This window comes from Rahnella sp. ChDrAdgB13, assembly GCF_017655185.1.
In the GTDB taxonomy this organism is placed as follows: Bacteria; Pseudomonadota; Gammaproteobacteria; order Enterobacterales; family Enterobacteriaceae; genus Rahnella; species Rahnella contaminans.
This window is the reverse complement of the sequence record NZ_JAEMGT010000031.1, coordinates 1-56,449: the sequence shown is the minus strand read 5'-3', so window position 1 is coordinate 56,449 and position 56,449 is coordinate 1. Positions and strand designations below refer to the sequence as shown.

Below are 56,449 nucleotides of genomic sequence, written 5' to 3'. Positions count from 1 at the left end.
ACTGCGTTCAGTAGCAGCGGCAACTGGCGCTGGATGCTGGGCATTATTACGTTCCCCGCACTGATTCTGTTTGCCGGTGTTTTAACGCTGCCCGAAAGCCCGCGCTGGCTGATGATGAAAAACAAAAGTGAGCTGGCGGAAAAAGTGTTGCTGTTGCTGCGCTCAACAAAATCCGAAGCGCACATCGAACTGGAAGCCATCCGCCAGAGCGTGCAGATGAAACAGCGCGGCTGGCACTTATTCCGCGCTAACAGCAATTTTCGCCGCACCACCTGTCTCGGCGTGCTGTTGCAGTTCATGCAGCAGTTCACCGGCATGACCGTCATCATGTATTACGCCCCGAAAATCTTCGCGATTGCCGGTTTCGCTTCCACGCAGCAACAAATGTGGGGAACGGTGATTGCCGGATTAACCAACGTGCTGGCGACCTTTATCGCCATCGGTCTGGTCGATCGCTGGGGACGTAAACCGATTCTTAAACTGGGTTTCAGCGTAATGGCAATTTGTATGACGCTGATGGGCTGGATGTTCTTCACCGGCATCACCAGCCTGACCCAACAATACGTGGCCGTCACGCTGCTGCTGATTTTCATCGTCGGATTTGCCATGAGCGCCGGGCCGCTGATCTGGGTGTTGTGCTCTGAAATCCAGCCACTGGCAGGCCGCGATTTTGGCGTCACCTGCTCCACGATGGCGAACTGGATTGCCAACATGATCATCGGCGCGACATTCCTGACGCTCATCGACACCGTCGGCAGCGCGGGCACGTTCTGGCTATACGCCGCACTTAACGTCGTCTGCATCGTCCTGACCCTGATTTTTGTACCTGAAACTAAAAACATCTCGCTTGAAAACATCGAGAAAAACCTGATGGCCGGTCTGCCGCTGAGAAGCATTGGCAGCTCACGCTGATTAACCCTTTCCCCTCCACCCGGAGGGGATATTAAGAGGTCAGACAAATGGCATCTTTAAAATCTGAGAGTAAGGTCAGTGCGGTCTATAGCAAGATTACCCGACGCCTGATCCCCTTTTTGATCCTGTGTTATTTCTTTGCTTATCTGGATCGTGTCAACATCGGGTTTGCCAAACTGCACATGCAGGATGCGCTGAATTTCAGCGATACGGTTTACGGCCTCGGTGCCGGGATCTTCTTCATCGGCTATTTCCTGTTTGAACTGCCGAGCAACCTGATGATGCAGCGTTTCGGCCCGCGTTTCTGGATTGCGCGCATCATGATCAGCTGGGCCGTCTTATCCGCAGCGATGAGCTTCGTAAAAACACCCACTCAGTTTTACGTGCTGCGTTTTCTGCTCGGCGTGGCCGAAGCCGGTTTTTTCCCCGGCATCGTGTTCTATCTGACACTGTGGTTCCCGTCATGGCGTTCGGCGCGCACGCTGGGGTTATTCATTCTGGTCACCCCGCTTTCCACCATTGTGGGCAGCCCGCTCTCCGGCTATATCCTCAAAGCTTTTGAAGGCGTCGATGGCCTGCACAACTGGCAATGGCTGTTTCTGGTCGAAGCCATTCCCTCTTTCCTGCTGGCGTTTGTAGTCCTGAAATTTCTCGATAATGACGTTAAATCAGCCCGCTGGCTGACAGACGAAGAAAAAAAGATTGTGGCAGCCGATCTGGAAACCGACCGTCAGCGCAGTCTGGACGCCAATGCCGGTAAGCCGCCGCAAAGCCTGAAACTGATGTTTAAGAACGGCTATGTCTGGCTGCTGGCGCTGATCTTCTTCAGCTTCAACATCGGTTATTACGGCATTAATTTCTGGCTGCCGTCGATTATCAAAACTTCCGGCGTCACCGATGATTTTCACATCGGCCTGCTGGCTGCCCTGCCCTATGTTTTCGGCGCACTGTTTATGGTGTGGAACAGCCGACATTCCGATTTACGCTGCGAACGCCGCTGGCACATCGCCATCCCGGCCATTATCGGTGCGGTGGGTCTGAGCCTGAGCGCCTGGTGCAGCGGCTCCACGGTGTGGATGATGACCTGGATTTGCCTGGCGATGTCCGGAACGCTGGCCCTGATCCCGACTTATATCAGCCTGCCCGGCACGTTGCTGTCGGGGACGGCCGCTGCGGCCGGGATAGCGTTGGTCAACTCGGTCGGCAATCTGGCCGGATTCTTTGGCCCGACCGTTCTTGGCTGGCTGAAAGACAACACCGGCAGCACCAATACCGGCCTGTATATCCTGGCCGCGTTCCTGCTGCTGTGCGCCCCCCTGATATTTTTATTACCAGCAAGACTGGTTAACCCTCGTCGCAGCCCTGAAAAAACGGCGGAACGCGACGCAGAACCATCATTAAAACGAGGCAGCTTATGAGTGGATGTGGCAACGGATGTGGTAACGGATGTGGAGGCGGTGACGGGCACTTCAATCCGGTACTGAGCGGAGATGACGGCGCGCTGAAACGTGCGCTGTACAAATCCATGGGACATACCGACGAACAGTTGCGCCGTCCGGTGATAGCCGTCGTGAACAGTTACACCAACGCCACCGCAGGGCATGTCAATCTTAATGAACTGACCGCGGAAGTCCTGAAAGGAATCGACGAAGCCGGTGGCGTCGGCATGGTATTCGGCACTATCGCGCCGTGCGACGGCATCGCCGAAGGCCATCTGGGGATGCGCTATATCCTGGCTGCCCGCGAAGTGATCACCAGTTCTATTGAGGTCATGATGCGCGCCCACCGTTTCGACGGTATGGTGCTGCTCGGCTCCTGCGACAAAATTGTCCCGGCCATGCTGATGGCGGCGGCGCGTCTGGATATTCCGGCCATTATGGTCAATGGCGGCCCGATGTATCCGGCGCACTATAAAGGCAAAGACTGGGACGGCAACATCGTGACGGAAGCCATTGGCTGGAAACGACGCGGTGAAATTGATGAAGCGGAATTCCGTCACATCGAAGACATCGCCGAGCCGGGTCCGGGCTCCTGTACCATGTACGGTACGGCCAACACCATGTGCTGTATTGCCGAAGTGCTGGGCATGAGTTTACCGGGCAGCAGTACGTTACCGGCCATTTCGAAAGAACGCCGCGAATGTGCTTATGCCACCGGTCAGAAGGCTGTAGATCTGGTGATACGCGGAGTGAACGCGCGCCAGATAATCACACCGGAATCCATCCGTAACGCCATGATTTATCTGCTGGCGACCGGGGGTTCCACCAACGCCATTCTGCATTTACAGGCCATTCACTACGAAGCGGAATATGGCCATCTGCCGCTGCTGGAGTTCGACAAACTCAGCCATCATGTCCCTCTGGTGGCCGCCCTCTATCCGGCTTCTGAATACGACATGATTGATTTTTGGGAAGCCGGTGGCGTGCCTGCGGTAGAAAAAGAAATCAGTTCGCTGATGGATCTCAGCGCCCTGACGGTCAGCGGCAAAACCAAAGCCGAATGGCTGGCAGAAGCACCAAAAACCCGTCGCCCGGAAGTGATCCACACGCTGGCTATTCCCGTGCGTAACGAAGCGGGAGTGGCCGTTCTGCATGGCAATATTTCGCCGCTCGGTTGTGTGGTGAAACCGGCTGCCGTACCGGAAAACCTGATGATTTTCAGCGGTCCGGCGGTGGTATTTAACAGCGAACAGGAATCCGTAGATGCCATTCTTTCCGGCGAAATTGCACCAGGCAGCACGCTGGTGCTGCGTTATGAAGGGCCGAAAGGCGGACCAGGCATGCCGGAAATGTACAAGCCGATGAAATGTCTGGAAGGTATGGGGTTGTCTGACAGCTGCGCGCTGATCACTGACGGACGTTTTTCCGGTTCCAACCGCGGCTTATTCGTCGGGCATATTTCGCCAGAAGCCAGCGACGGCGGCGATCTGGCGCTGGTCGAAAACGGCGACATCATCACCATCAATATTCCCACCCGCGAACTGACGCTCAACGTCAGCGCGGACATTCTGGCCGAACGCCGTAAGCATTGGGTGCCGGTTGAAAAACAGGTGCCACGGGGATTCCTGCGTTTATACCGCCGCTGGGCGCTGCCTGCGGCGCAAGGTGCGGTGTTAGCTGACCGCGACGAGGAGTAATCATGTACACATCTTCTGATATTTGCGGCGTTAACCCGATTGCCGCCCTGCCCTTCACGGCACAGGGCGAGCCGGATTACACCAGTTTCAGCCGCTTGCTGGAACACCTGGCGGCTACCGGCATTCAGGGACTGACGCTATTTGGTATCGCCAGCGAATTCCCAAAACTCGACGACAGCGAGCGGCTGTTGCTGGCCGATTGTTTTCTCTCAGACCTGAAAGGCAGCGGCATTTTTCGCGCGATGTCTGTGACCGACCACAGCACCGAAGTGGCGGTGAAACGCGCGCGGGATTATCAGAAACGTGGCGCTGATGCCCTGATGCTGCTGCCGCCGTTCTTTTTGCAACCCGACGCCGACGCGATTTCGCACCACATTTTCTCGGTGCTGGAAGCCGTCGATATTCCGGTGATGGTGCAATACGCGCCGGGGGAAACGGGTCTGGCCATCACGCCTGAACAACTGAGCGAGGTGGCGGCCCGTTATCCGCATGCGGTCTTTAAAATCGAATGCAATCCGCCGGTGGATTACACCCGTGAATTTCTAAAACGTGCGCCACAGGCCAGTGTTCTCAACGGCTACGCCGGTCTGTATATGCTGGAAATGCTGGCAGCGGGCGGAAAAGGCGTCATGCCCGGCTGCTCATTTAGCGAAGTCTACGTGCAGATTTACCGGCTCTGGCAGGCGGAAAAACAGCATGAAGCCCAGGAACTGCACGGGAAGCTGTTGCCGTGGATCCGCCGCTGGATGACCCATTGTGAATATATTATTCAGGTGGAGAAAACCATTTTGCACAAACGCGGGATCATCGAGACAGATTACTGCCGCCATCCGGGCTGGACGCTGACCGCCGAAGACCATCAGATGATCGACACGTTCATCACCACTTTCGCGCTTTAATTCAGGGATAAATTATGACTACTTCTGACCACTCTCCCCGTGTCGTTATTGTTACCGGCGCCAGCCAGGGGATCGGCCACGCTATCGCGCAGACATTTTTGAATCATGGCGATATTGTGATCGGTTGTGCGTTTTCATCCCCGGAAAATGCACCTCACGCGCAGGAACTGCTGGCGCAATATCCCGACAAATTCTTCTATTTTTCTGTGGATATCACCCAAACCGAAAGCATCGCCGGGTTTATCAGTGACGTCGAATCCCGCTTTGGACGCCTTGACGTACTGGTATCCAATGCCGGCAAAAACGTATTCAAAGGCATTGATTGCGAACTGGAAGACTGGCATCACAACCTCGATCTGAATCTGCGCTCGCACTGGTACATTGCCAAATGCTGCCGTGAGATGCTGGAAAAATCCAAAGGCGTCATTCTGGTGATGACCTCCAACCACGCCTTTTCCACTATGCCGGGCTGCGCACCGTACAACATCACCAAACGCGCCCTGCTCTCGCTGGTACAAAGCCTGACCATCGAATGGGGCCCGCCCATCCGAACCGTCGGCATTGCCCCCGGTTTTATCGATACCGCCGGAAACCAGGTGTGGTTTGACTCGCACGAAGACGGCGAAAAGTCGCGTCAGGACACCATCCGTAAACACCCGGTCGGACGCATCGGAACATCAGAAGAAGTGGGCGAACTTTGTCTGTATCTGGCCAGTCCGGTCGCCGGTTTTATTGCCGGCACCACCATCGTTATGGATGGCGGACGCAGTGCCTTAATGCAGGATTAAATCCTCTTCGTGCCCTGATTTCGTCAGGGCACATTCTCAGCGTCATCGTTGATTATCTCCTGCTAAACTTTTGAGTCTTAACCTCAAAAAAACGCTGCGGAGAATGTCATGTCAGAACAGTATCAGCCACCAAAAGTCTGGACCTGGAATAAAGACGAAGTCAGCAAGTTCTCAAACATCAACCGCCCGATCGCAGGCCCGACTCACGAGAAAACCTTGCCGGTCGGCAAACATCCGTTGCAACTTTATTCTCTGGGTACACCGAACGGCCAGAAAGTGACGATCCTTCTGGAAGAGTTGCTGGCGCTGGGCGAAAGCGGTGCAGAGTACGACGCACATTTGATCCGCATTAACGAAGGCGATCAGTTCTCCAGCGGCTTTGTTGATGTGAACCCGAATTCGAAGATCCCTGCACTGCTGGACAATTCGGCCAAACCGCCAATCCGCGTGTTTGAATCCGGCAATATCCTGCTGTATCTGGCGGAAAAATTCGGTCAATTCCTGCCGAAAGACCTCGCGGGACGCACTGAAACCCTGAACTGGCTGTTCTGGCTGCAAGGCTCCGCGCCGTATCTTGGCGGCGGTTTCGGGCACTTTTATCACTACGCGCCGGTCAAAATCGAATACGCAATCAACCGTTTCACGATGGAAGCCAAGCGTCAGCTCGACGTGCTGGACAGACAGTTAGCCGGTCACCGCTTTATTGCCGGTGAAGAATACACGATTGCCGATATCGCCATTTTCACCTGGTACGGCAGCCTCGCGCAGGGCGGTCTGTACGATTCCGCCGAGTTCCTGGATATCCAGTCCTACAAAAACTTCCAGCGCTGGGCGGCGGAAGTGGCGGATCGTCCGGCGGTCAAACGCGGCCGTATTGTTAACCGCACCTGGGGCGAGCCGGATCAGCAACTGGCAGAACGCCATGACGCGTCAGATTTTGATGACAAACTGAAATCCTGATCCATACCGGATTGAGTCAGAATGCAAAAAGAGCAGGATTCGATCCTGCTCTTTTCATTTATGCCGTTTCAGTTTGCGGGTCGAGGTACTTTTTAAACCAGGCGATGGTGCGATCCCACGCCAGATCGGCTGCCGCTTTGTCATAGCGCGGCGTCGAATCGTTGTGGAATCCGTGGTTTACGCCGGGATATACATACCCTTGATACACTTTATCATTCGCCTTGAGCGCAGCCTCATAAGCGGGCCAGCCGTCGGTAATCGGCTTATCCAGTTCGGCGTAGTGCAGCAATAACGGTGCTTTGATGCGCGGCACGTCTTCGGCTTTTGGCTGACGTCCGTAAAATGGCACCGCCGCCGCCAGTTCCGGGTATGCCACCGCAGCCGCATTCGCCACGCCGCCGCCATAACAGAAACCGGTAATGCCCACTTTTCCGGTCCCCGTTTCGTGGTGCATCAGAAACTCCACGGCGGCAAAAAAGTCATTCATCAGCCTGGCCGGATCCACTTTCTGCTGAAGCTCGCGGCCTTTCTCATCGTTCCCCGGATAACCGCCGACAGAACTCAGGCCGTCCGGTGCCAGCGCCACAAATCCGGCTTTCGCCACGCGGCGCGCGACGTCTTCGATATACGGATTAAGGCCCCGGTTTTCATGCACCACGACCACGCCCGGCACTTTCCCCGTGGCTTTGGCCGGACGCACAAGATAGGCTTTTACGCTACCGTGCCCTTGCGGCGACGGATACTGAATGTATTCCGCCACAATATCGGGGTCGGTAAATTGCACCTGTTCAGCGTAGGCATAGTTGGGCGTCATCAGCGTGGAGAGCGCCGCCAGCGACAGGCCACCCGCCACAAATTTTGCCGAGAGATCGAGAAACTCGCGTTTTGTCATTTTGCCATGAACATAAAAATCAAAGTATTCGAGCAGTTCTGGCGGAAAATCTTTGGCTGTCATTCGCGTCATCGTCAGGCTCCGTTTCAGAAATTCGAAGCCTAAATAATGGTCTGATTTTGACTGTTTTGTAAACTGATTGTGAAATTGGATTTCAATACGACGCGCACCACCGCCTTTTGCCCGCCTACAGTGCTAAACTGCGTTCAGTCAAAAGGAGACGCTATGAATAATAATCTCGCAGGTCTTACCCAGGAAGAAATGGAAAAAGTGAGCGCCGGGCTGGCGGCCGGAACCGTCGCCGTACGCGAGCGCAATAACCTTCCCGTCAACGCGGAAGCCGTTGAGATGGAACAGCCGGAGCATCTGCGTGCATACTTTCGCGAACGACTTGAACACTACCGCAGCCAGCCCGCCAGAAAGTAAAACCCGTTACTGCCCGGTGGCGAAAAAACCGGTGATGGCATCAGTCAGATACGTCGCCGGTTCGCCCGGCTGCATCTGGCTCTGATGAAGAGTAATACCGATTTCGCCCGGCGCGGGTAAATCCTCCAGAACCTTCAGGGCTGCCGGTCTGCCAAAGTCCGTCCGTAAAGTAATCCCCAAACCGGCGGACAGCGCCGCCCAAATCCCGCCCAGGCTGCGGCTGGTGAAAGCAATCCGCCACGGGATCCCCGCTTTATCCAGCGCCGCCGTTGCGGCACTTCGCATCAGACACGGCGCTTCAAAAACCATTAAAGGCAGTGGTTCGCCGGTTTCCAGATAATGCGCCAGTGAGAAATTCTGCGGCCCAATCCAGCGCAGCGGAATGCGGCCCAGCGCCCGGCTGGTCGGGAAAAGCGGAATATCATCCGCCTGCCAGCACACCGCCAGATCGAATTCGTTATGCCGGATCCCGTCGAGCAATTGCTGATTGCGCGTGATGCTGGCGGATAACTGCACCTGCGGATGTGCACGGGTAAACGTGCCGAGAATGGCCGGTAACAGCGCCTCGCCGAAATCTTCCTGCATACCGAGATTAATGCTGCCACTCAGCGTGCTGGTTGATAACGCCGCGCTGGCTTCATCGTTGAGACTCAAAATCCGTCGCGCATAACTGAGCATAACTTCGCCCTGCGCAGTCAGAATCAGATGCCTTCCGGCTTTTTGCTCCAGCTCCGTACCTGCCTGCTGTTCCAGCTTTTTCAGCTGTGCGCTGACCGCCGACGTCGAGCGCCCGAGGCGATCAGCCGCCAGCACAAAACTTCCCAGTTCGATGCCGGTGACAAAACTGCGCAGCGCTTCTGCATCAAAAGTTACCGGTCGTTTAGCCACGTTTAATCATCCCGTTTTTATGGATTAATGCTGCTGATATTTTCGATATTAAGGATAATCATAACGCCTTATGCTCATTTTCACACCCGCGAAAAGGAACCTGACATGAGCATCAAGACCCCCTCCCCTATGCTGCCGCCTGAAGCTATGACGCGCCTGACGCCAAAACTCGCGCAGGTGACTGAACAGGTTTTATTTGGTGACCTGTGGCAACGAAGCGAGCTGCCTGCACGCGACCGCAGCCTGATTACCGTCGCCGCACTGATTGCGCTGAACCGCAGCGAACAGCTGCCGTTTCATCTGGATCTGGCGGTTAAAAATGGAGTGACGCACAGCGAACTGAGCGAAGTGATCACGCATCTGGCGTTTTATGCCGGATGGCCCGCCGCCGCTTCCGCACTGACCCGTTTCGCAGCGCTCGACCCGCAATAACAGAGGAAAATCATCATGCCGTTTACCCGAATTTCAATTCCTGAACACCGCCTTGAAGGCTGGAAAAACATGATTTCTACTGTTTTGCAGGACGCGCTGGTCACTACGTTTTCCGTTCCCAAAGACGACTGTTTCCAGCTGTTTGAACCGGCAAGCCACGGCCAGCGGATAATCAACCCGACGTATCTGGCAGGCCCGGACAGCCGTCGTTCAGACGATTTTCTGCTGTTCCACATCACAGCCGGGAAGCCCCGAAATATCGAACAGAAAGCCGCTCTGTATCGTTATTTGAATGAAAGATTGCACACGGAGATCGCCATCGATCCGGCGGATATCATGGTAGTGGTGAATTTCACCCAGCCGGAAGACTGGTCGTTCAGCCACGGTGACGTCTTTCGCGTAACAGATAAATAAGTGACTGAGGTTTTTTGCAGAAATAAAAAAGCCCTGAATCTGTCTCAGGGCTTTGTTATTTATGCCATTCAAAGAGGGTCAGTGCGCTGCAATGCCTAATTTTTTCATGCGCGACAGCAAGGTGGTGCGTTTTAATCCCAGACGCTGCGCGGCACCATGCGGCCCGGCGACCACACCGTTGGTTTCTTTCAATACTGCGATAATACGCTCGCGCTCGTCGTCTGCGTTCACCGGCGGCGCAGGTTCAGAGAATGCCGGTGCGGCAACCGGTGCCACCGGCAACGGGTAATTCAGCTCGGGAAGTTGCAGATCCAATACCGTTCCGCGTGTCAGAAGCACCGCCCGTTCGATGACGTTTTCCAGCTCACGGACATTCCCCGGCCACGGCATGCGGCTCAGCAGACGCAGCGTTTCCGCCGGAATGCTGTCGATGGTGCGTTTCATTCGCTTGGCGATTTTGTAGGTCAGAAATTTCACCAGTTGCGGAATATCTTCCGGTCGTTCGCGCAGCGGTGGGATCACAATCGGGAAGACGTTCAGCCGGTAATACAAGTCACTGCGGAATTCTTTGTCGGCCACCATTTGCCGCAGGTCACGGTTGGTCGCGGCGATCATGCGCACGTTCACTGAGATCAGCTTGTTGCCGCCTACCCTTTCGAATTCACGTTCCTGCAAAATACGCAGCAGTTTAGGTTGCAGCTCCAGCGGGATTTCCCCGACTTCATCGAGGAAGAGCGTGCCCTGATCCGCCAGTTCAAAACGCCCCATACGCTGGGCGGTCGCGCCGGTGAACGAGCCTTTTTCATGACCAAACAGGTCACTTTCCATCAGCCCGGCGGGCATTGCCGCGCAATTCATTTTGACCATCCGCTGATCACGGCGATCGCCGAGGTTATGAATCGCTCTGGCGATCAGTTCTTTGCCGGTGCCTGTTTCCCCGAGGATCAGCACGGAACAGTCGCTTTTCGCCACGATCTCGACCTGTTTAAGCACAGCAGACATGCCCGGACTGCGTCCGACGATGTCGCTGAAATCCGGGTTATTGCTGTTAATCTGCTCGGTCAGATAGAGGTTTTCGTGTTGCAGTTTTTCCTTCAGGCTTTTGATTTCCTGATAGGCCAGCGCGTTGTCCACCGCAATGGCAATTCGCTCGGCGATTTGCTGCAAAACCCGCAGGTTGGCAGAATTGAAATTATCCGGCTGGCACTGCGCCAGTTTGAGAACGCCCAGCGTTTTATGCCCGAAACGCAGCGGCAGAATGCACAGCGTTTTGGTCTGATCGCGCCACAACAACTGGAACAGCGTACTCTCGTCGTCGTCCGGTTCTTCGGAAGGCCGCGCGTTGGTCAGCAACATTTCGCCGTTTTTCATCACCTGCTGTTCCAGCGATCCCGCCAGCGTCATGCGCGATTGTTCGCGTTCGGCAACATGCGTTTGTATATAATGCGTGGCGTAAACGCTGGCCTGTTCGCTGTCTTTGTCGGCGTCGCACAGCACGATGCTGATGGCGTTGATGTGGAAAAAGTGATGAATGGTTTTAGCGATTTCGCCGGTCAGTTCGTCGAGATCCAGCTTGGAAAGCACCGCATTGGTGATGTCCACCAGAATGCGGAAATCGTCACGTTCGTGGCGCAACAGCGATTGCTGAAGCAGCGCGTTTTCGCGCAGTTTAATCTGTTCAACCGCAATCGCCGCCAGCATACAGAGTTCGTGCAGCCCGTTTTTATCTTCTTCGCTGAACGTTGCCGCGTGCTGACGGGTAAATTCACAACCGCCCAGCAGGCCGGAAGCCGCCAACATCGGAACCAGACAGTAATCGGTAAACGCCGGATACAGGTTGAGCGCGGCCAGCTGCGGGTAACGCAAATGCAGCGCATCGCTGCGCCAGACCTGCGTTTTCGGATTGCTGAGCAGCGCATGCACCGGCCCTGTGGCGAGCAGGGTTTCGTCTTCGTAACTTACCGGCTGATGATGCGGATCGATGCCGTAAAAACTGACGCGTTCGCTGGTGCTGTCAAACAACACCAGCGTCACCGATTCTGCAATGCCGGCACTCTGTACCACCTGGGTCAGAGTTTCCAGCAGCGAGGTCATGGTCTGTTGCAGCAGCAGTGTGCGCGTCAGTTCCAGCAATCCTTTGTGTTTTGTCGTGCTCATGGTTGCACTCTGCATAGCGTTAGCTCTGGATAACGTAGTTTCTGAAAAAAGGGCAATACGGAAAAGTCTACCCCTTTCGTGGGACTCAGCCCCCCTGATGAGATCAACAAATGCGGGGTAAAGGTTCGGTATGTGGCAGCATCAGCTGCCGGGAGACACCCAGCGCGCCGCGCAGACAGACCTGCGGATTTTCGGTGACCTCGCCGATCGTTGCGGCGTCCGCGCCCAGCGGGTGCTTTCGCAATAAATTCAGTACCCTTTCTTCCGCCTGCGCAGAAACCACCGCCACCAGTTTGCCTTCATTGGCAAAATTCAGCGGTTCCAGCCCCAGCAGTTCGCAAATTCCCCGTACCGCGGATTTGACCGGTAGTGCATTTTCATCAATGGAAATGCCGAAACCGCTGGCCTCGCTGAACTCATGCAAAATCGCGTTAACCCCGCCGCGCGTCGCATCGCGCAGGGCGTGGACGCCGGAAACGGCGCGCAGCGGCGCAACCATTGGCGCCAGCACGGCGCAGTCACTCTGAATACCGAGATCCATTCCCAGCTGCTCGCGGAGATTGAGAATGGTGGCGCCGTGATCCCCCAGCGTGCCGCTGACGATCACTTTATCTCCGCACTGAATCTGCCCCGCCCCCCACGCCACATCACCAGGGATCACGCCGATCCCGGCGGTGTTAATGAAAATTTTATCGGCTGCGCCACGCTGCACGACTTTGGTGTCGCCGGTGACAATGGCGATCCCCGCCTCGCGCGCGGTTTGCGCCATCAGGCTGATAATTTTCTGCAAATCGTCCATCGGCAACCCCTCTTCCAGAATGAATCCGCAGGAGAGATACGCCGGTATTGCGCCGCTGACGGACAAATCGTTTGCCGTGCCGCACACCGCCAGTTTGCCGATATTACCGCCGGGAAAGAAAATCGGATCAATGACATAGCTATCGGTGGTAAAGGCCAGACGATCGCCCTGCTCGCTCATCGCGGCCAGCGATAACCGCGCGCCATCTTCGCGTTCGTTGAGCCACGGATTATCAAATGCGCTGAGAAACATTCTTTCAATCATCTGCTGCATCGCGCGACCACCGCTTCCGTGCGCCATCGTCACTACGTCATTGCGCTCGCTCATCCTGCCACCTTCTGTTTCATCTCTTGCTGTTCCTGTGCGGGTTCATTTTCCAGATACCGGTACTGATACCAGGCGGCGCAGGCACCTTCTGAGGAGACCATCAGCGCGCCAAACGCGTTATGCGGCGTGCAGCCGGTGCCAAACAACGGGCATTCATGCGGCTTGCAGCGCCCTGTCAGCACGTCGCCGCAGCGCGAACGCGGATCATCGGCCACCGATTGTGTCTGCGGCCTGAAACGGCGTTCGGCATCGAAGGCAGAATAGGTTTCCGTCAGGGAAATTCCCGACGCCTCAATAAGGCCCAGCCCGCGCCATTCGCTGCTGCCTGAAAGCTGAAAGACTTCGCGGATCGCGTTTTGTGCCAGCACATTACCCTCTTCGGGCACGATGCGCCGGTATTGGTTTTCGGTTTTACACGATGCCTCGCAAACTTGTTCTACGAGCATTAAAACGCTTTGCAGCATGTCCAGCGGTTCAAACCCGCTGACCACCAGCGGTTTGCCGAATTGCGTATTAATGAAATGGTACGGCGCGGTGCCGATCACCATGCTGACGTGGCCGGGCGCGAGAAAAGCGTCGATGCGGACATCGTCTTGTTGCAGCAAACTGCGCAACGTCGGGATCAGGCTGATGTGCTGGCAAAAGACGCTGAAATTGGTCAGCCCTTCGCGCCGCGCCTGTTGCAGTGTGACCGCCGTCACCGGCAGCGTAGTTTCAAAACCGAGCGCGAAAAATACCACCTGCCGCTGCGGGTTTTCCCGCGCCAGTTTCAGGGCATCGAGCGGCGAATAGACCACCCGCACATCCGCGCCGCGTTCGCGTGCATTCAGCAGCGAACCCTGTTTTCCCGGCACCCGCAGCGCATCGCCAAAGGTGCAGAAAATCACGTCCGGGTGCGCCGCAATTTCGCAGCAGGCGTCAATCCGCCCCATCGGCAACACGCACACCGGGCAGCCAGGGCCGTGGATAAATTCCAGCTGCGGAGGCAGCAGTTTATCCAGACCAAATTTGAAAATAGCGTGCGTATGACCGCCGCAGACTTCCATAATTTGCATCGGCTTTTCAGCGCTATACGGCAGTTGTGCCGCCCGTTTATGCAGGCGTTCAATCAGCGTTTTCGCCAGCTTCGGGTCGCGGAATTCATCGACAAAACGCATTATCTGGCCTCCCCCGCGCCGAGAAACAGCGCGACATCGGCTTCCACTTCTTCCATGGCGTGCAGTGCCGCCAGCGTTTCCTGCGCTTCGTGCTCGTCGAGACGGCTCAGCGCAAACCCGACGTGAATTAACACCCAGCCGCCAATCAGCTGTTCGCGTTCGCTGATGCCTTCACAAACCAGCGCGATATTCACCTCACGTCGCAAGCCGCAAACTTCTGCCCACGCGTGATCGGGCTGTTGCTCATGCAGCGCAACGATTTGCCCCGGAATGCCTATGCACATCGCTGCTGCTCCAGCCACGCCAGCCACTCGTCCATGCCTTCGCCGGTGGTGGCGGAAAGGCGGATCACTTCAATTTCCGGGTTGACCTGCCGCGCATTGGCGATGCAGGTTTCGACGTCAAAACTGACGTACGGCAACAGGTCGATTTTATTGAGGATCATCAGGCGCGAGGCCGCAAACATATGCGGATATTTCAGCGGTTTGTCCTCGCCTTCAGTGACGGAAAGCACCGCCACTTTATGCCGTTCGCCGAGATCAAAACTGGCAGGACACACCAGATTGCCGACGTTTTCTATAAACAGCAGGCTGTTATTGTTCGGCGACAGCTGATGTACCGCGTCATGCACCATCTGCGCATCGAGATGGCAACCTTTGCCGGTATTCACCTGAATCGCCGGAACGCCGGTCGCCCGGATACGATCCGCATCGTTGGTGGTTTGCTGATCGCCTTCCACCACTGCGCAGTCGAAATACGGCGCAAGACGGGTCAGCGTGCTGGTCAGTAGCGTCGTTTTGCCGGAACCGGGGCTGGAGACCAGATTCAGCGCCAGAATGGCGGCCTGCGCAAAATGCTCGCGGTTATGCGCGGCGATATGATTGTTCTTCGCCAGCACATCCATTTCGATATCCACCAGCCGACGCGGCGCAAACGGCAAACCGTGCGAATGGCCGTGCTCATGTGGATGCGAATGATCGTGGTGAGAATGTTCACTGCTGACGCCTTCAATCCGAAGCTCGCCGCTGGCACAACCGCAGGTACTGCACATAGTTTTCTCCCCCGGGTTTCTGATACCCGTTATTCGATTTCAATACGTTTAATTTTCATACCGTCGTCAGCGATTACCCGCACATTTCGGCCGCCGCATTCCGGGCAAAGCAGCACGTCGGGGCGAAACAGGCGGATATCTTTCTGGCAATCGTGACACCAGCTTTGCGCCGCGGGCGTATCGAGATGCAACGCGCAGCCTTCGGCCAGTGTTTTCCGACACGCCAGCTCAAAACAAAATTGCAGCGCTTCCGGCTCGACGCAGGAAAAAGCCCCAATTTCCATCCATACCGCGGTTATTCTCCGCGCATTATTTTGCTGACCAAATTCCTGCATTATTTCCACGGCATTCTGGCACAACGTTATTTCGTGCATGATTTCCCCTCCCGATGGAGTCAGATAAAAGGACTTCTGCAATATTAATGCCAGATTTCATGACGCTTATTAAAAGACCGGACTTTTCCGGTGACGGAATTAGTGCGTCATAACTGTCGAAATAACGTGTCATCGACACACCCTTTATTCGCCCGCGTTGAACCACGAACGGGCGAAAAACACCTAATACACTGATTTATAATCATTAATAAAATAAATATCGAAACTGGCACGCTTTATGCCCTTAGAGGGTTATGCGCCATTTTTCAGTCGTCACGGGGCGATGAAAAATGACACTCACGCACAACACAATAACAGGGTATGACATGAGCACTCTCAGCGAATTGACCACGAAGGCCGATTATATTGCCAGCAAAAACAGCCATCTGAAATCACAGTGGCGCGCTTACCAGAACAGCCTGATTCAGGCGGTAACTCATTCAAATAAGAAGATTAATCACGAGTTCTCCTGTGGCGAAGATCAGGATATCCGCTTCACGCTGTTCAACTATTTCACCGTCAGCATTCACCTGAGCGATGACTTCTACAGTCAGGACATCGTGTACAGCCTGAACATGGCGCACAACGGTGAAGAGCCTGATTTCAAAACCTTTGCCCACGCCGCGCTGAGCGAAGAAGGTAAGATCGACGACACTGTGGATATCCACGATAAAAACGCCGTTCTGGAACATTATTTAAATAAGATTTCCGCAATTTATCAGTGTATTTACGACTCCCTGCACAACAATCGGCCTATTGCGGCGCAATTAGAAAAATTACTTAGCCACGCCTGATTCATATGCAGAAATACATTATTACGCCGGTCTGACGGAAATATTTTCCCGCGTCATTTGATTACCGGTTTTTACGGGGATTAATTCCGACATAAATGTCGAAATGTCAATTTAAGTGCCGATTTCGTCACCTTTGACGAAATGAAAAGGAGACTTCATGAGTCGCGTCGCCGCCATGAATCAATATGTGATAGCCGATCCGAAATTGTGTATCGGCTGCAACACCTGTATGGCCAGCTGTTCGCAGGAACATCAGCTGCACGGCTTGCAGTCTGCGCCCCGTTTGCAGGTGATGCGCAACCGGCTGGATTCTGCGCCGGTCATGTGCCACCAGTGTGAAGATGCGCCGTGTGCGCAAGTCTGCCCGGTCAATGCCATCACCCGTCAGGACGAGGCCATTCACCTCAACGAAAGCCTGTGCGTGAGCTGCAAACTGTGCGGAATTGCCTGTCCGTTTGGCGCGATCACCTTTTCCGGCAGTTCGCCGCTGGATATTCCGCACAACTGCAATACCTCAAAAGCACTGCCCGCCCCGCGAGCGCCGCGCGCCGTCAGCCCGTTCCTGGATTGCGTACCCGGATTGCGTGCCGTGGCCGTGAAATGCGATTTATGCAGCTTTAGCCCGGACGGACCGGCGTGCATCAAAACCTGCCCGACGCAGGCCATCACGCTGGTTACCGCCAGCCTGGCCGAACACAGCAGCCAGCAAAAACGCCTGAATGCGATGAATGCTTTCCCTGACGGTTATTCCACTTTCACCACGCCTGACTCGGGGGCCAAATAATGACGGCTTTGTTTGCTTTAGAACCCGCCTCTTTGCTGGCGCTGGCGCTACTTATCTGGCTGGTGAGCGGCGTGGCGGGCTGGGTATTTTCTGCCATCGCACGGCTCAGCAGCCTGCTTTCCGGGCTGGGCGGCATGCTGGCTTCTGCGGCGGTCATCGTCGCGGCTTTTGAGATCGTTCACCGCGGCACCGCGGTGCAGACAGTCGCGTTGCCCGCGCTGCCTTTCACCGCTGAACTCAGCCCGCTGAACGGATTATTATTGCTGGCAATGTCAGTCACGGCGCTGTTTTGCAGCCTGTACGCCTGGGCGTGGCTGGCGGGAACGACGTCACGAAAACGCGGCCGCACCGGCTTGTTGTGCAACTTCCTGACGGCGGCGCTGACGGCGGCGGCAGTCGCGAATAACGCCATTGAACTGCTGGTGATGATGGAACTGGCCGCGCTGTGCGCCTACTTCCTGATCGTACAAACCGACGATGTGAAAAGCCGCCGTGCGGGTCTGAATCAGTTTTTATCCGGCCGCCTCGGCACGGTTTGCCTGATGCTGGCGTTCACGGTTTTACATCACGTCAGCGGAAGTCTGGATTTTGACGTTCTGCGCCACACCGCCTTCCCGGCGGGCGCAAAATCGCTGGCCTTCCTGCTGGCGCTGGCGGGCTTCGGGCTTTACGCCGGGATTATTCCGCTGCACGCCTGGGTGCCGCAGTCTCATTCCAGCGCACCGGCGCATGCCGCAGCGCTGTTCTCTTCCGTACTGATGAAAATCGGCATTATTGGCATCGTAAAAGTCGGTCTGGATTTGCTCGGCGCACCGCCACTCTGGTGGGGCCTGCTGGTGTTGTTGCTGGCAATCCTGACCGCGTTTATTGGCGGGCTGTACGCGCTGATGGAGCACGATATCCGCCGTCTGCTGGCCTATCACACGCTGGAAAACGTGGGGATTATTCTGCTTGGCGTCGGCGGTGCGATGACCGGCGTGGCGCTGAATATGCCGGAACTGGCGGCGCTGGCGCTGCTGGCCGGATTGTTCCATCTGTTCAACCACGGTCTGTTTAAAACCGCGCTGTTCCTCGGTGCCGGTGAAATTGAAATGCAGACCGGCATAAAGGATATGGAAAAGCTCGGCGGTATCGCCCGTCTGATGCCGTGGACCGCCGTGGCGATGCTTGTCGCGCTGATGTCGATGGCCGCGCTGCCGCCGCTTAACGGCTTTGCCAGCGAATGGCTGCTGTATCAGTCACTGTTCCAGCTGAGCGCCGCGCCGCTGTTTATCGCACGTCTGCTCGGCCCGCTGCTGGCCGTCGGGCTGGCGCTCACCGGCGCGCTGGCCCTGATGTGCGTGGCGAAAGTTTTCGGCGTGACGTTTCTTGGCGCGCCGCGCAGCAAGGCGGCAGAAGATGCGACGCCTGCCCCGCTGGCTATGACGCTGAGCAGCGTTTTGCTGGCACTGCTGTGCGTCATTTTCGGTGTCGCCTCACCGTGGATTATTCCGCACTTCGCCGCCGTTGCCGCTTCCGTTCTGAACACGCCTGTTTTGCAAACCGCGCAGCACGGTGCGGTGTTCTCCCCGACTTCCGCTGTTTCCGCCCCGATGGTGGCGCTCCTGCTTTTGGGGATGCCTTTATTGCCGTGGATTATTGCCGCCGTTCTGCGCGGTGCCCGCATGCCGAACCGTTTGCGCGGCGAGGCCTGGGCCTGTGGTTACGGGCATTCCGCTGACATGGTGGTCACTGCGACCGGTTTTACCCAGCCACTGCGCGTGATGTTTGGCCCGCTGTACCGCCTGCGCCGGCACATCATGCCCGCAAAACTGGTGAGCACGCTGCATCAGGGCTGGCTCGGGGCTTTCTGCCGTCGTCTGGCTTTCATCGAACTGGCCGTGTTGCTGGTCGTGGCTTTTGCCTGAGGAACTGACTATGAATTTTCCCTTTTTGCTGAACGGTTCTCTGTGGCCGCTGGCGCTGATTCAGGCCTTCTCGCTGCTGGCGGTGGCTCCGCTGTTTGCCGGATTCAGCCGCGTCATGCGCGCCCGGATGCACAACCGTCGCGGCCCGGGGGTATTACAGGAATACCGTGATATCGCCAAATTACTCAAACGCCAGAGTGTGGCACCGGCGGCATCCGGCCCGGCGTTTCGCAGCATGCCGTATCTGCTGACCGGCGGATTGCTGGTTATCGCCACCGCCCTGCCGGTGGTGACGCTGGCTTCGCCGATGGGCGCAGCAGGTGACCTGATTACCGTGATTTATCTGTTTGCCGTGGTGCGCTTTGTGTTTGCCATCGCCGGGCTGGATACCGGCAGCACGTTCACCGGCATCGGCGCCAGCCGTGAAGCAGTGTTGGGCGTGCTGGTCGAACCGATCCTGCTGCTCGGCCTGTGGGTCGCCGCGCTGGTGGCGGGTTCCACCTCGCTCGGCGCGATTGCCACCCGCGTGCTGCACTGGCCGGTGTCATCTTCCCTGACGCTCATTCTGGCCGGTCTGGCCTGCGCGTTTGCCACGTATATCGAAATGGGCAAATTGCCGTTTGATATGGCCGAAGCCGAGCAGGAATTACAGGAAGGCCCGCTGACCGAATATTCCGGTGCCGCGCTGGGCGTGCTGAAAATCGGCATCAGCCTGAAACAGCTGGTGGTGTTGCAGCTTTTTCTCGGCCTGTTCTTTCCGTTCGGGCAGGTGGATCACATCACGCCGGTGGCATTGCTGACTGCCGTGGTGCTGAGCCTGGTGAAACTGCTGATCGCCGTTTTTCTGGTGGCACTTGTCGAGAACAGCGTCGCCCGTCTGCGTTTTCTCAAAACCTCCCGCACCACATGGGCGGGCTTCGGGCTGGCATTTTTGGCGCTGGTTTCCTGGCTGGTCGCAGGCTGACCTGACATTTTTCTTATCCCGCCACGGCGGGAAGAGGCTTTGCAATGAGTGAGTTCAATACCGCATTAAATCAAAACCCGGTCGGCAAACATTATCTTGCTGCGCTGGCGAAGCAGTTCCCGGCGGCCATTTCAGGCAGCGAATGGCAGACCGATACGCAGGCGACGGTGACTATCAAGCTGAACGCGCTGCCGGAAGTGGTCGAGTGGTTGTATTACCAGCAAGGCGGCTGGCTTTCCGTGTTATTCGGCAATGATGAACGCACGCTGTGTGGCAACTATGCGCTGTATTACGTGCTGTCGATGGAAAAAGGCGTGAAGTGCTGGATCACCGTGCGCGCCGAAGTGGATCCGGTTTCGCTGGAATTCCCGTCCGTGACGCCGCGCGTGCCCGCGGCAGTCTGGGGTGAACGCGAAGTTCGTGATATGTATGGTTTACGCCCGGTCGGGTTGCCGGACGAGCGTCGTCTGGTGCTGCCGGACGACTGGCCGGATGATTTATATCCGCTGCGCAAAGATTCAATGGATTACCGTCAGCGCCCGGCACCGACGACCGACGACGAAACCTATCCGTTTATTTCGCAAGCCAAAGAAGGCAGCAAAATTGTGCCGATTGGCCCGCTGCACGTCACTTCTGACGAACCCGGACATTTTCGTCTGTTTGTCGATGGCGAAGACATTATCGACGCGGATTACCGTCTGTTTTACGTCCACCGCGGGATGGAAAAACTGGCCGAGACCCGCATGGGCTATAACGAAGTCACGTTCCTTTCTGACCGCGTGTGCGGCATCTGCGGTTTTACCCACAGCGTGGCGTATACCTCATCGGTGGAAAATGCGATGGGGATTGTGGTGCCGGAACGTGCCCAGATGATCCGCTCAATACTGCTGGAAGTGGAACGTCTGCACAGCCATTTGCTGAACCTCGGGCTGGCCTGCCATTTCGTCGGTTTTGACTCCGGCTTTATGCAGTTTTTCCGCATCCGCGAACAGTCCATGAAAATGGCCGAAATCCTGACCGGCGCTCGCAAAACCTACGGCATGAACCTGATCGGCGGGATCCGCCGCGACATCTTAAAAGACGACATGATCCAGACCATTGCGCTGGCGGGCAGCATGCGTCGTGACCTCGGTGAGCTGGTGGATATTCTGCTCAGCACGCCGAATACCGAACAACGCAGCGTCGGCGTCGGCATTCTGGATCCGCAGGTCGCGCGTGATTTCAGCAACGTCGGCCCGATGGTGCGCGGCAGCGGCCACCGCCGGGATATGCGTCAGGATCATCCTTATGCCGGTTACGCCAAACTGCCGTTTGAGATTTGTAGCGAAACCGGCAACGACGTCTATTCCCGTCTTAAAGTCCGCATCCACGAAGTTTATAACGCCCTGAATATGATTGAGTTTGGCCTGCAAAGCCTGCCGGGCGGCCCGCTGGCGGTGGAAGGGTTTACCTATATTCCGCACCGCTTTGCCCTCGGTTTTGCCGAAGCCCCGCGCGGCGATGACATCCACTGGAGCATGACCGGCGACAACCAGAAGCTTTTCCGCTGGCGATGCCGTGCGGCGACGTACGCCAACTGGCCGACGCTGCGCTATATGCTGCGTGGCAATACCGTCTCCGACGCTCCGCTGATTATCGGCAGTCTCGATCCTTGTTATTCCTGCACCGACCGCATGACCGTGGTCGATGTGCGTAAGAAAACGACCATCGTCGTGCCTTATAAAGAGATCGAACGTTACGGCATCGAACGCAAAAACTCGCCGCTTTAAGGAATCACTTAAATCATGCTGAAACTGATTAAAAAAGTGCTGAAAACGGGCACAGCCACCGTGGGTTATCCGTTCACGCCGCTGGATTTGGCACCGAATTTTCGCGGAAAGCCGCAATACACCGCGCAGCAGTGTATTGCCTGCGGGGCCTGCGCCAACGCCTGCCCGTCTAACGCGCTGACCATGACCACGGCGGAAGACGGTGAAACCCTGCGCTGGCAACTGTTTTTAGGCCGCTGCATTTTCTGCGCCCGCTGCGAGGAAGTCTGCCCGACGGCGGCCATCAAACTGTCGCAGGAATTTGAACTGGCGGTATGGCGCAAAGAAGATTTGTACGAAACAGCGGATTTCCCCATCTGCCATTGCCGTGAATGCGGCAAACCTTACGCCGTGCAAAAGGAAATCGACTTCGCGCTCAGCCTCTTGCAGGAAAGCGCCGCGCTGAGTGACCGGCAAATCGCCGACCGCCGCGTGCAGTACGAAACCTGTCCGTCATGCAAGAAAATGCACAGTCTTTCTTCCACCGACCGTATTGATATCGGCCGCCATATGACCACGGAGGCCCGTTCATGAGTCATAACCCGATTGCACCCCGCGACGAAAATGGCCTGCCGGTGCCCGTCACGCTTGACGAAAGCATCGCAAAACTGAAATCCACCCTGCTGCACAGCATCCGCCGCTCCGCCTACGTTTACCGCGTGGACTGCGGCGGCTGTAACGGCTGCGAGATTGAGATTTTCGCGGCGATTTCACCGCTGTTCGACGCCGAACGTTTTGGCATCAAAGTCGTCCCGTCACCGCGCCATGCCGACATTCTGCTGTTCACCGGCGCGGTCACCCGCGCCATGCGTATGCCCGCACTGCGCGCCTGGGATTCCGCACCGGATCCGAAAATCTGCATTTCTTACGGAGCTTGTGGCAACAGCGGCGGCATTTTCCACGACCTTTACTGCGTCTGGGGCGGCACTGACAAAATCGTACCGGTCGACGTGTATATTCCGGGCTGCCCGCCGACACCGGCGGCCACCATTTACGGCTTCGCGATGGCGCTCGGTTTGCTGGATCAGAAAATCAAAGGACAGCAGCACGACGACGCCGCAGCGACACCGGCGGAATTACTGCATCCGGATCTGCCGCAGCCGTTGCGCGTTTTACTCGACCGCGAAGCGCGCCGCATGGCCGGTTACCGTTATGGCCGCCAGATTGCCGATGAGTTTATGAATATCGTGGCCGCGCCCGGCCTTCAGCCGGTGGAACAGCGCGTTTCAACCTACCTCAGTGAACGCGGCGACCTGCGCCTCACTGAAATTATCGGCAACCTGCAACAAATTTATCAACAGGTTCTGCGCGGGGAGGTGCGTCTGTGATGACATCAGGAAACGACCAGCGCTACGCGCAGCATCAGCCTTTTTCCGGTCATCAGGCCGAAAAGAACAAAGTGATTTTTTACTCACTGAGCAGCAAATTTGTCGACGAGAAAAGTGCGCAAAAGCGCAGCTCGCAGAAAGTGCAGGAAGTGGTGTATTACAGCCTGGCGATCGGCCACCACCTCGGGGTGATCGACTGCCTGAAATCCCGCCTCGAATGCCCGCTGACCGGTTACCAGCAATGGGTCAGGTGCCTGCCAGAACAGGGGGAAGCTTACCGAAAACTGGCGGGCGTACAGCGTTTTGGCGAAATCAATATCGACAGCAGCCACACCCATTTACTGGCGCTGGCGCTGCGCGATGCCCGCCCGCAGATGAATGAAGAACAGCAGGGCTGGAGCGACCAGCTCATCGCCCTGCTCGGACAAATCGAAAGTGACCCCGCGATGTACCTGATGGTCAGGAGATACGATGCCTGATTCCACTTCCCGCTACGCGCTGCTTTGTGTGGGCAACAGCATGATGGGCGATGACGGCGCCGGGCCCCGGCTGGCAGAACTGTGTGCAGAAAAACCGCTCAGCGGCTGGATAGTCGTTGACGGCGGTGCCGCGCCGGAAAACGACATCGGCTATTTACGCGAGCTGCGCCCGGCGCATCTGGTGATCGTGGACGCCACCGACATGGGGCTGATGCCCGGTGAGATACGCATTCTCGAAGAAAGCGACATCAGCGAAATGTTCATGATGACCACCCACAATTTGCCGCTGACGTTTCTCATGCAGCAGCTGCGTGAGGATATCCCGCAAATCACGTTTGTCGGCATTCAGCCGGACGTCGTCGCGTTTTATTACCCGATGAGCGACGCCGTGGAACAGGCCGTCATCCGTTTGCATCAGCTGTTACCGGCGCTGGAACAGGGCATGGGCATCGCGCCTTTTCAGGCAGAAACCGCCTGACCTTGCTGTCGACATAACTGTCGATGTGGTGACGACGCGGACATGACGTCAGTGACACGCGTCGTCATCGGCAGGCAAGAGAATCATTAACTCATTGAAAAACAACTATAAAAATAAAACCATAAAACTGGCATGGTTTATGTATAGCAGTAGATGAAAACTTTTAACCACTTCAATTTAAGTACACAGAAATCCCCTAAGGCACTGGCATTGCAGGAAGGCGGCAAGCGAAGGAGTCCCGATGAGCTGACATGCGTCAGTGATTCGGTCGGGTGAACGCAGCCAACGCACCTGCGGTGCCAGGGACGACGGGGATTTGGAGAGTAGACATGAACCGGTTCATTATCGCCGACCCTAAAAAATGCATCGGCTGCCGTACCTGTGAAATTGCCTGCGTCATGGCGCACAGCGATTCTCAGGATATCTCGCTGCTGAACGCCGCCACATTCGCCCCGCGCCTGCACGTCATTAAAGGCGTGAATCTCAGTACGCCGGTGATGTGCCGCCAGTGCGAAGACGCGCCCTGCGCCAACGTCTGCCCGAATGGCGCGATCCTGCGCACCGGCGACCACGTTCAGGTGATGCAGGAACGCTGCATCGGCTGCAAAACCTGCGTTGTCGCCTGCCCGTATGGCGCGATGGAAGTGGTCACCAAACCGATTTTCCGCCAGAACGGTGCCGCAATGGTTGCCACGTCCGACAAAGCTGAAGCGCATAAATGCGACCTGTGCCACACCCGCGCAGAAGGCCCGGCGTGCATGGAAATCTGCCCGACCAAGGCGCTTTACGCCATCGACCGTAATCACTTACAGGAAATGAACGCAGAAAAACGCCGCCGCGCTGCGCTCGACAGCACATCTCCCCTGCTGTTTTAACTCCGGATAGAGGAAGTAATCACATGAAAAAAATCACCACCGTCTGCCCGTATTGCGGGGCCGGCTGTAAATTGAATCTGGTTGTGGATAACGGAAAAATCATTCGCGCCGAAGCCGCCAATGGCGTCACTAATCAGGGTGAACTCTGTCTGAAAGGTTATTACGGCTGGGATTTCCTTAACGATACCAAACTGCTGACCCCGCGCCTGACGCAGCCAATGATCCGCCGTCAGAAAGGCGGAAAATTTGAAGCCGTCAGTTGGGATGAAGCCATTCGCTATACCGCGCAGCGCCTGAAAGAAATCAAACAAAAACATGGCCCGCGCGCCATCATGCATACCGGTTCTTCCCGCGGTACCGGCAACGAAACCAACTATGTGATGCAAAAGTTTGCCCGTGCGGTCATCGGCACCAACAACGTCGACTGCTGCGCCCGCGTGTGCCACGGCCCGTCCGTTGCCGGTTTGCAGGCAACGCTCGGTAACGGCGCAATGAGTAACTCCATCGGCGATATCGAGAATTCAAAATGCCTGCTGGTAATCGGCTATAACTGCGCGGACTCCCACCCGATCGTCGCGCGCCGCGTGATCAAAGCCAAAGAAAAAGGCGCACAGATTATCGTCTGTGATCCGCGCCGCATCGAAACCGCGCGCATTGCGGATCAGCATCTGCAAATCAAAAACGGCTGTAACATGGCGCTGGTGAACGCGTTCGCCCATGTGCTGATCGAAGAAAACCTGTATGACCACGACTACGTGGCGAAATACACCGAAGGCTTCGAGGAATACCGCAAAAACGTTGCCGATTATTCACCGGAAGCGGTCGCCGAACAGACCGGCGTTTCTGCACAGCAAATCCGTCAGGCGATGCGCACTTACGCCGCCGCCCCTTCTGCCACCATCATGTGGGGCATGGGCGTGACTCAGTTTGGTCAGGCTGTAGACGTGGTGAAAGGGCTGGCCGGGCTGGCGCTGCTGACCGGTAATCTGGGCCGCGCCAACGTCGGTGTCGGGCCGGTTCGCGGACAAAATAATGTGCAGGGTGCCTGTGATATGGGCGTTCTGCCGAATGAATTCCCCGGCTATCAGGCCGTCACCGACGCAAAAGTTCGTGCGAAATTCGCCGATGCGTGGGGCATTGACGTTAACCAGATGGACGCTGAAGTCGGCCACCGCATCACCGAAATCCCCCACCTGGCGATTGAAGGCCACGTGAAAGCCTACTACATCATGGGCGAAGATCCGTTGCAGACCGAAGCTGATTTAGGTCTGGTGCGCAAAGGCTTCGAGGCGCTGGAATTTGTCGTTGTGCAGGACATATTCATGACCAAAACCGCTGAGCAGGCCGACGTCATTCTGCCTGCCACGTCGTGGGGCGAACACGGCGGCGTGTTCTCTTGTGCTGACCGCGGCTTCCAGCGTTTCGAAAAAGCCATCGAACCGAAATACAACGTCAAACGCGACTGGGAAATCATCAGCCTGCTGGCGACAGAACTCGGTTATCCGATGCATTACAACGATAACCAGGAAATCTGGGACGAAATGCGTGAGCTGTGCCCGCTGTTCTACGGCGCAACCTACGAAAAAATGGGCGAACTTGGGCACGTTCAGTGGCCTTGCACCACCCTCGAAAGCCCGGGGACGCAGTACCTTTACGCCGACAACCGATTCGATACGCCAACCGGCAAAGGCCAGCTGTTTGCCGCACCGTGGCGCGCACCGGCAGAAGTGCCGGATGAGAGTTATCCGCTGGTGCTGTGTACCGTCCGCGAAGTCGGCCACTATTCCTGCCGCTCAATGACCGGCAATTGCGCCGCTTTGCAAACACTGGCCGACGAACCGGGCTTTGTGCAGATGCACCCGCAGGACGCCGAAGCGCTCGGCATCCGCGACCAGCAACTGGTCTGGGTCGCCTCGCGCCGTGGCAAAGTCATTTCACGCGCCAACTTCAATGAACGTATCAATATCGGCGCGGTGTACATGACCTATCAGTGGTGGATTGGTGCCTGTAACGAACTGACGCAGGATAATCTGGATCCGGTCTCTAAAACGCCGGAAACCAAGTATTGCGCCGTTAACGTTCAGCAGATTGCCGACCAGCGCTGGGCGGAAAACTACGCACAGCAAACCTACAGCGACATGAAGGCGCGTCTGCGCAGCGCCGTTGAGGATGTGATCCCGGTGATAGAGGTTTAGTTTTTTTAACTCCCAAAATAGAGGGTTTTAAGCTCCTTCCCCTGCGCAGGGGGAGGAGCACACCCAAAATCCCAAGAGGCTGTATGTTTGATTCTCACGTGATCCGTATCTGCGGCAAGGTTCAGGGCGTCGGTTTCCGGCCTTTTATCTGGCAACTGGCAGAACGGATGCAGCTTCGTGGCGAGGTGTGTAATGACAGTGCGGGCGTGGAAATCAGACTTTTTCAGCCGGGCGATATCGACGCGTTTATCGCTCAGGTAAAACGCGATTGTCCGCCGCTGGCGCGCATCGACAGTATCCGTTTCGACCCTTTCGACTGGCAAACGCCTCCTGAGGATTTCACCATCACGCCCAGCCGCCAGAGCCAGATGGACACGCAAGTGGCACCCGATGCGGCGACCTGTCCGGAATGTCTGAAGGAAATCACCCGCCGCGGCGACCGCCGTTTCGGCTATGCCTTTACCAACTGCACGCACTGCGGTCCGCGTTTTACGCTGATCCGCGCCATGCCTTACGACCGTCCTTCCACCAGCATGGCGGAATTCATGCTCTGCCCGGAATGTCAGCGGGAATATCAAAACCCGGCCGACCGGCGCTTTCACGCACAACCGGTCGCCTGCCCGGACTGCGGGCCACAAGTGAGCGCCACGCGGCAAAACGGCGAAACGCGGGTGCAGGGAAATGCAGCGCTCAGATACGCCGTGGCCGCATTGCAGGCGGGTGAAATTGTTGCGATCAAAGGGCTGGGCGGTTTTCATCTGGCATGCGATGCCACGCAACAGAATGCAGTTATGCGGCTGAGGGAACGCAAAAATCGCCCGTCAAAACCGCTGGCGGTAATGCTGCCGGATATCGGCTGGCTGGCGCAATGCAGTGACGACAGTCCGCAGTTTGCGTTGCGGGAGCTTCTGAGTTCGCCTGCCGCGCCGATTGTGCTGACGGCAAAAAGCGCCACGTCGCCTTTGTGCGCGGCGGTGGCGCCGGAGCTGGATGAAGTCGGGCTGATGCTGCCGTTTACGCCGTTGCATCATTTGCTGATGCAGGCCTGCGGCACCCCGCTGGTGATGACGTCAGGGAATGCGGCAGGGCGTGCGCCGGTTTTAAACAATGACGATGCACTTCGTCAGCTCGGCAAAATTGCCGACGTCTTCCTGTTGCATAACCGCGACATCGTTCAGCGCGCCGACGATTCGCTGGTTCGCGTGACACCGCAGGGCACCGAAGTTCTGCGTCGTGCGCGAGGTTTTGTGCCGGATGCGCTGCCGCTGCCCGCCGGTTTCAACACCCAGCCGCCAGTGCTGGCGCTAGGCGGCGACCTCAAAAATACGTTTTGTCTGGTACGCGGCAATCAGGCCATTCTCAGCGCGCATTTCGGATCGCTGGCTGACGGCGATATTGCCCGCCAGCAACAGCAGGCCATTGAGCATTTCCGGCAGCTTTATGAATGCACGCCGGTGGCGATTGCCCGCGATGCGCACCCTGCTTATGTCAGCCACGTTCAGGCAGAAAGCCACGGAATACGGGTGGTTGATGTATTTCACCATCACGCGCATCTCGCGGCGTGTCTGGCAGAAAACGGCTGGCCGCTGGACGGCGGAAAAGTCATCGGGCTGGCGCTGGACGGGCTGGGTTACGGCATTCCGGCAGGCAAAAACGGCGCGCTGTGGGGCGGTGAATGTTTGCAGGTGGATTATCTGCATTGCGAACATTTAGGAGGTTTACCTGCCGTAGCGCTGCCCGGCGGCGACCGCGCGGCGCGTGAACCGTGGCGCAATTTGCTGGCGCAGTGGCAGGCTTTCGTGCCCGGCTGGCAGTCGCTGCACGAATCGCGCGTGCTGGATGAACACCCCTGGCTGCCGTTGTCGAAAGCCATCGCCGCCGGAGTGAATTCGCCGCTGGCGTCTTCCTGCGGGCGACTGTTTGATGCCGTCGCTGCCGCGCTCGGCTGTGCACCGGCGCAGCTGAGTTGTGAAGGCGAAGCCGCCTGCCGGCTTGAAGCACTGGCTCACCGCGCGGAAGGCATTTCGCATCCGGTTACGCTCCCGTTGCGCCATACATCCGGTGGCATATTTCTGGATTTAGCCACTTTCTGGCAGCAGTGGCTCGCCTGGCAGGCACCGCCTGCTGCACGGGCTTTCGCTTTTCATGACGCCCTCGCGCAGGGTTTTGCCGCCCTCGCCCGTTTTCATTGTGCCCGCACCGGTATCCGTACCGTTGCACTCGGCGGCGGTGTTTTGCATAACCGCCTGCTGCGCCAGCGTTTGCACCATCATCTGTCGCCCTTGCGGGTGCTGATGCCGCAAAACGTCCCGGCCGGTGACGGCGGGCTGGCGCTGGGTCAGGCGGTGGTCGCCTGTGCGCGCCTTCAGTTCTCTTCTTTTATTTCTGCTTCTGTTTCAGCTTCTGTTTCAACTTCTTTATCAAAACAATAAGGATCCCCATGATTAGCCGTGACATTTTCCACACACACCGCCGCGCTTCCTGGCTTTTAACCGGTCTGGTGGCTATTAATTTACTGGCCTGGGCCTGGGCATTTCTGGTGTTTCGCCATCATGCGGCACTGATGGCAGCGGCGTTGCTGGCTTACGGCTATGGCTTGCGGCACGCGGTCGATGCGGATCACATTGCGGCTATCGATAACGTGACCCGCAAGCTGATGCAGCAGGGCCAGCGGCCGGTGGCGGTCGGGGCATTTTTCTCACTCGGGCATTCCAGCATTGTGGTGCTGGCCTGTGTGGCGATCGCCGCCACATCGCTGGTTTTCGGCAATAAAATCGGCTGGCTGCATGATTATGGCGGCACCCTCGGCACGCTGATTTCTGCACTGTTTTTACTGATGATGGCGCTGTTGAATGCGTTGATTTTGCGGGATGTATATCGTCGTTTTCAGAAAGTTAAACAAGGGCAGACTTTCTCAGATAAAGAAGAGCTGAATCAGGTTCAGGGCGGCATCATGAGCCGGATTTTCAGTTTCGCATTTAATCTGGTGAATAAAAGCTGGCAGATGTATCTGGTCGGATTTTTGTTCGGGCTGGGGTTTGATACCGCCACGGAAATCGGTCTGCTGGGCATTTCCGCGGCGGGCGCGTCTTCCGGGATGTCGGTCTGGAGTATTTTGATTTTCCCGGCGCTGTTCGCCAGCGGCATGGCACTTGTCGACTCGCTCGACAATTTTGTCATGGTGGGCGCGTACGGCTGGGCGTTTGATAAACCGGTTCGCAAGCTCTATTACAATATGACCATTACGGCCACCAGCGTATTTATCGCCCTGTTTATCGGCGGGCTGGAAGCGCTCGGGCTGATGGCAGACAAGCTGGATTTGCACGGCGCATTCTGGCGCGTTGTCGGAGAACTCAATGACAATATGGGCAGCGTCGGGTATGCCGCCGTGGCAATTTTTGTGGTGTTCTGGGGCATTTCCGCCCTCAATTATCGCCGCAAAGGCTACGACAGTCTGGCGGTCTGACTCGTTTAAACGCCGTCTGCTCTATATGTTAACCGTTATGCATCATTGGGCAGCGTTAGCTGTTTTTCCAGCCGCAGTTTATCGCCGTCCGTAACCGTAATCATGATTTGCGTTTTCCCACCGGGTCTGACGGCAAAACGCATTTGCCCGAGCGGTTGCGCCTGGCTGGCGGCGAGATTCATGTTCTGGCTCTGGCGGCTGGTGCTGGTTCCGGCGGTGCTTTCCTGCGAAACGGACACCGCTACCTGACAAGCGCAGGCTTTGGTGAGGCTGACCATCGGCGTTACCGTGTAGGTTTGGGCGTCATTATGGGTATCAAACCAGAGCTGGTTGGACATTACGGCGGCAATCAGAAGTAAGTGCATCACATTTATCCTCTGGATCCAGTCGAAAAAAAACAGGGCTCGTGCCCTGTTTTTCATTTCGCGCGCAGGCTTAGTGCTGGTTAGTATAAGCCACGTTTGAAGTGCCTACCTGAGTCACACTGGTCAGGCTGCCATTGGCACTCTGACTGTTCTGAGACAAGTTGGCCCAGCCAGACTGAGATACCAGAACCTGGCTCTGATCGGCGCTTTGGTTCACGTTAGCCGTGTTAAGACCGCCATTTTTCTGAATAATGCTGATCAGGCTCTTATCACCGGTTTGAGACGTGGTTGCGGCATTTTTGTAGCCATTCTGATTAATAGCGGTCAGTGAATTCTTAACCCCGCTTTGGTCAGCATTGGCATAGTTACCGTTACCTTCCTGATAGATCTGGATTTCAGAGTTCCACTGAGTCGTTGAGAATGTGGGTACTGTTGACGGAGGAGTGGACGGACCGGATGGGCCAGAACCGCCCCCACCGTACCCACCACCTGCAAATGCACTGCCACTGACGACTAAAGCGGAGACTGCCACAATTTTCCAAAGTTTCATGATGCTACCCCATTGGTTTAATATCGGATGTCATGTCATAAGAACGTATGTTTGTTAATGCTGTGTCACTCTAATCGCCATTCCTGACGAGTTTTGTACGACACCGCTGCTCTGGTTCGTACCATTCTGGCGAATTTCCGTCACACTCCGGCCTTTTTGCAGAATGTAAGCCGTATTGCCAAAATTTTGTTGCGTAATGGATGCATCCCCGCCGCCGCTTTGCGATATGTAGGCAAAATTATCGCTGCCGCTTTGGGAAATATCAGCGTTATTCCCATTACCTCTCTGATTTACCACCGCGGTATTTTCTGTACCTATCTGACGAATAACGCTTGAACTGCCGGAACTCGTCTGATTCGTATAGGCCACATTACTGTTACCGTTCTGGTAAATCGTTGATGAATTCCCTGATGAATTTCTCGCGCCAGCAAAATACTGATCCGGACTGTCAGAATTTAAATCTGAGTAACCCATGTCAGATTGTTGTGCGTGAACGACCCAGGATATGGAAAGTAACGCCAGGGTCAGTAATGTCTTCTTCATTTCGTCACCTTTTTAAACCCGACGCCTGATAATAAGCTCGCCGGTTTTATTGCTGCTGACGAATTGATTATGGTGTTTCATCCGAATAAGAAACTCACCCGCACGTCGTATTTTAATTTCCAGCTTCATCAAAAAGTATGAGGATGCACTTCTCATGCGGATTGACCAGAACATTTGAGTAAAAGGTCAGCGCGGCTAATCTACCCCATGGCATTAATCCTAAAGTGCTAAAAAATAGCCGGTCAAATAATCACACAAATGCAACTATTCTTAATAAAATACTGACATGCATTCGGCCATAAAAGAGATCTTTCGCACATTTCCAACCCTTAACATTGCCCGTAAAGCTCCTGTTCAGCTTGCTTCACCCCGCGTTATCTGGCCGCAAAAGGGCTTTTGCACAGCCTCACCTAAGCTAAATCAAATGTATGAGAGGCTGATAATGGGTTTATTCACGATGAATCATGCAGACCGTTGCAGTTTCCAGAGGGATATTTGCGTTAAGTAATCCTTAAATTCGCAGCCTTAACAAGGACGAACGTTAAGATTGTGTAAGTTCATTACTTAAATTCCCTTTAAGCTGGGCGCTGAAAAATTAATGCAATACATTAAGAAAATTTTATACATTTTACGTTACATTTTGAAACATAAATAAGCCTTGCGTAAGGGAAACCAAAAGCTAAATTGAGTCTGTACCGCACATAAAACGACCTGAAATATTATGTGCCTCAGGTTGCGTATATTTTCATTTTTCAGATATACACAGCAAACATACAGCTATAGATTTAGCAAAATAAAATCACAGTCTATTTTATGCCTGTTTTAATTGTCAGGCATTGGCCGGCTGTGGCGATAATAAATCAGGGCAGGGTTTCATTATGAGTAATGAAGCAGCAATCAATAATAATATTCTTTTATTAGTGACCAAACCATCATTACAAGCCAGCGCTTTATTGCAGCAATTAAAACAACAACTTTACGTTAATACCCGGTTGCACAATATTCATAAGTCTCTGGACGATCAATATCTTCAGGAGACATTAATTCTCTTCGATATGATGGAAGCGGACCGCAGGACCATTGAATCCTGGCAGTCAGCCATTAACCGGTATCACAGCAGCGTAAAGTTACTGCTGCTGAATACGCCCGATAATTATCATTTCCGTGAAATCGAAACCTGGCCACGGATCAGCGCCGTTTTTTATCTTTCGACCGATGAAGAGCATCTGGTGGAAGGTATCAGAAGCGTGATCCGCGGGGAATGCTATTTCTCTCAGGGGTTCGCCAGCTATCTGATCAATCAGTCCGGCGCTTTCCGCCATCTTCACAGTGAAGACACCGGTCTGACCCACCGTGAAAAAGAGATCCTGAATAAGTTACGTGTTGGCGCGTCGAACACGGAAATCGCACGTCTGCTGTTTATCAGCGAGAACACCGTCAAAACGCATCTTTATAATTTATTTAGGAAAATTTCCGTCAAGAACCGTACTCAGGCGGCTTCCTGGGCTAACGACAATCTCAAGCGCTGACATCATGACTCCTTGTATGAAATCGTTCTGGCTCTGGCTGGCGCTGCTTTGTGCTACCTGCGTGCATGTCCAGGCCGCTGATGTACGGGATCCGGGGTTGATTACCGACCGCACGGTGACGTCGGTGGGTCACGATTTTTACCGTGGTTTTACCGACCGCTGGGATCAGAACTACCCGGAAACGATCACTATTTCAGAAAGACCCAGCGCCCGCTGGGGCAGTTGGATCACCATAAAAATAGGTCAGGACACCTTGTATCAGACTCTGCTGTTTCCGAACCGTCGCAATTTTAATAAGGACATCGATACCGCCATTGCCGGGGTCACGGAAGCCTTATCACGGCGGCAGCTAGACAAAGCACTACTTGGTACCGGGGATCTTGCCCATGACGAATTTTAATGCACAGCCTCTTTTAAGGAGAGCATCGTGAATATTCCAGTCTCTGTCCCGCGTTCGGTGATGCTGCTGGCATTGCTGACGGCGTCCCCGTTGTCCTGGGGCGGCAATATGGTTTTCCAGTTCATCAACCCGAATTTCGGCGGCAACCCGAATAATGGCGCGTTTCTGCTCAATGAGGCGCAGGCGCAAAACTCGTATAAAGACCCCGATGCGTATGATTTCGGCACGTCCAGTACTTCAGCGCTGGATAACTTTACCGCGTCTATCCAGTCGCAATTACTGGGCAGCCTGATGGGTAACGTGAATCAGGGGAAACCGGGGCGGCTGGTGACACAGGACTTTATTGTGGATATCCAGAATACCGACGGGCAGCTGGTGATGAATGTCACTGACCGCAAAACCGGCAAAATTTCCACTATTCAGGTTCAGGGTTTGTCTGCAACGACTAACTGATTCCGATGACCAATAAAAACAGGAACAACATCATGCGCAGCTATTTATTACTCATCGCAGTTTTTGTGCTGAGCGGGTGCCTCACAGCAGCACCGAAAGAAGCCGCCAAACCCACGTTATTGCCGAGAGCACAAAGTTATACGGATCTGACGCATCTCCCGTCACCCCAAGGGCGAATTTTTGTCTCGGTTTACAATATTCAGGATGAAACGGGCCAGTTCAAACCGTATCCGGCGAGTAACTTCTCGACGGCAGTACCGCAGAGCGCCACGGCCATGCTGGTTTCCGCATTGAAAGATTCGAAATGGTTTATTCCTCTGGAACGTCAGGGTCTGCAAAACCTGCTCAATGAACGCAAAATTATCCGTGCCGCACAGGATAACGGCAGCGTCGCCATCAATAACCAGCGCCCGCTTTCCTCTCTGGTGGCCGCGAATATCCTGATTGAAGGCTCGATTATTGGCTATGAAAGCAATGTGAAATCAGGCGGGATCGGGGCACGTTATTTCGGCATTGGCGCCAGCACGCAGTATCAGCTGGATCAGATTGCGGTGAACCTGCGCGCGGTCGATGTCAATACCGGGGAAGTGTTGTCATCGGTAAATACCAGCAAAACAATCCTGTCGTATGAAGTGCAGGCCGGGGTGTTCCGCTTTATCGATTACCAGCGTCTGCTGGAAGGCGAACTCGGTTACACCACCAACGAACCGGTGATGTTGTGCCTGATGTCGGCCATTGAGTCGGGTGTAATTTATCTGGTGAATGATGGTATCGACCGCAATCTGTGGCAGTTGCAGAATCCTTCGGATATCAATTCTCCGATCCTGCAACGCTACAAAAACAGCGTTGTCCCCACCGATTCCTGATAATGGAGGGGAGTTGCGAAGGGAAGTGGCGGGTTGAAGCCACTTCCCTTCTTTTTTAAGATGGTTCAGCTTTCACTGTCTGGCGGTAATTGCTGACGCGCTTTTTGTCCTCAAGATTAAAGTCCGGATCCAGATAAATACTGACCCGTTTTATCAGCAAATCCTCGAACACAAACACCGTGCAGAAATGATGGCGCCCCGCTTCTGACGTTGGCCAGCGGTCGCCGTTTTGCATCACGCCGCGCATCTGTCCTTCCAGCACAATCGTGTCGCCATCACTCAGAAAGGCGAAAGCATCCTGAATATGCTGAATTTTGTCTATCTCCAGCGCAAAACGTTTGCCCAGCTCTCCCAATGACGATTTACCCTGGGCGGTACCAAATTTCGGGAAGAACAGCACGACGTCTTCGGCAAAGAGATCTAACAATGAAGCATCCGCCTGATCCAGTTTGGCGTAGAAATTCTTAACGATTTCAATGCGTTTTTCTTTCAGTTCGTGTTCAGCCATTTTCACCTCGAAATTCTCCATCCAATATTTAAGCCTAGTGACTGCCGCTGATTTTGCCAGTTATGCGGTGAGGCTCACAAAATTGCCAGTACCGTCCGGAGAAGAGTTTTCTGCACTCAGCCGCGGAATTCTCTACACTGACAAGAATTTTCTGATCATGTCCCCTTACACTTTGGAGAGTCACGGATGCCTCAGTTCAACCGGGCAGGAAGCGCAATGCCCCCTGTTCCTTCGCCCGCACGTGCTTTTATCATGGCGATATGCCTGTTGCAGGGCCTGTTGCTGTATTTCTTTTTCTCTGCCCCGGAAACGCCCGCGCTGATTCGCTTTACGCATAATATTTACGGGCAAACTATGGCACTGGTATTACCGGTGCTGATTTCGCTGGCGGTTACGCGGCTGAAAGACGGCCGGTTCTGGGCAAGTATTATCGTCTTCACCCTGCTGCTGGCCGGGCTGGCGGCATGGGCAAAAAGTAATATTTTTGGAAATATGACGGACAGCATTCTTGTTCCGTTCCAGCTGTCGCTGGGATTACTGACGTTCTTTATTTTGCCGTGGCTTCAGGTTCAGGCTTTCCCGCCGGAGACGCGCTACCGCTACATCCATCTGGCGGCCTGTTACAGCCAGAATATTCTGTGCGTGATGTTAACGGTGTTGCTGATGCTGCTGGCCGTTGCGGTGGTCGCGCTGTGGGCGGCACTGTTCCGGCTGATCGGCATCGAATACTTCCACCAGTTGTTTTACGATACGCCGCTGGTCGGCTGGCTGCTTTACGGCGTGCTTCTGGGCATCAGCATTGTCACCTGCCGCACCCAGCCTTCGCTGATGAACACGACGCGCAACATCATCCGTTTTATCCTGAAAGGTCTGTTGCCGCTGGTGGCGTTTATCGCGCTGATTTTCCTGTTTGCGCTGCCGTTTACCGGGCTGAACGCGCTGTCTCAGGCGTGGTCGGCGGCAAGTCTGCTGACAACCATGGCGCTGAGCGTGCTGATCCTGGTAAATGTGGTGCGGGAAACGGATAGCCCGGTGAAGCCTTATCCGCGAGCCATCCGCCTGATGGTCAACGCCGCGATTTTGCTGCTGCCGGTGTATGCCGCACTGGCGCTGTACGCCACCGGTCTGCGCGTGTCGCAATACGGCTGGACGCCGTCGCGGATCTGGGCGATGCAGATTATTGTCTTCACGCTGATCGCGTCGGTTTGCTACAGTTTTTCCGTTATCGATAAGCGCCCGGACTGGTTGCCGCGCATTACGCAGTTCAACAAACCACTGTCGCTGCTGGTGGTTTTACTGGTGATTGCCTGCAACAGCCCGCTGCTGGATCCTTACCGCATCAGCGTGAATAGCCAGATTGCGCGGCTGGACAGCGGGAAAACGCAGGCTAAAGATCTCTCACTGAATCTGCTGCGTTTCGACACCGGCCGACGGGGGAATGAGGCGCTGGTGAAACTCCAGGAGAATCCGGCGTTCACCCGGGATCCACGATTGCAGGCGTCCTTGAAAAACATGATGGCGCAAACTTCCCGCTGGGGTGCTTACAGCGTTAAAGAGGCTGAAAACGCCGCGAAAAACTACCGCATTGAAGACGCGAAAAAACAGATCCTCCTGGCCAAAGGCGCATCGCAGCCGGATGACTCCTGGTGGAAAAGCCTGCCTGAGCTGGAGAATTACCGAAGTACCCTGCGTGATTGTCTGAGTTTAGAAGGCGCATGCATCATCAATACGCTGGATCTGAACAACGATAAGCAGAAAGAAATTTTCTTCTGTAATACGTTTGATACGCCGTCCATCAACTGCCGGATTTTCGCCCGTCAGGCCGGAAAATGGGCACAAACCGGAGAGCTTTATCTGTATGAAGGGAAGGATAAAGACGCGCTGATTCAGGCGCTGCGCAACGGTGAGGTCAGGCCTGTACAACGGAAATGGGCAGACGTACAGATCGACGGCAAGCGTCGGGTGATCCACTACAACAGCGATAACGACTGATTGATTTCTTCACCGACAGACGCCCTGCCGGTGAAGCTTCCCGCATTTGCATTCCCCCGGACTATTTTCCCGGCAGCATCCGCGTAAAGGTATCGTCTTTGCGAAAATAGTGATGATAAATCGTCGCCAGCGCGTGTAAGCCAATCAGGTAATACCCGCAGTTTGCCAGGAATTCATGGGCCGTGCGCACCGTGCGGCGCGCAGAAGGGTCCGGCGAGATAAACTGCGGCACCTGCCAGCCAAACAAAACCCAGTCGCGCCCGCCAAATTCCAGCGTCAGCACGCCGAGCACCGGCAGCGAAAGAAACAGCAGATACAAAACAGCGTGTACGGCGTGAGACGCCGCAATCTGCCAGCGCGGCAGCGGCGGCGTGATGGCCGGCGTGGTATTTCGCGTGCGCAGGAAAATGCGCACCCACATCAGCAGCCAGACGCAAATCCCGAAATTGAAATGCAGCAATCGCACCAGCGGCTGATTATCTTCCGGGAAATAATCGCGGGTCAGCATGGCGGCGTAGGTCAGAATAATCATCAGTAACGTCGCCCAGTGCAGGCTTATCTGGGAAAGCGAATAACGGGTTTTCATAAATCGTTTCCTGTCCGGAGATAAGTATCAGGGAACCATCGGCACGAAAAATGAGTATAGGAAATAAATACGCAGACTTTATGAAGACCGCAGGACTCACCCTTCCGGTCATTATGACGGGAAAAGTGAATAATCTGACGGGATATGTCATCCTGCCCGAAGCGCATCGCGATAGAATCTCTCCATACCCCAGTCCAATGACATGCAGAGGATTTTCCAATGAAATTGATCAGTCAGAATTTTGAGAACGGCGCACCGATGCCGGGCGAGCTGGCATTTGCCGTTCAGGATGCACAAAACCACCTGGCGCTTTCCTCCAACCGTAACCCGCACTTAGCCTGGAGCGACGTACCGGAAAACACCCGTTCGTTTGCGCTGATTTGTGTGGATCCGCATGTACCGGGCCGTCCGGACGACGTGAATCAGGAAGGCAAGGTGGTTTCCGCATCATTGCCGCGTATCGATCTGTTCCACTGGCTGCTGGTGAATATTCCTGCTGATACCCGTGAGATTGCCGAAGGCAGCCACAGCGACAGCGTGACGCCAAAAGGCAAACCGGCGTTGCCCGCTGAAGCCGGAATGCGTCATGGCATCAACGGTTATACCGCGTGGTTTGGCGACGACGAAAATATGGGCGGCGATTACTACGGTTACGACGGTGCCTGCCCGCCGTGGAATGATGAAATTGCGCACGACTACGTGTTTACGCTGTATGCACTGGATATTCCTTCACTTGAATTACAGGATAAATTCTACGGCCCGGATGTGCTGGCCGCTATCGAAGGCCACGTTCTGGCGCAGGCCAGCCTGACCGGGACTTACACCTTAAATCCGGACGTGAAGTAATGCCCTCTGGCAGGAGAAACGATGCCCTCTGAAGGTCGCAGCAATGCAGGAAATCTTCTGCCAAACCAACTGCCGGTCATCCACGACCGGCTTTTTTCGCTGGCGCGGCCTTATCTGCAACAGCCGCATCAGGTGTCCAGTTTCCGGTTTTTCGAGCCATCGCTGCTGCGGGTGAATTCCGGGCAACTGACGCTGAGTCAGGAGCACGACGCGCCGGTGAAGCTGGGAAACACGCCGCATCTGATGGTGATTTCGCAACATACGCAGGCGCACGTCAGCAAAACCGTCAGCGCAGAAAGCGGGATTTTCTCGTCGCTGTTTCTCGGGTTTTCGCCTGCGCTGATCGCCGGGTTTTACCGCGATAACGCTTCGCTTCTGTCGCCCCTCACGCCGCTTAACGGCTTTCAGATCGTACCGCTGGACGATGAATTACAGGAAACGCTGGATTATTGTCTGCACGGTCTGAAAAATCCGGCCAGCACGGCGGTGCAGCAAAACCGTCTGACCGGCGTGCTGATCGCACTGGCGGAGCGCGGAATTTTATTTATGCCGCGCGCCGGGGAACCGCTGGGCACCCGGCTGACCACGCTGCTGGCTTCCGCGCCGGAATTTGCCTGGACCGCCGCCAGCGCCAGCCAGCAACTGGCTATGAGTGAAGCCACGCTGCGGCGGCGGCTGGTGGAAGAGCAAATCAGCTTCCGGACATTGTTGCAGGATATCCGCATGCATCATGCCATGACCCTGCTGCAAACCACGCGCTGGAGCCTGTCACAAATCGCCGATGCGTGCGGCTATCGCGCCAGTTCGCGGTTTTCCCTGCGTTTTCGCGAGCGGTTTGGCTGTTCACCTGCTGACATCCGTTAAACAAAGAGCCGTTAATAAAAAGAGTGAATAAAAAAGCCAGTCACCTCCGATGACTGGCTTTGATGTTTTCCGCTTTTAACGCGTCAGAAAATTATTCAGATTCAGCCGGCGGTTCGTTACCGTTTTTTTTCGGTGCCAGCAGGCCATCGGCGCGGAACATCGCTTTAATGCCGCGCACCGCCTGACGGATGCGATCCTGATTTTCGATTAACGCGAAACGCACATGGGTATCGCCGTAATCACCGAAACCAATGCCCGGCGACACGCAGACTTTCGCATCCGCCAGCAGACGTTTGGCGAATTCCAGCGAGCCTAAGTGGGCATACGCAGGCGGGATTTTCGCCCAGACGTACATCGACGCTTTCGGATTTTCCACCATCCAGCCCGCCTCGTGCAGCCCGCGCACCAGCACGTTTCGGCGCTGACGATATTGTTCGGCAATGTCTTTCACGCATTGCTGGTCGCCTTCCAGCGCCGCAATCGCCGCCACCTGCAACGGGGTAAATGTGCCGTAATCGTGATAACTCTTGATACGCGCCAGCGCGCTGACCAGCTCAGGATTGCCGACCATAAAGCCGATACGCCAGCCCGCCATGTTGTAGCTTTTGGACAGCGTGAAGAATTCCACCGCGATGTCTTTTGCGCCCGGCACCTGCATGATCGACGGCGCTTTCCAGCCGTCATACACGATATCGGCATACGCAAGGTCGTGGATCACCAGTACGTTGTATTGTTTAGCCAGCGCCACCACGCGCTCGAAGAAATCCAGTTCCACGCATTGCGCCGTCGGGTTCGACGGGAAACCGAGGATCATCATTTTCGGTCGCGGAATGGTTTCGCGAATGGCTTTTTCCAGCTCGGCAAAGAAATCCACACCTTCCGCCAGCGGCACGGAGCGTACCTGCGCACCGGCAATCACTGCGCCGTAGATGTGGATCGGATAACTTGGGTTTGGCACCAGAACGGTATCACCGTGATCGAGCGTCGCCAGCATCAGATGCGCCAGCCCTTCTTTCGACCCGATGGTGACGATAGCTTCGCTTTCCGGATCGATTTCAACCTGATAGCGGTCGGCATACCAGCGGGAAATCGCCCGGCGAAGACGCGGAATGCCGCGGGATGTCGAGTAACCGTGCGTGTCTTCACGCTGTGCAACCTGCACCAGCTTTTCCACGATGTGCGGCGGTGTCGGGCCGTCAGGATTCCCCATACTGAAATCGATAATGTCCTCGCCACGGTGGCGTGCAGCCATTTTCAGCTCAGCAGTAATGTTGAAAACATAAGGGGGAAGACGATCGATACGCGAAAAACGACGGGGTGAACTGGAATCAGCCATAATTTCCTCTGGGATACGTAAGCGCCCGGACCGTCCGAGCGACGCTGGCCGCGTTGCGGCCTTCAACGAACATATCGCAGAGGAAAAAATCTGTCGAGAGATTGAGCAACATTTTTTTAACTAAAGTTTTTAGCTAAGATCTTTAACTAAAGGCGCGTATCGCTGGCAAGCAGCCCCAGCAGCCAGTCATTTTTCCATTCTTCGCCAATGCGGTAGCTGTCACGCAGCCTGCCTTCATACTGAAAACCACATTTCTCCAGCACGCGTCGCGATGCGTCGTTACCTTCCAGCACGTTGGCCTGCAAACGGTGGAATCCGCACTGGTCGAAAGCAAAATTTAATACTTCGCGTAATGACTCGACCGCATAGCCTTTGCGCTGATGTTCCGGTGCCAGAATGAAGCCCACTTCGCCCTGCTGATACGGACACCAGTCGGGGAAAAATCCGGTCAGCCCCACCGCCGCGCCGGTTTCTTTTTCGCGGATCAGCAGGCAGAGCCAGAAATCGCAGTAGCGATCCCAGTTGCCAAGACGCTGCTCAAAACGGCTGTGAACCTGCGCGGGCGTTTCAATATCACCGATAAAACGCATGACTTCCGGCGTCTGGTACAACCGCAAAAAGAACGCCCAGTCGTCAGTCTGGATTGGCTGCATGATAAGCCGCGGCGTTGATAACGAGATCATTTCTGGCTGTTCTCCATTTTTAGATAGCGTTTTGGACCTGAACCGGACCGCATTCCGTCCTTTGGTGGTGAATCTCTGACCTTTTATTTATAATAACGGCTGAATCCATTTGGCACAGATATGTATTACTGTGCAGAGAAATCACCATGCCTCACATGTTTGATATGCTGCTGGCGGTCTTTGACCGTGCGGCGCTGATGCTCATCTGTCTGTTCTTCCTCACGCGTACCCCGCTTTTCCGTAAACTGCTGCACAAAGAAAATGATAATCATACGGCGCTGGAACTGGCGGCGGTCACCGCGATTTTCTCGCTGTTTGCGATTTTCGGCACACTTTCGGGGATAAACGTTGAAGGCTCGCTGATTAACGTGCGGACTATCGCCATTATGTCCGGCGGCATTCTGTTCGGGCCGTGGGTCGGTATTATTACCGGCGTGATTTCGGGTACTCACCGTTTTCTTATCGACATTCACGGGCCGACGTCCATTCCGTGTCTGATCACCAGTATTACCGCCGGTTTTCTTTCTGGCTATATCAATAAAAAAGTCAAAAAAGCACTGCACTGGAAAGTCGGTATTCTGGCCGGCATGCTGTGCGAAACGCTGACCATGATCCTGATTTTACTGATGGCCCGGCCGTTTTCGCTCGGGCTGGATATCGTGATGAATATCGCCGCGCCGCTGATCCTCGGTGCCAGTTCGATTGGCCTTATCGTGATTCTGGTGCAAAGCGTCGAGGATGAAAAAGAAGTTATTGCTGCCCGGCAGGCGCGGCTCGCGCTGGATATCGCCAATAAAACGCTGCCCTACTTCAGGAATATCAACGCTGAATCGTTAGACAGCATTTGCCGGATTATCCGCGATGATATCGACGCCGATGCCGTCGCCATTACCGATACCAGGAACATTCTTGCGTACGTCGGCACGGGCGCGGAAGAATACAATATCGGCCACGAAGCGCTCAGCGAGATCACCAAGGCTACGCTGGAAAGCGGCCAGATTACCGTCAAAAATAACGACGAGATGCACCGCACACCCCAAATTCACTCGCTGATTATTATCCCGCTGTGGGAAAAAGGCGAAGTGACCGGTTCCCTGAAAATCTATTATTGCGACCCGCACCGAATAACCTATTCCCTGAAAGTCATGGCGATCGGGCTGTCGCAAATTATGTCGACGCAGATGGAAGTTTCGCGCACCGAGCAGCTGCGTGAGATGGCGAATAAAGCTGAAATGCGCGCCCTGCAAAGTAAAATTAACCCACATTTTCTGTTTAACGCACTGAATGCCATATCGTCTTCAATTCGCGCCCGCCCTGACGTCGCACGGCAGCTGATCATCAATCTCTCCCGCTATTTGCGCTATAACCTGGAACTGAACGATGAGCTGATTGATCTGCGCAAGGAACTGCATCAGGTGCAGGATTACATCGCCATCGAGCAGGCGCGGTTTGGCAGCAAGCTGACGGTGATTTATGACATTGATGACGATATTTCGGTGAAAATCCCCAGCCTGCTGATCCAGCCGCTGGTGGAGAATGCTATCGTCCACGGGATCCAGAAGTGCAGCGGAAAAGGTGTGGTGGTGATTTCAGTGAAGCATCAGCCTGACGGCGTGAAGGTTTCTGTGAAAGACACCGGCCACGGCATCAATCAGGAAACCATTGACCGCGTTGAGCGCAACGAAATGCCGGGCAATAAAATCGGCCTGCTAAATGTGCATCACCGCGTTTCGCTGTTATACGGCCAGGGGCTGACAATCCGCCGCCTTGAACCGGGGACGGATATTTCATTTTTAATCACCAAGGCCTCTTCCGCAGTGGCAAATGCCCTTGAGAGCAAAATAGCCTGAAGCGGAAGACCCGTGCAGTTACTGTTCGCTAATTATCATTTTTTGAAGCATTTAACCTGCCGCCCGCGTTTCGGGCGAACGCATCGGGGAATATTCCATGAAAGCCATTATCGTCGAAGATGAAATACCGGCTCAGGAAGAACTGAGTTATCTGATTAATACGCACAGCAGCATCAAAATTGAAGCGATATTCGATGACGGGCTGGATGTGCTGAAATATCTGCAAACGAATGAAGTCGATGCGATTTTCCTCGATATCAGCATTCCTTCGCTCGACGGCGTTTTGCTGGCGCAAAATATCAGTAAATTTGCGCATAAGCCTTACATTGTCTTTATCACCGCCTACAAAGAACACGCCGCCGAAGCCTTTGAAATCGAAGCGTTTGACTACATTCTCAAGCCGTATCACGAATCCCGTATCGTCACGATGCTGCAAAAACTCGAATCGCATTTTCAGCGTGACAGCCAGGATAAGCAGGAAGCTTCCGCGCCCGCGCCGAGTAACGCGCCGCGCGTCAGCCACAGCATTAATCTCATCAAAGATGAGCGCATTATCGTGACGGACATTAACGATATTTATTACGCAGCCGCGCAGGAAAAGGTGACGCAGGTGTATACCCGCAAAGAAGAATTCACCATGCCGATGAATATCACCGAACTGTGCAACCGCCTGCCGGAGGAGCATTTTTTCCGCTGCCACCGTTCGTATTGCGTGAACTTGTCGAAAATCCGCGAGATTGTGCCGTGGTTTAACAACACCTACATTTTGCGGTTAAGTGATCTGGATTTCGAAGTGCCGGTCAGCCGGAGCAAGGTAAAGGAATTCAGGCAGTTAATGCGGTTCTGATGTTACGGCCTCCCCTTTACAAGGGAGGCCGTAAACATTAAATCGTCAAACCAATCGACTGACGCAGATAGGCACCTGCGCCCAGTAATCCCGGCTGATCGTGGGTGATAAGGAACACCGGAATATCCATCAGATAATCTTTGAAACGCCCTTTATCTTCGAACGCCGCACGGAAACCGGAGGCTTTGAAAAATTCCAGGAAGCGCGGCACAATCCCGCCCGCGATGTACACACCGCCAAACGTCCCCATGTTCAGCGCCAGATTGCCGCCAAAACGCCCCATGATGACGCAGAATAACGACAGCGCACGACGGCAGTCGACGTTTTCGTCTGACAGCGCCAGCTCGGTGACATCTTTAGGTTTGAAGTTTTCCGGTACGCGGTTATCGGATTTAACAATAGCGCGGTACAGATTCACCAGCCCCGGTCCTGACAGAATGCGTTCCGCAGAAACGTGGCCCATTTCGGTGCGCAGCTGTTCCAGAATAATGTCTTCTTCTTCGCTGTTTGGTGCGAAATCAACGTGACCGCCCTCGCCCGGCAAACTCATCCACTGTTTGTTGGCGTGGATCAGATGCGCAACCCCCAGACCGGTGCCCGCGCCGTAAATCACCGCCGGTTTGCCGTCCTGCGCTTTTTTGCCACCAAACTGCAGCAAATCCGCTTCTTTGAGCATCGGGATCGCCATGGAAACGGCGGTGAAATCGTTAATCACTTCCAGATGTTTCAACCCGAGGCTTTTCTTCATCTCCGCAATGGAGAAGGCCCAGGTGTGGTTAGTCATCGCAACCCAGTCGCCGGTAATCGGGCAGGCAATCGCGATACATGCATCCTCAACTTCCTGTTGCTGCTGCGAAAGATACTCACGAACCGTGGCTTCGAGGCTGTCATATTCCAGCCCGGAAAAGGTCTTCGACTGAGAAATCTCACCGCTGTCCAAAGCGCAAAGCGCCAGGCGGCAGTTGGTGCCCCCGACATCGCCCACCAGGGAGTATTTGGTCATGTTATTCTCCACAAAAAGTAAATTCGTTATGCTGCGCACCCGCGCAAAAGTTGCTGTGCTAAAGAGTACGCTGCCGGGCGCGCTGATGTAAGCTGCACATCACTTAACGACCGGCGAAAGCCTGCCAGCGGGGCAAAGCTTACAGATTCGTGTGGGCAAAATAGCGGTAATTGCTATACGCTGCAACGCAGTTTTGAACCAACGCACATTTATGCGGCATGTCACACAAAATAATGTCGACCGCCGGTAAACAGACCTTGCTGAGTTTCATCTAAGCTATTAGGGCAAACAAAACTATAAAATAAGGAAATACTTGCATGTTTCATCCCCGCGCCAGACTCATGCTGGCCTTTGCGTTGCCTGCGATCATTATCGGCGTGCTGTCGAGCCTGATTCTGGTCGCCATTATGATGCTTGCCGGTGCGTTACAAACTTTGCTTTGGCAAAACATTCCCGCGGTTTTAAATGTGAATACTCAGTCCGCCAGCTGGACGCTGTTCATGCTGACGCTGACCGGGGTCGGGGTGGGCGCATTAATTAAATATATGCCGGGCCACGCGGGGCCGGATCCGGCGACCGAATCTCTGATTGGCGCGCCGGTTGCAGTCAGTTCACTGACCGGTCTGGCGTTAGCCTTAATGCTCGGGCTGGCCGGGGGCGTCAGTCTCGGTCCTGAATATCCGATTACCGTGATTAACATTGCGCTGTCCGCCGCGTTTGGCGCGCGGTTTATGCCGAAAGTACCGACCACCGACTGGGTGATTCTGGCTGCCGCCGGAACCATCGGCGCGTTGTTTGGTACACCGATTGCCGCCGCGCTGATTTTCTCGCAAACGCTGGGCACCAATAAAGATGTGCCGCTGTGGGACCGGCTTTTCGCGCCGCTGCTCGCCGCGGGTGCGGGGGCGATTACCACCGATCAGTTTTTCCAGCCTGACTTCTCGCTGACCATTCCGGCTTATGACAGCTCACGGCTGATTGATATTTTCAGCGGTTCGGTGGTGGTGTTAATTGCGATTGCGCTGGGGATGCTCGCCGTCTGGCTCTTTCCGCATATGCACCGGTTGTTTAACAGTATCCAGAATCCTGTGCTGCGGCTAGGTCTCGGCGGGTTTGTGCTCGGGCTGCTGGCGCTGATTGGCGGAGAAATCACGCTGTTCAAAGGGCTTGATGAGATGAAGGAGCTGGCGCATTCGAATCAGCTGTTTGAGATGGGGCCGCTGCTGGCGATCACGCTCACCAAGCTGGCGGCGTTAGTGGTCGCGGCGGCCTGCGGTTTTCGTGGCGGGCGTATTTTCCCGGCGGTGTTCGTCGGGGTTTCACTGGGTCTGATGTTGCATCAGTATGCCCCGGATGTGCCGGCAGCGGTCACCGTTTCCTGCGCCGTGATGGGCATGGTTTTAGTGGTCACGCGCGATGGCTGGCTCAGCCTGTTTATGGCTGCCGCCGTGGTACCGGGGCTTAAATTGCTGCCGCTGCTGTGTATCGTGATGTTACCAGCCTGGCTGATGCTGGCCGGTAAACCGATGATGCTGGTGGCGAAACAGTCATTACGCCGTCAGGATCCTGACGCAGGTTAATGGTCTTTCAGGGCGAACTCGGCCGCTGCCAGCGCGTGAATGGCAGTCGTATCGAAAACGGGAACGTCCGCGTCTTCAGCGCCGACCAGCAGGGTGATTTCGGTACAGCCGAAAATAATGCCTTCCACGCCCTGCTGTTCCAGGCTGGCAATAATCCGCCGGTATTCCTCGCGTGAGTCGTCCCGGATAATCCCCAGACAGAGCTCTTCGTAGATGATCCGATGGATGATTTGGCGGTCACCGGCATCCGGCGTCACGACATCAATCTGATGCAGTTCCTGTAAACGTCCGCGGTAAAAATCCTGTTCCATGGTGAAACGTGTGCCCAGCAGGCCAATTTTCTTCAGCCCGTGCGCTTTGATTTTTCCGGCGGTAGCATCGGCAATGTGCAGCAACGGCAGGCCGCCAATCCGCTCAATATCACCGGCCACTTTATGCATCGTATTCGTGCAGACCACAATGACATCAGCCCCGGCGCGCGCCAGCGAGCGGGCCGCGTTGCCAAGAAGTTCGCCCGCCTGCTGCCAGTCACCGGCCATTTGCAGCTTTTCAATCTCGTAGAAATCGACGCTGTAGAGGAACAGTTTGGCCGAGTGTAATCCGCCCAACTGTTGTTTTATGTGTTCGTTAATCATCCGGTAATACGGCACGGTGGATTCCCAGCTCATGCCGCCAATCAGCCCTAACGTTTTCATTTCTGCTTCCCTTTTGTCTGCGTGACAAAACCATAACCGACAAAAAGCCCGCAAACAAAGAAAATGTCTGCGGGCTTTTTCCGGACGAAGGTCAGCGGGAATTAATGCTTCGCCGGGCAATCCTGAACCATTTCGCGGCGCTGCATCCAGCGCTGGCGCAGCGTGTCGTACAGCCAGTTATACGCCACGGTGTACGGCAGGAAGAACAGGAAGAACCCGATTTCCAGCATAAACGCATCGAGCAGGCCGATACCCAGCCACAGCGCGGCAATCGGCAGGCCAATCAGAATGAACCCGCCCTCGAAACCCAGCGCGTGAGCAATACGGATTTTCAGTGTTCGCACCACGCGGGTCACCGGCCAGAATTTGTCGAAGTAGGTGTTGTAAATGATGTTCCACACCATTGCCGTCGTCGACAACATGATAGCCAGCGCGCCCATTTCCCAGATCGGTTTATTCAGCGCCCATGCGGCGACCGGGGCGGAGATCAGGACGGCCAGCGTCTCGAAGCCGACGGCATGAAAGATGCGCTCGCCCAATGTTTTCTGAGATGAATTGCGTGTTTGCTTAGACATAAAAACCTGCCTGATTCCTGATAATTAATGGGTGACGGTTGTCACAGGCGGGCATTATCATCACTAAATAAGATGGATGAAAGATAGTAAGTATCGATAAAGTAGATGGATTGAAATCACAGGAGAGTTGTTTATGCGCTATTCACCGGAAGCCCTGACGGCGTTTGTAGAGGCGGCCGACGCCGGATCTTTCTCCGCCGCCGCGCGCAAATTGCGCAAAAGCCAGTCGACGGTCAGCACGGCGATTGCCAATCTGGAAGTGGATTTAGGCGTAACGTTGTTTGATCGCCAGAGCCGCCATCCGGTGCTTACGCCCGCCGGACAGCGCGTTCTGAGCCACGTTCAGGCCATTCTGGCCGCCAGCGAGCGCCTTGATGAGCTGGCCGTGCGGTTATCCACGCAGCCAGAAACCCGCCTGACGTTTGTGCTTTCCGATACCTATCAGCCGACCCACCATGAAGCGCTGCTGCGCCGGTTTGAGCAGCGTTATCCGGATATCGAATTTGAATGTCAGATTGCCGAAGATCAGGACGTCATCGAGCTGTTGCAGTCAGGTCGCGCGCATATCGGCATGGTGGAAGCCCAGGCAAGTTATCCGCCGGATATTGGCGCGGCGCGTCTGCCCGAGCAGACGGATATGTCGATTTTTTGCAGCCGTGAACACCCGCTGGCGAAAATGGAGAGCCTGCAACCCGAGCAGTTACACACGTTTCGCGAGCTGTGTTTACAGCCATACAGCCGTCGTGAAATGCCGCGCGCGCAGGGCCAGGTGTGGTCAGCGCCCAGTTATCTGATGCTTTTGGAAATGGCGGAACAGGGATTTGGCTGGGCGACGCTGCCCCACTGGCTGGTGAAACAGTTCGGGCATGACAAACTGATGACGCTGCCGTTGCGCGGCTGGCCGAAAAAGATTTCCGTGGATGCGGTGTGGAGTAAAAATAATCAGCCCGGCCCGGCGGGAAGCTGGTTCATCGACCAGCTGATTGACCCGCCGGAAACGGACGACGATTTATTGCCCTGAATTACGTTTCGCCAGCGATTTTGTCACCGAGCTTAACAGTTCGGGGATATCCATTTTCGGCAGAACCACTTCAATCCAGGCCATCTGGCGATGCGCACCGGCTTTTTCGATCGCCTCTTTCAGCGCCTGAGGAGAATCGGCCCGCGCGGTGAAAACATCATTGCCGCCAAACGCCGACGGGAACTGCGTCCAGTTCCACTGTGCGATGTCATTGTAGCGCTGCGTTTCGCCGTGGATCGCCCGCTCAACCGTATAGCCGTCATTATTAATGACGAAAATCACTGGCGGCAAACCATAGCGGATCGCCGCGCCCAGCCCCTGCAGGGTCAGTTGTGCAGAACCGTCGCCGATGAGCAACACCACGCGGCGCGCGGGAGCCGCAATCTGTACGCCAAACGCGGCGGGTAGAGTGAAACCAATCGAGCCCCACAATGGCTGGACGACAAACTGGCTATCTTCCGGCAGGTTCAGCGCCGCCGCGCCGAAACATGCGGTGCCCTGCTCGGCGACCAGAATATCGCCTGGTTGCAGGAAATCCTGAATCTGCTGCCAGAATTCGTATTGCCCGAAATGTCCTTCGTGCGAGGCAGGCAGTGCCGTGCGTTTCACCGGGTAGGGTTGCCAGCCGGAAGCCAGTTCCGCGGTCAGGCGATGCAGGACGCTGACGGTTTTAGCCATCGGTAACTGGTGGAAAATCTGATCGCCCACGCGGGCAGAAAATGGCTGGAGATCAATGCATTTGCCGTCGGGGAGTTGCTGGGTAAATCCGGCTGTGATCGTGTCGGTAAATTTCACCCCGACGTTAATCACCACATCCGCGCCTTCAATGGCCTCGCGGGTTGACGCCGCGCTGCCTGCGCCGGAATAGGTTCCGGCGAAATTCGTTTGCTGCTCGTTAAACAGCCCTTTGCCCATCAGCAAGGTGGCGTGCGGCAGCGGCACTTCTTCCATCCACTCTTCCAGCGCGGCTTTGAGGTCAAAGCGGTCGGCAAGGAAATCTGCCAGCAGCGAAACGCGTCTTGCATCGCGCAACTGAGTTTCAGCGGCGGCAACAAAAGCTTCCAGAGAAGATGGCGAAAATGGCGGCTGACGCGCCGGGAGCGCGTGGGCTCGGGTTGTGACCGGCAACGCAGCGACGTCACTGGGCAGCAAAATATAGCCCGGACGTGAGTGGTAGATCACTTCTTCAATCACGCGGTCGATTTCAGACAGCGCATTTTCCGGCGTCAGCGCGGCTTGCGCGACGCTCACCGGTTGCGACATCCGCATGAAGTGGCCGAAATTGCCGTCGCCCAGCGTGTGGTGCATCAGTTCGCCTTTGCGCTGCGAGGTCAGCGCCGGTGACCCGACAATGTGGATCACCGGAACATATTCGGCAAAGCTGCCCGCAATGCCATTGAGCGCGCTCAGTTCGCCCACGCCAAAGGTCGTCAGGAGCGCGCCGATGCCTTTGGTACGCGCATATCCGTCTGCACCATACGCGGCGTTAAGTTCATTAGTACAGCCGACCCAGGTGATTTGCTGATGATTAATCACGCTGTCGAGGAATTTCAGGTTGTAATCCCCCGGCACGCCAAACAGTTCGGAGATCCCGCTAAATGATAAGCGGTCTAAGAGATAGTCACCTACGGTATAGATATTATCCATGACGATCCTCTGTTAAAAATAGAGTAAACAGTTAATCCCACTAGCCTAAGTATTACTCCAAACAGGGGAATAGGATATTTATTATTCGAAATAGAATGTGGAAACGCAGAGTTACAGCGTTGCACTGAGATCACGCAGGCGTCTTTGTTCAGCAGTTACGGTAATAGAAAAAGAATCCGGGATTTAAGCTGCTGCGCCTTTATTCATGCAAACAAGCGCTACGTAAACAGGAAATAAGGATTGTTCCGGATGTGATCTGAATATCTGGAAATGCTTGTGAAAGCGCATACACTAAAAGGGCTTTTTACCTCATTCTTACATGATTCATACAATTTAAAAGAAAGGTCTCTATGCCGTATTTAGCGAGTCCCAATCGTTACGAGAAAATGGAATACCGCCGCTGTGGCCAGAGCGGGCTAAAACTCCCTGTCGTTTCCCTTGGCCTCTGGCACAATTTCGGGGATAACGCTCACTTTGAGAATGGCCGGAAGCTTATCCGCCACGCTTTCGACCACGGGATCACCCACTTTGACCTCGCCAATAACTATGGCCCGCCTCCGGGTTCTGCCGAGCAGCATTTTGGCCGTATTTTGCAGGAAGATTTGCTGCCGTATCGTGACGAGCTGATCATCTCTTCGAAAGCCGGTTACACCATGTGGGACGGCCCTTACGGCGACTGGGGTTCAAAAAAATATCTGGTTGCCAGCCTGAATCAAAGCCTGAAACGCATGGGGCTGGATTACGTGGATGTCTTCTATCATCACCGCCCGGATCCGGACACACCGCTGGAAGAAACCATGGCGGCGCTGGATTTGATCGTACGTCAGGGCAAAGCGCTGTATGTCGGCTTATCCAATTATCCCGCTGCGCGCGCCAAAGAAGCCTTTGAGATCCTCAAACAGCTCGGTACGCCGTGCCTGATTCACCAGCCGAAATACTCGATGTTTGAACGTTGGGTTGAAGCCGATTTACTCGATACGCTGGCGGATTACGGCGTGGGCTCGATTGCCTTTTCGCCACTGGCGGGCGGCGTGCTGACGGACCGCTATCTGGCGGGCATTCCTGAAGATTCCCGCGCGGCCAGCGACAGTAAATTCCTGACCGCCGAACAGCTGACGGAAGAAAAACTGGCGAAAGTGCGTCAGCTGAATGACATTGCGCAGGCGCGCGGGCAGAAACTTTCCCAGATGGCACTGGCCTGGGTGCTGCGCGGCGATCGCGTGACGTCTGTGCTGATTGGCGCCAGCAAAACCGGGCAAATTGATGATGCGGTTGGCATGATGGCTAACCGTCATTTCAGCCCGGAAGAACTGGCGGCCATCGAAGCGATTTTAGTGTAAACGGTTACCCACCTGCTTAATAAACGCGCCTTTATGGAGTTTCCGTAAGGTTTCCGTTAAGGCGCGTAAATCAATCAAAACAGGATTGTAAGCAATAGAACCCGCCCCCTCTTCCCCTTATAACTGTCAGCATAAATTATAAGGAATCTGGGGCCGTCTATGATTAAGCCAATACTTCTCGGGACATTGCTGTTTGCTTTGCTGCCTGCCGCAGCGCCTGCTGTACAGGCCAGCAACTTTAGTCTCAATACACCCGGTCTTTCCATCAGCATTGGCGACCGTGACCGTCGCGGTTATTACTGGGATGGGTACGACTGGCGCAACCCGAGCTGGTGGAACAGTTACCGTGGTCACAATTATGGTCATCGTGGCCCGCGCGGGGATTACTGGGACGGCTACCGCTGGCGCGATCAGGGCTGGTGGAATCATCGCCATCCACCACGTCGTCCGATGCCACCGCCGCGTTATTATCATGGCGACCACGGACGTCCGCATTATGACCACGGCCGCGGACCGGATCGCGGTCACGGACACGACCGGGATCACCGCGGCGGGCATGGCGATCATCGCCATTAATTCAGTGAATGACACAAACAAAAACGGGACAGCGCAAACTGTCCCGTTTTTTATGGCCTGAATCTTTCAGCCGGATATTATTTCAGCATACCGATCAGCAGATAAAGGTTGAGGCTGACGACAATCAGCACGATGATGCGCCCCGCCCACTGCACGGTTTTGGTATTCACCATTTCGCCCATCAGGCTGCGGTTACCGGTAAACGCCAGCAGCGGCAGCAACGCCAGCGCAATCCCGAAACTCAGCAGTACCTGGCTCATGACCAGAATTCGCGTGGCATCCAGCCCCATCAGAATCACGATAAAAGACGGCATCATAGTGACCGTACGGCGCACCCACAGCGGAATGTAGAATTTAACAAAGCCCTGCATCACCACCTGACCGGCCAGTGTACCCACCACGGTTGAGGATAAACCGGCAGCGACCAGGCTCAGGCCAAATGTCGTCGCAGCGGCGTGGCCGAGCAGCGGTTGCAGCGTCAGATAAGCTTCATCGAGTTCACTGATCCCGCTGTGTCCGCTGAAATGGAACGCTGCGGCGGCGGTCGCCATCATCGCCAGATTAACGAAACCGGCGATAGTCATCGCGATACCGACATCCAGTTTTGTCGCGGAATAACGCTGCTCTTTCGATGCCTTACCGCCTCGCTGAGTCAGCGAAGAGTGAAGATAAATGACGTGCGGCATGATGGTCGCGCCCAACACACCGGCGGCCAGATAGACGGAATCGCTGGTGGGCAGTGCAGGGATCAGCATGCCTTTGCCCAGCGCTACCATGCTTGGCTGAGAGAAAAACAGCTCGACAATATAGGCGGCGGCCACGAACAGCAACAAACCGGCGATAACCAGTTCCAGCGGTTTTTGCCCGCGTTTTTGCAGACCCAGGATAATAAAGGTGGCAATCCCGGTGAGCACGGCGCCCTGAAGCAGGGTAACCCCGAGAAGTAATTTGAAGCCGATCGCCGCACCGATAAACTCAGCGAGGTCGGTCGCCATCGCGATGATTTCTGCCTGCACCCAGTAAGCCCAGACGGCAGGACGCGGGAAACGGTCACGGATGTGTTCGGCGAGGTTTTTCCCGGTGGCAATACCCAGTTTGGCAGACAAGAGCTGGATCAGCATTGCCATGACATTGGCCCAGACCACCACCCACAGCAACTGATAACCATACGAGGCACCGGCCTGAATGTTAGTCGCAAAGTTGCCCGGATCGATGTAACCGATGGCGGCAATAAACGCCGGTCCCATCAGTGAAAGCTTCATCTTTCTGGCTGCGCGGCCTGTAGATTCGGCCCGGCTGTTCAGCATAGTCAGTTAACCCTTACGATTGTTACGCTTACATAAATCATAGCTAATTGATAATGATTATCAAGTGCATTTAGAATGATCTGAGTAATTACTTTGATAGGCAGTAGCGTAAGCGGCAAAGTGTGAACTGAGTGGTTAATCATTCTGTGAGCTTTCATAAAGACTTACAGAACGCTTTTTCCTAAAACAGACATTTACTGGCCAGATTCAGAACGCATTACGGCACATGATAAAACTAGCACAAGAATGCTAACTGTGCTTAGTTTTATTAACATCTTGATTTTTTGTGTGATAGGCCTCGATTTGTTGCAATTCGTGTCTGTAATTTCTATATTTGCAAGCGACTTCACGTTTTAAATGTACGCGTTACATAAAATGTCCGTCGAAATATAGCCTGCCTCTAATTTGGAGCACCCATGTCCCGAATATTGCACTTTGTATTAGCGTTGGCCGTTGTCGCTGCACTCGCTTTACTGGTGAGCCGTGACCGGAAGAATATCCGTTTACGTTTCATTGTTCAGCTGTTGGTCATCGAAGTCTTATTAGCCTATTTCTTCCTGAACTCTTCAATCGGTTTAGGTTTTGTGAAAGGCTTCTCAGACTTGTTTGAGAAATTATTAGGATTCGCTGCGGAAGGGACCGGCTTCGTATTTGGAGGCATGAGCGATAAAGGATTAGCGTTCTTCTTCTTGAAAGTCTTGTGTCCGATCGTGTTTATTTCCGCACTGATCGGTATTTTACAACACATTCGCGTACTGCCTTTCGTCATCCGTATCATCGGTACAGTCTTGTCGAAAATTAATGGCATGGGAAAACTGGAATCTTTCAACGCCATCAGCTCCCTGATTTTGGGTCAGTCAGAAAACTTTATCGCGTATAAAGATATTCTGGGCAAAATGTCTGAAAAACGTATGTACACTATGGCAGCCACAGCTATGTCGACCGTTTCTATGTCGATTGTGGGTGCGTACATGACCATGCTGGAACCGCGCTTCGTTGTTGCTGCGCTGGTGCTCAACATGTTCAGTACCTTCATCGTACTGTCGTTAATTAACCCTTATAAAGTTGATTCAGAAGAAGACCTGCAAATCGGTAACACGCACCAGGGTCAGAGCTTCTTTGAAATGCTGGGTGAATATATCCTGGCCGGTTTCAAAGTCGCGATCATCGTTGCAGCCATGTTGATTGGTTTCATCGCTCTGATTTCCTGCCTGAATGCGCTGTTCGATGTGGTGTTCGGTATCACCTTCCAGGGCGTGCTGGGTTATGTCTTCTATCCATTCGCATGGATGATGGGCGTGCCAAGTCACGAAGCGTTGCAGGTCGGCAGTATCATGGCAACCAAACTGGTTTCCAATGAATTCGTTGCGATGCTGGATCTGCAAAAAGTGGCGACCGAACTTTCACCACGCGGCGTGGGCATCTTGTCCGTGTTCCTGGTGTCTTTCGCCAACTTCTCGTCTATCGGTATCGTTGCCGGCGCTATTAAAGGCCTGAACGAACACCAGGGCAACGTAGTTTCACGCTTCGGCCTGAAACTGCTGTACGGCTCAACGCTGGTCAGCGTGTTGTCAGCTTCTATCGCGGGTCTGGTACTGGCGTAGTAAGTAGCAACAGAACGACAAAGAAAGGCGCTCCGGCGCCTTTTTTTATGCCTGCAATTCAGGGAACCGAAAGGGAGATAGCAGAAAACAAAAAACCCGCCGAAGCGGGTTTCTTTAATATTTGGTGGAGATAAGCGGGATCGAACCGCTGACCTCTTGCATGCCATGCAAGCGCTCTCCCAGCTGAGCTATA

The 56,449-nt window shown here is 54.9% G+C and carries 56 protein-coding genes (1 of these 56 cut by a window edge); 36 read left to right on the top strand and 20 right to left on the bottom strand.

Annotation, left to right across the window (positions count from 1 at the left end; all coding sequences use genetic code 11):
- The 6 genes from J8X26_RS10550 to yghU all read left to right on the top strand — a co-directional run.
- A protein-coding gene (locus tag J8X26_RS10550) for a sugar porter family MFS transporter (RefSeq protein ID WP_165058364.1) crosses the window boundary here: on the top strand, positions 1-912 show its 3' portion. Its footprint begins 489 nt before the window's first position; only the last 912 of its 1,401 coding nucleotides appear in the window; its start codon lies off the left edge, out of view; the stop codon is at positions 910-912.
- A 47-nt stretch (positions 913-959) separates the two neighbouring features.
- Positions 960-2,330 (top strand): MFS transporter, encoded by a 1,371-nt coding sequence (locus J8X26_RS10545; RefSeq protein WP_208950870.1) that lies wholly within the window; start codon positions 960-962, stop codon positions 2,328-2,330.
- Positions 2,327-4,048, top strand: a complete 1,722-nt coding sequence (gene ilvD / locus J8X26_RS10540; protein WP_152324452.1) for a dihydroxy-acid dehydratase — start codon at positions 2,327-2,329, stop codon at positions 4,046-4,048. Before J8X26_RS10545 ends, ilvD begins: the two co-directional genes overlap by 4 nt.
- A 2-nt stretch (positions 4,049-4,050) precedes the next feature.
- Complete coding sequence (locus J8X26_RS10535) at positions 4,051-4,947, top strand: dihydrodipicolinate synthase family protein (RefSeq protein ID WP_152324453.1); 897 nt, start codon at positions 4,051-4,053, stop codon at positions 4,945-4,947.
- A 14-nt stretch (positions 4,948-4,961) separates the two neighbouring features.
- The gene (locus tag J8X26_RS10530; protein ID WP_208950869.1) at positions 4,962-5,735 is read left to right on the top strand and encodes an SDR family NAD(P)-dependent oxidoreductase; all 774 of its coding nucleotides are present in this window, start codon (positions 4,962-4,964) and stop codon (positions 5,733-5,735) included.
- A gap of 108 nt (positions 5,736-5,843) precedes the next feature.
- The gene (gene yghU, locus J8X26_RS10525) at positions 5,844-6,695 is read left to right on the top strand and encodes a glutathione-dependent disulfide-bond oxidoreductase (protein ID WP_208950868.1); all 852 of its coding nucleotides are present in this window, start codon (positions 5,844-5,846) and stop codon (positions 6,693-6,695) included.
- Between the two features lie 58 nt (positions 6,696-6,753).
- Here the strand turns inward: yghU and yghX are convergent, their stop codons facing one another.
- Positions 6,754-7,659, bottom strand: a complete 906-nt coding sequence (gene yghX / locus J8X26_RS10520; RefSeq protein WP_152324456.1) for a YghX family hydrolase — start codon at positions 7,657-7,659, stop codon at positions 6,754-6,756.
- Positions 7,660-7,812: 153 nt separating this feature from the next.
- Between yghX and J8X26_RS10515 the strand changes: the two genes are divergently transcribed.
- A complete protein-coding gene (locus tag J8X26_RS10515) occupies positions 7,813-8,013 on the top strand; it encodes a DNA polymerase III subunit theta (RefSeq protein WP_152324457.1) in 201 nt (66 codons plus the stop codon).
- A gap of 6 nt (positions 8,014-8,019) precedes the next feature.
- Here the strand turns inward: J8X26_RS10515 and J8X26_RS10510 are convergent, their stop codons facing one another.
- Complete coding sequence (locus tag J8X26_RS10510; protein ID WP_208950867.1) at positions 8,020-8,901, bottom strand: LysR substrate-binding domain-containing protein; 882 nt, start codon at positions 8,899-8,901, stop codon at positions 8,020-8,022.
- 105 nt (positions 8,902-9,006) lie between these two features.
- Between J8X26_RS10510 and J8X26_RS10505 the strand changes: the two genes are divergently transcribed.
- Together J8X26_RS10505 and J8X26_RS10500 are read left to right on the top strand one after the other, a co-directional pair.
- Complete coding sequence (locus J8X26_RS10505; RefSeq protein ID WP_208950866.1) at positions 9,007-9,333, top strand: carboxymuconolactone decarboxylase family protein; 327 nt, start codon at positions 9,007-9,009, stop codon at positions 9,331-9,333.
- 15 nt (positions 9,334-9,348) lie between these two features.
- The gene (locus J8X26_RS10500) at positions 9,349-9,747 is read left to right on the top strand and encodes a tautomerase family protein (protein WP_152324459.1); all 399 of its coding nucleotides are present in this window, start codon (positions 9,349-9,351) and stop codon (positions 9,745-9,747) included.
- A 78-nt stretch (positions 9,748-9,825) separates the two neighbouring features.
- Here J8X26_RS10500 and flhA read toward each other — a convergent pair whose 3' ends face one another.
- The 6 genes from flhA to hypA all read right to left on the bottom strand — a co-directional run bounded on the left by flhA (position 9,826) and on the right by hypA (position 15,612).
- Positions 9,826-11,904, bottom strand: a complete 2,079-nt coding sequence (flhA, locus tag J8X26_RS10495) for a formate hydrogenlyase transcriptional activator FlhA (RefSeq protein ID WP_374101278.1) — start codon at positions 11,902-11,904, stop codon at positions 9,826-9,828.
- Between the two features lie 103 nt (positions 11,905-12,007).
- Positions 12,008-13,030 (bottom strand): hydrogenase expression/formation protein HypE, encoded by a 1,023-nt coding sequence (gene hypE / locus J8X26_RS10490; RefSeq protein ID WP_208950864.1) that lies wholly within the window; start codon positions 13,028-13,030, stop codon positions 12,008-12,010.
- Positions 13,027-14,187: a hydrogenase formation protein HypD gene (gene hypD / locus J8X26_RS10485; protein WP_208950863.1), complete on the bottom strand. Its 1,161-nt coding sequence runs from the start codon at positions 14,185-14,187 to the stop codon at positions 13,027-13,029. Before hypD ends, hypE begins: the two co-directional genes overlap by 4 nt.
- Positions 14,187-14,471, bottom strand: a complete 285-nt coding sequence (locus tag J8X26_RS10480; protein WP_104921178.1) for a HypC/HybG/HupF family hydrogenase formation chaperone — start codon at positions 14,469-14,471, stop codon at positions 14,187-14,189. The genes hypD and J8X26_RS10480 overlap by 1 nt, the downstream gene beginning before the upstream one ends.
- Complete coding sequence (hypB, locus tag J8X26_RS10475; protein ID WP_165058380.1) at positions 14,462-15,238, bottom strand: hydrogenase nickel incorporation protein HypB; 777 nt, start codon at positions 15,236-15,238, stop codon at positions 14,462-14,464. The genes J8X26_RS10480 and hypB overlap by 10 nt, the downstream gene beginning before the upstream one ends.
- Before the next feature lie 29 nt (positions 15,239-15,267).
- Positions 15,268-15,612 (bottom strand): hydrogenase maturation nickel metallochaperone HypA, encoded by a 345-nt coding sequence (gene hypA / locus J8X26_RS10470; protein ID WP_152324464.1) that lies wholly within the window; start codon positions 15,610-15,612, stop codon positions 15,268-15,270.
- A gap of 326 nt (positions 15,613-15,938) precedes the next feature.
- Between hypA and J8X26_RS10465 the strand changes: the two genes are divergently transcribed.
- The 13 genes from J8X26_RS10465 (at position 15,939) to J8X26_RS10405 (ending at position 30,690) form a co-directional block, all read left to right on the top strand.
- Positions 15,939-16,406 (top strand): formate hydrogenlyase regulator HycA, encoded by a 468-nt coding sequence (locus J8X26_RS10465; RefSeq protein WP_165058381.1) that lies wholly within the window; start codon positions 15,939-15,941, stop codon positions 16,404-16,406.
- 175 nt (positions 16,407-16,581) lie between these two features.
- Positions 16,582-17,190 carry a 4Fe-4S dicluster domain-containing protein gene (locus J8X26_RS10460; protein ID WP_208950928.1) on the top strand — a complete coding sequence of 203 codons (609 nt, stop codon included), beginning with the start codon at positions 16,582-16,584 and terminating at the stop codon, positions 17,188-17,190.
- The gene (locus J8X26_RS10455; RefSeq protein WP_208950862.1) at positions 17,190-19,097 is read left to right on the top strand and encodes a proton-conducting transporter membrane subunit; all 1,908 of its coding nucleotides are present in this window, start codon (positions 17,190-17,192) and stop codon (positions 19,095-19,097) included. The genes J8X26_RS10460 and J8X26_RS10455 overlap by 1 nt, the downstream gene beginning before the upstream one ends.
- A 10-nt stretch (positions 19,098-19,107) precedes the next feature.
- A complete protein-coding gene (locus J8X26_RS10450; protein WP_152324467.1) occupies positions 19,108-20,061 on the top strand; it encodes a respiratory chain complex I subunit 1 family protein in 954 nt (317 codons plus the stop codon).
- A gap of 44 nt (positions 20,062-20,105) precedes the next feature.
- Positions 20,106-21,830, top strand: coding sequence for an NADH-quinone oxidoreductase subunit C (locus J8X26_RS10445; RefSeq protein WP_152324468.1), 1,725 nt, complete (start codon positions 20,106-20,108; stop codon positions 21,828-21,830).
- 15 nt (positions 21,831-21,845) lie between these two features.
- Positions 21,846-22,403: a formate hydrogenlyase complex iron-sulfur subunit gene (locus J8X26_RS10440; protein ID WP_152324469.1), complete on the top strand. Its 558-nt coding sequence runs from the start codon at positions 21,846-21,848 to the stop codon at positions 22,401-22,403.
- The gene (locus tag J8X26_RS10435) at positions 22,400-23,197 is read left to right on the top strand and encodes an NADH-quinone oxidoreductase subunit B family protein (protein ID WP_152324470.1); all 798 of its coding nucleotides are present in this window, start codon (positions 22,400-22,402) and stop codon (positions 23,195-23,197) included. Before J8X26_RS10440 ends, J8X26_RS10435 begins: the two co-directional genes overlap by 4 nt.
- A complete protein-coding gene (locus tag J8X26_RS10430) occupies positions 23,197-23,676 on the top strand; it encodes a formate hydrogenlyase maturation HycH family protein (protein WP_208950927.1) in 480 nt (159 codons plus the stop codon). Before J8X26_RS10435 ends, J8X26_RS10430 begins: the two co-directional genes overlap by 1 nt.
- Positions 23,669-24,154 carry a hydrogenase maturation peptidase HycI gene (hycI, locus tag J8X26_RS10425; RefSeq protein ID WP_208950861.1) on the top strand — a complete coding sequence of 162 codons (486 nt, stop codon included), beginning with the start codon at positions 23,669-23,671 and terminating at the stop codon, positions 24,152-24,154. Before J8X26_RS10430 ends, hycI begins: the two co-directional genes overlap by 8 nt.
- 329 nt (positions 24,155-24,483) lie before the next feature.
- Positions 24,484-25,029 (top strand): electron transport protein HydN, encoded by a 546-nt coding sequence (hydN, locus tag J8X26_RS10420; RefSeq protein WP_152324472.1) that lies wholly within the window; start codon positions 24,484-24,486, stop codon positions 25,027-25,029.
- 23 nt (positions 25,030-25,052) lie between these two features.
- Positions 25,053-27,224, top strand: coding sequence for a formate dehydrogenase subunit alpha (gene fdhF, locus J8X26_RS10415; protein WP_208950860.1), 2,172 nt, complete (start codon positions 25,053-25,055; stop codon positions 27,222-27,224).
- Between the two features lie 83 nt (positions 27,225-27,307).
- Entirely contained in the window at positions 27,308-29,656 is a 2,349-nt protein-coding gene (hypF, locus tag J8X26_RS10410) for a carbamoyltransferase HypF (protein WP_208950859.1), read from the top strand.
- A gap of 8 nt (positions 29,657-29,664) precedes the next feature.
- On the top strand, positions 29,665-30,690 hold the full coding sequence (locus tag J8X26_RS10405; RefSeq protein ID WP_152324475.1) for a HoxN/HupN/NixA family nickel/cobalt transporter: 1,026 nt from the start codon (positions 29,665-29,667) through the stop codon (positions 30,688-30,690).
- Positions 30,691-30,725: 35 nt separating this feature from the next.
- Here J8X26_RS10405 and csgC read toward each other — a convergent pair whose 3' ends face one another.
- The 3 genes from csgC to J8X26_RS10390 all read right to left on the bottom strand — a co-directional run bounded on the left by csgC (position 30,726) and on the right by J8X26_RS10390 (position 32,148).
- Complete coding sequence (csgC, locus tag J8X26_RS10400) at positions 30,726-31,055, bottom strand: curli assembly chaperone CsgC (protein WP_152324476.1); 330 nt, start codon at positions 31,053-31,055, stop codon at positions 30,726-30,728.
- A gap of 70 nt (positions 31,056-31,125) precedes the next feature.
- The gene (locus J8X26_RS10395; RefSeq protein WP_152324477.1) at positions 31,126-31,605 is read right to left on the bottom strand and encodes a curlin; all 480 of its coding nucleotides are present in this window, start codon (positions 31,603-31,605) and stop codon (positions 31,126-31,128) included.
- Between the two features lie 54 nt (positions 31,606-31,659).
- Positions 31,660-32,148 (bottom strand): curlin, encoded by a 489-nt coding sequence (locus J8X26_RS10390; RefSeq protein ID WP_152324478.1) that lies wholly within the window; start codon positions 32,146-32,148, stop codon positions 31,660-31,662.
- Positions 32,149-33,026: 878 nt separating this feature from the next.
- On the opposite strand from J8X26_RS10390, the gene csgD reads away from it, so the two are divergent.
- Genes csgD through csgG form a run of 4 tightly spaced genes read left to right on the top strand, consistent with a single transcriptional unit; the run spans position 33,027 to position 35,396 of the window.
- Complete coding sequence (gene csgD, locus J8X26_RS10385) at positions 33,027-33,677, top strand: biofilm master transcriptional regulator CsgD (protein WP_152324479.1); 651 nt, start codon at positions 33,027-33,029, stop codon at positions 33,675-33,677.
- A 16-nt stretch (positions 33,678-33,693) separates the two neighbouring features.
- Positions 33,694-34,077, top strand: coding sequence for a curli production assembly/transport protein CsgE (gene csgE, locus J8X26_RS10380; RefSeq protein WP_152324480.1), 384 nt, complete (start codon positions 33,694-33,696; stop codon positions 34,075-34,077).
- 60 nt (positions 34,078-34,137) lie between these two features.
- Positions 34,138-34,530, top strand: a complete 393-nt coding sequence (csgF, locus tag J8X26_RS10375; protein WP_152324726.1) for a curli production assembly/transport protein CsgF — start codon at positions 34,138-34,140, stop codon at positions 34,528-34,530.
- A 32-nt stretch (positions 34,531-34,562) separates the two neighbouring features.
- Positions 34,563-35,396 (top strand): curli production assembly/transport protein CsgG, encoded by an 834-nt coding sequence (gene csgG / locus J8X26_RS10370; protein ID WP_152324481.1) that lies wholly within the window; start codon positions 34,563-34,565, stop codon positions 35,394-35,396.
- A gap of 55 nt (positions 35,397-35,451) precedes the next feature.
- Here csgG and J8X26_RS10365 read toward each other — a convergent pair whose 3' ends face one another.
- Positions 35,452-35,904: a nuclear transport factor 2 family protein gene (locus J8X26_RS10365; RefSeq protein ID WP_152324482.1), complete on the bottom strand. Its 453-nt coding sequence runs from the start codon at positions 35,902-35,904 to the stop codon at positions 35,452-35,454.
- A 216-nt stretch (positions 35,905-36,120) separates the two neighbouring features.
- On the opposite strand from J8X26_RS10365, the gene J8X26_RS10360 reads away from it, so the two are divergent.
- Entirely contained in the window at positions 36,121-37,896 is a 1,776-nt protein-coding gene (locus J8X26_RS10360) for a DUF4153 domain-containing protein (protein WP_244370475.1), read from the top strand.
- 61 nt (positions 37,897-37,957) lie between these two features.
- Here the strand turns inward: J8X26_RS10360 and J8X26_RS10355 are convergent, their stop codons facing one another.
- Complete coding sequence (locus tag J8X26_RS10355; RefSeq protein WP_208950857.1) at positions 37,958-38,482, bottom strand: cytochrome b; 525 nt, start codon at positions 38,480-38,482, stop codon at positions 37,958-37,960.
- 219 nt (positions 38,483-38,701) lie between these two features.
- Between J8X26_RS10355 and J8X26_RS10350 the strand changes: the two genes are divergently transcribed.
- Both J8X26_RS10350 and J8X26_RS10345 read left to right on the top strand, forming a co-directional pair.
- On the top strand, positions 38,702-39,328 hold the full coding sequence (locus J8X26_RS10350; protein WP_208950856.1) for a YbhB/YbcL family Raf kinase inhibitor-like protein: 627 nt from the start codon (positions 38,702-38,704) through the stop codon (positions 39,326-39,328).
- 21 nt (positions 39,329-39,349) lie between these two features.
- Positions 39,350-40,192, top strand: coding sequence for an AraC family transcriptional regulator (locus J8X26_RS10345; protein ID WP_208950855.1), 843 nt, complete (start codon positions 39,350-39,352; stop codon positions 40,190-40,192).
- A 91-nt stretch (positions 40,193-40,283) separates the two neighbouring features.
- On the opposite strand, the gene alaC is transcribed toward J8X26_RS10345, so the two are convergent.
- Entirely contained in the window at positions 40,284-41,528 is a 1,245-nt protein-coding gene (alaC, locus tag J8X26_RS10340) for an alanine transaminase (RefSeq protein ID WP_152324487.1), read from the bottom strand.
- 146 nt (positions 41,529-41,674) lie between these two features.
- Complete coding sequence (locus J8X26_RS10335; protein ID WP_208950854.1) at positions 41,675-42,211, bottom strand: GNAT family N-acetyltransferase; 537 nt, start codon at positions 42,209-42,211, stop codon at positions 41,675-41,677.
- Between the two features lie 146 nt (positions 42,212-42,357).
- On the opposite strand from J8X26_RS10335, the gene J8X26_RS10330 reads away from it, so the two are divergent.
- Both J8X26_RS10330 and J8X26_RS10325 read left to right on the top strand, forming a co-directional pair.
- Positions 42,358-44,061 carry a sensor histidine kinase gene (locus J8X26_RS10330; RefSeq protein WP_165058406.1) on the top strand — a complete coding sequence of 568 codons (1,704 nt, stop codon included), beginning with the start codon at positions 42,358-42,360 and terminating at the stop codon, positions 44,059-44,061.
- Between the two features lie 97 nt (positions 44,062-44,158).
- A complete protein-coding gene (locus J8X26_RS10325) occupies positions 44,159-44,908 on the top strand; it encodes a LytTR family DNA-binding domain-containing protein (protein WP_152324490.1) in 750 nt (249 codons plus the stop codon).
- Between the two features lie 37 nt (positions 44,909-44,945).
- On the opposite strand, the gene glk is transcribed toward J8X26_RS10325, so the two are convergent.
- Complete coding sequence (glk, locus tag J8X26_RS10320; RefSeq protein ID WP_152324491.1) at positions 44,946-45,911, bottom strand: glucokinase; 966 nt, start codon at positions 45,909-45,911, stop codon at positions 44,946-44,948.
- Positions 45,912-46,228: 317 nt separating this feature from the next.
- Between glk and J8X26_RS10315 the strand changes: the two genes are divergently transcribed.
- Positions 46,229-47,491 (top strand): ion channel protein, encoded by a 1,263-nt coding sequence (locus tag J8X26_RS10315; protein WP_208950853.1) that lies wholly within the window; start codon positions 46,229-46,231, stop codon positions 47,489-47,491.
- Here J8X26_RS10315 and J8X26_RS10310 read toward each other — a convergent pair.
- On the bottom strand, positions 47,488-48,186 hold the full coding sequence (locus J8X26_RS10310) for an aspartate/glutamate racemase family protein (protein ID WP_208950852.1): 699 nt from the start codon (positions 48,184-48,186) through the stop codon (positions 47,488-47,490). The two genes, J8X26_RS10315 and J8X26_RS10310, sit on opposite strands and share 4 nt — an antisense overlap.
- A gap of 101 nt (positions 48,187-48,287) precedes the next feature.
- Entirely contained in the window at positions 48,288-48,761 is a 474-nt protein-coding gene (locus J8X26_RS10305; RefSeq protein WP_208950851.1) for a multidrug/biocide efflux PACE transporter, read from the bottom strand.
- 133 nt (positions 48,762-48,894) lie between these two features.
- Here J8X26_RS10305 and J8X26_RS10300 point away from each other — a divergent pair, with 133 nt between their 5' ends.
- The gene (locus tag J8X26_RS10300; RefSeq protein ID WP_208950850.1) at positions 48,895-49,782 is read left to right on the top strand and encodes a LysR family transcriptional regulator; all 888 of its coding nucleotides are present in this window, start codon (positions 48,895-48,897) and stop codon (positions 49,780-49,782) included.
- Here J8X26_RS10300 and J8X26_RS10295 read toward each other — a convergent pair.
- Positions 49,771-51,429, bottom strand: coding sequence for an alpha-keto acid decarboxylase family protein (locus J8X26_RS10295; RefSeq protein WP_208950849.1), 1,659 nt, complete (start codon positions 51,427-51,429; stop codon positions 49,771-49,773). The two genes, J8X26_RS10300 and J8X26_RS10295, sit on opposite strands and share 12 nt — an antisense overlap.
- Positions 51,430-51,779: 350 nt before the next feature.
- Here J8X26_RS10295 and mgrA point away from each other — a divergent pair, with 350 nt between their 5' ends.
- The gene (gene mgrA, locus J8X26_RS10290; protein WP_208950848.1) at positions 51,780-52,769 is read left to right on the top strand and encodes an L-glyceraldehyde 3-phosphate reductase; all 990 of its coding nucleotides are present in this window, start codon (positions 51,780-51,782) and stop codon (positions 52,767-52,769) included.
- Between the two features lie 159 nt (positions 52,770-52,928).
- The gene (locus tag J8X26_RS10285) at positions 52,929-53,345 is read left to right on the top strand and encodes a DUF2502 domain-containing protein (protein ID WP_152324498.1); all 417 of its coding nucleotides are present in this window, start codon (positions 52,929-52,931) and stop codon (positions 53,343-53,345) included.
- Between the two features lie 77 nt (positions 53,346-53,422).
- On the opposite strand, the gene J8X26_RS10280 is transcribed toward J8X26_RS10285, so the two are convergent.
- The gene (locus J8X26_RS10280; RefSeq protein ID WP_152324499.1) at positions 53,423-54,652 is read right to left on the bottom strand and encodes an Nramp family divalent metal transporter; all 1,230 of its coding nucleotides are present in this window, start codon (positions 54,650-54,652) and stop codon (positions 53,423-53,425) included.
- A gap of 416 nt (positions 54,653-55,068) precedes the next feature.
- Here J8X26_RS10280 and J8X26_RS10275 point away from each other — a divergent pair, with 416 nt between their 5' ends.
- Positions 55,069-56,256, top strand: a complete 1,188-nt coding sequence (locus J8X26_RS10275; protein ID WP_152324500.1) for a NupC/NupG family nucleoside CNT transporter — start codon at positions 55,069-55,071, stop codon at positions 56,254-56,256.
- Positions 56,257-56,449 lie beyond the last annotated feature (193 nt).

Bases quoted from the DNA above. Each gene is read 5' to 3' on its own strand.
- J8X26_RS10545 (WP_208950870.1), top strand. From the start codon at position 960: ATGGCATCTTTAAAATCTGAGAGTAAGGTCAGTGCGGTCTATAGCAAG.
- ilvD (WP_152324452.1), top strand. From the start codon at position 2,327: ATGAGTGGATGTGGCAACGGATGTGGTAACGGATGTGGAGGCGGTGAC.
- J8X26_RS10535 (WP_152324453.1), top strand. From the start codon at position 4,051: ATGTACACATCTTCTGATATTTGCGGCGTTAACCCGATTGCCGCCCTG.
- J8X26_RS10530 (WP_208950869.1), top strand. From the start codon at position 4,962: ATGACTACTTCTGACCACTCTCCCCGTGTCGTTATTGTTACCGGCGCC.
- yghU (WP_208950868.1), top strand. From the start codon at position 5,844: ATGTCAGAACAGTATCAGCCACCAAAAGTCTGGACCTGGAATAAAGAC.
- yghX (WP_152324456.1), bottom strand. From the start codon at position 7,659: ATGACGCGAATGACAGCCAAAGATTTTCCGCCAGAACTGCTCGAATAC.
- J8X26_RS10515 (WP_152324457.1), top strand. From the start codon at position 7,813: ATGAATAATAATCTCGCAGGTCTTACCCAGGAAGAAATGGAAAAAGTG.
- J8X26_RS10505 (WP_208950866.1), top strand. From the start codon at position 9,007: ATGAGCATCAAGACCCCCTCCCCTATGCTGCCGCCTGAAGCTATGACG.
- J8X26_RS10500 (WP_152324459.1), top strand. From the start codon at position 9,349: ATGCCGTTTACCCGAATTTCAATTCCTGAACACCGCCTTGAAGGCTGG.
- flhA (WP_374101278.1), bottom strand. From the start codon at position 11,904: ATGAGCACGACAAAACACAAAGGATTGCTGGAACTGACGCGCACACTG.
- hypE (WP_208950864.1), bottom strand. From the start codon at position 13,030: ATGAGCGAGCGCAATGACGTAGTGACGATGGCGCACGGAAGCGGTGGT.
- hypD (WP_208950863.1), bottom strand. From the start codon at position 14,187: ATGCGTTTTGTCGATGAATTCCGCGACCCGAAGCTGGCGAAAACGCTG.
- J8X26_RS10480 (WP_104921178.1), bottom strand. From the start codon at position 14,471: ATGTGCATAGGCATTCCGGGGCAAATCGTTGCGCTGCATGAGCAACAG.
- hypB (WP_165058380.1), bottom strand. From the start codon at position 15,238: ATGTGCAGTACCTGCGGTTGTGCCAGCGGCGAGCTTCGGATTGAAGGC.
- hypA (WP_152324464.1), bottom strand. From the start codon at position 15,612: ATGCACGAAATAACGTTGTGCCAGAATGCCGTGGAAATAATGCAGGAA.
- J8X26_RS10465 (WP_165058381.1), top strand. From the start codon at position 15,939: ATGAGCACTCTCAGCGAATTGACCACGAAGGCCGATTATATTGCCAGC.
- J8X26_RS10460 (WP_208950928.1), top strand. From the start codon at position 16,582: ATGAATCAATATGTGATAGCCGATCCGAAATTGTGTATCGGCTGCAAC.
- J8X26_RS10455 (WP_208950862.1), top strand. From the start codon at position 17,190: ATGACGGCTTTGTTTGCTTTAGAACCCGCCTCTTTGCTGGCGCTGGCG.
- J8X26_RS10450 (WP_152324467.1), top strand. From the start codon at position 19,108: ATGAATTTTCCCTTTTTGCTGAACGGTTCTCTGTGGCCGCTGGCGCTG.
- J8X26_RS10445 (WP_152324468.1), top strand. From the start codon at position 20,106: ATGAGTGAGTTCAATACCGCATTAAATCAAAACCCGGTCGGCAAACAT.
- J8X26_RS10440 (WP_152324469.1), top strand. From the start codon at position 21,846: ATGCTGAAACTGATTAAAAAAGTGCTGAAAACGGGCACAGCCACCGTG.
- J8X26_RS10435 (WP_152324470.1), top strand. From the start codon at position 22,400: ATGAGTCATAACCCGATTGCACCCCGCGACGAAAATGGCCTGCCGGTG.
- J8X26_RS10430 (WP_208950927.1), top strand. From the start codon at position 23,197: ATGACATCAGGAAACGACCAGCGCTACGCGCAGCATCAGCCTTTTTCC.
- hycI (WP_208950861.1), top strand. From the start codon at position 23,669: ATGCCTGATTCCACTTCCCGCTACGCGCTGCTTTGTGTGGGCAACAGC.
- hydN (WP_152324472.1), top strand. From the start codon at position 24,484: ATGAACCGGTTCATTATCGCCGACCCTAAAAAATGCATCGGCTGCCGT.
- fdhF (WP_208950860.1), top strand. From the start codon at position 25,053: ATGAAAAAAATCACCACCGTCTGCCCGTATTGCGGGGCCGGCTGTAAA.
- hypF (WP_208950859.1), top strand. From the start codon at position 27,308: ATGTTTGATTCTCACGTGATCCGTATCTGCGGCAAGGTTCAGGGCGTC.
- J8X26_RS10405 (WP_152324475.1), top strand. From the start codon at position 29,665: ATGATTAGCCGTGACATTTTCCACACACACCGCCGCGCTTCCTGGCTT.
- csgC (WP_152324476.1), bottom strand. From the start codon at position 31,055: ATGCACTTACTTCTGATTGCCGCCGTAATGTCCAACCAGCTCTGGTTT.
- J8X26_RS10395 (WP_152324477.1), bottom strand. From the start codon at position 31,605: ATGAAACTTTGGAAAATTGTGGCAGTCTCCGCTTTAGTCGTCAGTGGC.
- J8X26_RS10390 (WP_152324478.1), bottom strand. From the start codon at position 32,148: ATGAAGAAGACATTACTGACCCTGGCGTTACTTTCCATATCCTGGGTC.
- csgD (WP_152324479.1), top strand. From the start codon at position 33,027: ATGAGTAATGAAGCAGCAATCAATAATAATATTCTTTTATTAGTGACC.
- csgE (WP_152324480.1), top strand. From the start codon at position 33,694: ATGAAATCGTTCTGGCTCTGGCTGGCGCTGCTTTGTGCTACCTGCGTG.
- csgF (WP_152324726.1), top strand. From the start codon at position 34,138: ATGCTGCTGGCATTGCTGACGGCGTCCCCGTTGTCCTGGGGCGGCAAT.
- csgG (WP_152324481.1), top strand. From the start codon at position 34,563: ATGCGCAGCTATTTATTACTCATCGCAGTTTTTGTGCTGAGCGGGTGC.
- J8X26_RS10365 (WP_152324482.1), bottom strand. From the start codon at position 35,904: ATGGCTGAACACGAACTGAAAGAAAAACGCATTGAAATCGTTAAGAAT.
- J8X26_RS10360 (WP_244370475.1), top strand. From the start codon at position 36,121: ATGCCCCCTGTTCCTTCGCCCGCACGTGCTTTTATCATGGCGATATGC.
- J8X26_RS10355 (WP_208950857.1), bottom strand. From the start codon at position 38,482: ATGAAAACCCGTTATTCGCTTTCCCAGATAAGCCTGCACTGGGCGACG.
- J8X26_RS10350 (WP_208950856.1), top strand. From the start codon at position 38,702: ATGAAATTGATCAGTCAGAATTTTGAGAACGGCGCACCGATGCCGGGC.
- J8X26_RS10345 (WP_208950855.1), top strand. From the start codon at position 39,350: ATGCCCTCTGAAGGTCGCAGCAATGCAGGAAATCTTCTGCCAAACCAA.
- alaC (WP_152324487.1), bottom strand. From the start codon at position 41,528: ATGGCTGATTCCAGTTCACCCCGTCGTTTTTCGCGTATCGATCGTCTT.
- J8X26_RS10335 (WP_208950854.1), bottom strand. From the start codon at position 42,211: ATGATCTCGTTATCAACGCCGCGGCTTATCATGCAGCCAATCCAGACT.
- J8X26_RS10330 (WP_165058406.1), top strand. From the start codon at position 42,358: ATGCCTCACATGTTTGATATGCTGCTGGCGGTCTTTGACCGTGCGGCG.
- J8X26_RS10325 (WP_152324490.1), top strand. From the start codon at position 44,159: ATGAAAGCCATTATCGTCGAAGATGAAATACCGGCTCAGGAAGAACTG.
- glk (WP_152324491.1), bottom strand. From the start codon at position 45,911: ATGACCAAATACTCCCTGGTGGGCGATGTCGGGGGCACCAACTGCCGC.
- J8X26_RS10315 (WP_208950853.1), top strand. From the start codon at position 46,229: ATGTTTCATCCCCGCGCCAGACTCATGCTGGCCTTTGCGTTGCCTGCG.
- J8X26_RS10310 (WP_208950852.1), bottom strand. From the start codon at position 48,186: ATGAAAACGTTAGGGCTGATTGGCGGCATGAGCTGGGAATCCACCGTG.
- J8X26_RS10305 (WP_208950851.1), bottom strand. From the start codon at position 48,761: ATGTCTAAGCAAACACGCAATTCATCTCAGAAAACATTGGGCGAGCGC.
- J8X26_RS10300 (WP_208950850.1), top strand. From the start codon at position 48,895: ATGCGCTATTCACCGGAAGCCCTGACGGCGTTTGTAGAGGCGGCCGAC.
- J8X26_RS10295 (WP_208950849.1), bottom strand. From the start codon at position 51,429: ATGGATAATATCTATACCGTAGGTGACTATCTCTTAGACCGCTTATCA.
- mgrA (WP_208950848.1), top strand. From the start codon at position 51,780: ATGCCGTATTTAGCGAGTCCCAATCGTTACGAGAAAATGGAATACCGC.
- J8X26_RS10285 (WP_152324498.1), top strand. From the start codon at position 52,929: ATGATTAAGCCAATACTTCTCGGGACATTGCTGTTTGCTTTGCTGCCT.
- J8X26_RS10280 (WP_152324499.1), bottom strand. From the start codon at position 54,652: ATGCTGAACAGCCGGGCCGAATCTACAGGCCGCGCAGCCAGAAAGATG.
- J8X26_RS10275 (WP_152324500.1), top strand. From the start codon at position 55,069: ATGTCCCGAATATTGCACTTTGTATTAGCGTTGGCCGTTGTCGCTGCA.